The sequence below is a fragment of the Nocardioides halotolerans DSM 19273 genome, from assembly GCF_000422805.1.
GTDB lineage: Bacteria > Actinomycetota > Actinomycetes > Propionibacteriales > Nocardioidaceae > Nocardioides > Nocardioides halotolerans.
Genome location: NZ_AUGT01000021.1, coordinates 1 through 54,913, shown reverse-complemented (window position 1 = coordinate 54,913; position 54,913 = coordinate 1). Strand labels below are relative to the sequence as shown.

Here is a 54,913-nt window from a genome sequence, read left to right as displayed (position 1 = left end):
CACGGCGGCGCCGAGGGCTCGATCGACGAGGCGCAGTTCGCGTGGCTGGCCGAGCAGCTCAAGAAGGGCAGCCGGCACTACCTCGACGAGCGGGGGCACGCCGTGCGCGGGGGCAAGCACGACCGGCTGTTCGTGATCTTCTCCCACCACACGGTCGGCACGATGACCAACGCCGACGGCCCGGGGCGGGTGCTCGGCCCCGCGGTGCGCGACCTGCTGCTGAGGTTCCCCAACGTCGTGCTCTGGGTCAACGGCCACACCCACCGCAACACCGTCACGCCCCACGCGCGCAGGAAGAGCTCGAAGGTGCCCGGCGGGTTCTGGGAGGTCAACACCGCCGCCCACGTCGACTGGCCGCAGCAGGCCCGCACCGTCGAGATCGTCGACAACCGCAACGGCACGCTGTCGATCTTCGGCACTATCGTCGACCACGCCGGGCCGACGTCCTACGGCAAGCACCCGAAGTCGCCTCTCGAGCTCGCCTCGCTCTCCCGCGAGCTCGGCGCGAACGACTGGCAGGAGCGGGACAAGGGCGACCCCGGGCAGGACGGCCGACGCGGTCGCGTCGAGGACCGCAACGTCGAGCTGCTCGTGCCGGCGCCGTTCTCGCTGAGCCGGTAGGCCGGGCCGAGGAGCAGCATGAGGTTCACGTCGGCTCTCGCGCTGCTCCTCGCGGCGGGCACCGTCGGCGCGCCGGCACCGGTCGCCGCCCAGGCGTCCCCCTCCGCGGTGGTGCTGCGCGACGGCCCCGGCGGCGTGTGGGCCTTCTCCGACTCGGGCTCGGGCTACCAACCGGCCGTGCAGCCGGAGGCCGACGTGCTGCGGGCGCGGGTCACGCACGGCCGCTACGCCGTCAGCGTGCGGCTGACCTTCGACGACCTGCGACGGACGCACACGCAGTGGTACTACTGCGACCTCCACACAGCGGGGGCCACCGCACGTTTCATCCTGGAGGCGCTCGACGGCCGCTGGCGCGGCGCGCTCTTCCAGGACGTCGAGGGCGAGTGGGTGCGGGTGCCCGGGACGAGCCATCGCATCGACTACGCCTCCGACGTCGTCACCATGCGGTTCGCGCGGCGCCTCGTCGGCGAGAGCCCGTGGGTCCGCGTGCGGCTGCGCAACGAGCTCGGCCTGGGCGACGGCGTCTTCGTCACCGACAACCCCACGACCGACGAGCCGGTCGCGGCCTACACGCCGCGCATCCCGGTGGCCGCCGTCACCGCGGGCGGATCGTCAGGTCGGTGAGCGTCGCGTCGTCCGGCAGGTCGAGCGCGTGCAGGATCGCGTCGACCACCGTGGCCGGGTCGATCCACGCCGACGCGTCGTAGTCCTTGCCCTCCTGCTGGTGCACCTTCTGCTGCATCGCGGTGGCCGTGCGGCCCGGGTAGACGGTCGTGACCCGCACGCCGTGCTCCTGCTCCTCCGCGCGCAGCGAGTCGGCGAGCGCCCGCAGCCCGAACTTCGAGGCGGCGTACGCCGACCAGCCCGGGTGCGCGACCAGCCCGGCGCCGGAGTTGACGAACACGACCGTGCCCCGCGCGGCGCGGATCGCCGGCAGGCAGAGGCGGGTGAGGACGGCGGGCGCGACCAGGTTGACCGCCAGCTGCGACTGCCACGCATCGGTGGTGAGGTCGGCCACCGGGCCGAGGTCGACGACGCCTGCGGCGTGCACCACCGAGTCGAGAGCGTCGGGCAGCTGGCCGGCGACCGCCTCGACGGCGGCCGGGTCGGCGAGGTCGGCGACGAGCACGGTGGCGTCGGGCAGGTCCGCGCGCAGGTCATGGGCGCGCTCGGTCGAGCGGGCCAGCAGGACGAGCGCCTCGCCGCGCTCGAGCAGGCGCTCGGCGAGCACCGCGCCGATGCCCGAGCCGGCTCCCGTCACGAGGTGGGTGGCCATCAGAGCGTGAACACGATCTTGCCGAAGACGTCGCCCTCGGCCATCAGGGCGAAGCCGTCCCTGGCCTCCGCCATGGGCAGCTCGCGGTCGACGAGCGGGCGCACGCCCGTGGAGTCGAGCATCGTGACGAGCGCGGCCAGCTCGTCGCGGGTGCCCATGGTCGAGCCGATGACGGAGAGCTGGAGGAAGAACACCCGGGTGAGCTCGGCGTCGTCCAGGTCGGGACCGGAGGTGGTGCCCGAGGTGATGATCCGGCCGCCGGGGCGCAGCGAGCGCACCGAGTGCGACCACGTCGCCCTGCCGACCGTCTCGATGACGGCGTCGGCCTTCTCCGGCAGCCGCGCGCCGGACTCGAAAGCCTCGTGCGCGCCGATCTCGAGGGCCCTGGCCCGCTTGGCCTCGTCACGGCTGGTCACCAGCACCCGGAGGCCGGCCGCGCGGGCGAGGACGATCGCGGCGGTCGCGACCCCTCCCCCGGCGCCCTGCACCAGCACCGTCTCACCCGGCCGGAGCGCGCCGCGGGAGAAGAGCATGCGGTACGCCGTGAGCCAGGCGGTCGGCAGGCAGGCGGCCTCGGCGAAGGACAGCGACGCCGGCTTCGGCACGACGTTGCGCCGGGGCACGGCCACGCGCTCGGCCATCGAGCCCTGGTGCCGCTCGGAGAGCAGCGACCGCTTCGGGTCGAACGTCTCGTCGCCCTCCCAGCCCGGGCTGCTGATCACCCCGTGCACCACGACCTCGTTGCCGTCCTCGTCGATGCCGGCGGCGTCGGTGCCGAGGATCATCGGCAGCTGCTCCTGCTTCAGCCCGACCCCGCGCAGCGAGAACAGGTCGTGGTGGTTCAGCGAGGCCGCCTTGACGGTGATCGTCGTCCAGCCGTCGGGCACCTCGGGCTCGGGGCGCTCCCCGAGCACGAGCCCGGAGAGCGGGTCGTCGGAGCTGAAGGACTCGGCGTAGACGGCGAACACGTGGACCACGCTAGCGAGGGTCTGGAGACGCCCATCGCGCGCACCATGGCGTGGAGACCGAGCCGAGCAAGCGGGAGCGACCCAGTACCCGCGGATCGGGGGGCCGACGCTCGTGGGGGTTGTAGGTAACGCGATGGGGGCGGTGGGAGCGAAGCGACCCGGTAGTTCCGAGCGGAGCGAGGCGCCCCGCGATCGGCCTCCGAGCCGCGGCGACCGCCAGCGAAGCGTCGCTGCGGATCGGGGGCCGACGCTCGCGGGGGTGGTAGGTAACGCAATGGGGGCGGTGGGAGCGAAGCGACCCGGTAGTTCCGAGCGCAGCGAGGCGCCCCGCGATCGGCCTCCGGGCCGTGGCGCCTGCGCCGCGGCGAGCGCCAGCGAGTCAGGCGCCGCGAAGCTGGCGCCACGGACTGGGGGCCGAAGCTCGCGGGGGTAGAAAGTCAGGCTCGGGCGACACCGTCGCGCCGCGCCGCCTCGGCGACGGCCGTGGACACGGCGGGCCCGACCCGCGGGTCGAACGGCGAGGGCACGATCAGGTCCTCCGCGAGGTCGTCGCCGACGAGGCCGGCGAGGGCGGTCGCGGCGGCGAGCTTCATCCCCTCGGTGATGGCGGTCGCGTGGGCGTCGAAGGCCCCGCGGAAGATGCCGGGGAACGCGAGCACGTTGTTGATCTGGTTGGGGAAGTCGGAGCGGCCGGTAGCGACGATCCGGGCGTACCTGTGGGCGACCTCGGGGTGCACCTCGGGGTTGGGGTTCGCCAGCCCGAAGATGATCGACTCGGCGGCCATGGTCGCGACCTGCTCCTCGGGGACCGTCCCGCCGGAGACACCGATGTAGACGTCGGCGCCGACCAGCACGTCGGCCAAGGTGCCGCTGCGGCCGGTCTGGTCGGCGGTCACGGCGGCCAACGCGCGCTTCACCGGCGTGAGGTCGCCGCGCGAGCTGTGCAGGACGCCCTTGCGGTCGGTCACGGCGAGGTCCTTGATGCCGGCCTCGAGCAGGATCTTGGCCACCGCGACCCCGGCCGCACCCGCGCCCGAGATCACCACGCGCGTCGAGCCCGCGTCGCGGCCCGTCAGCCGCAGCGCGTTGGTGAGCGCGGCCAGTGCCACGACCGCCGTGCCGTGCTGGTCGTCGTGGAAGACCGGGATGTCGAGCCGCTCCTTGAGGCGGTCCTCGATCTCGAAGCAGCGGGGCGCGGAGATGTCCTCGAGGTTGATGCCGCCGAACGACGGGGCGAGCCGCACGACGGTCTCGATGATCTCCTCCACGTCGGTCGTGTCGAGGCAGATCGGGACGGCGTCGACGTTGCCGAAGGACTTGAACAGGACGGCCTTGCCCTCCATCACCGGCATCGCCGCTGCGGGGCCGATGTCGCCCAGACCGAGCACCGCGGTGCCGTCGGTGACGACGGCGACGGTGTTGGGGACCCAGGTGTAGTGCCGGGCCAGCTCCGCGTCGGCGGCGATCGCCTCGCACACCCGCGCGACACCGGGGGTGTAGGCCAGCGAGAGGTCCTCGCGGCTGCCCAGGCCGACCGTGGAACGTACCTCCATCTTGCCGCCCACGTGGAGGTCGAAGACCGGGTCGCCAGCGAGGGGGTGGCTGGCCTGGGTCGAGGTGGGGTCAGGCACCGGTCGAGTCTGGCACAGCGCGCCGGCGCCACAGCGGCCAGATCCGCATCACGACCACGGCCACCACGTCGTCGTCCGCGACCACGCCGTGGCGACGCGAGTCCGACCCCTCGGCGGCGTTGTCGCTCAGCAGCCACCAGCCCGCGCGGCCGCCGTCGCCGGCGCGCCGTTCGGCCGCCCGCTTCACCGCCACCACGCCGTCGGGCAGGCGCGCCACGACCACGGCCCCCGGGCGTGGCCTGCGGCGGTAGCTCAGCAGCAGCCGGTCGCCGGGTCGCAACGTCGGCAGCATCGAGCGGTTCACCACCCGCGCGAGCCCCCAGCGGGGTGCGCGTTCCCGGCCCGCGGGTACCGGTCCTCGGCTGCCCGACACGCGGAGTAGTGTCGCAAGCCCAGGCTCACGACCCTCTGACAGACCACCGGAAGGACTGGCATGTTCCGATCCCTGTTCGCGCCGACCATCGAGGTCTCGGCCCACTGCGACCTGCCGTGCGGCGTCTACGACCCCGCCCAGGCGCGCATCGAGGCGGAGTCGATCCTCGCGATCATCAAGAAGGTCGCCGACAACGACGACCCCGACTTCCGCACCCGCGCGGTGCTCATCAAGGAGCAGCGCTCCGAGCTGGTCAAGCACCACCTCTGGGTGCTCTGGACCGACTACTTCAAGCCCCCGCACTTCGAGGCGCACCCCGAGCTGCACACCCTGGTCAACGAGGCCACCAAGCTCGCCGGCGCCAGCGGCACCAAGGGCTCGCTCGACGCGGACGTCGCGCAGCAGCTGCTCGACAAGATCGACGAGATCGACCGCATCTTCAAGGAGACCAAGCAGGGCTGACCTCCCAGCACGCACCCGAACGGGCCCGGCCGTACAGGCCGGGCCCGTTCGCGTTTCGGGAACCGGCCCGCCGGGCAGACCGTCGTACGGACGGACTTGACCTCGGGACCACCGTTCGTCACCCCAAAGGGTGAATCTGCAAACTTCAACGAGTTTCGAGGTTTCCGGCGACTCCTGCCCGGGGTAGGCCACAGGGCATGACGATCTCGCAGATTGACGAGGCTCCGTCACGAGCCATGCGACGTGAGGAGACCGCACGACTCCTTTCGGAGGCCTCCAAGCTCAAGGGCAAGAAGCGCGACGACGTGATCGACCAGGTCATCGTCCTCAACATCGGCGTGGCGCACGCCATCGCGCACCGCTACCGCAACCGCTCGATCCCCGTCGAGGACCTCGAGCAGGTCGCCTGCATGGCGCTGGTCCGCGCGGCGCAGAAGTTCGACGTCGACCAGAACCGCGACTTCCTCACCTACGCCGTGCCGACGATCTCCGGTGAGATCAAGCGGCACTTCCGCGACCAGGGCTGGACCATCCGTCCGCCCCGTCGGGTGCAGGAGATCCAGTCGAAGGTGATCCACGCCTACCACCACGGCGAGGAGCACGGTGCTCCCCCGTCGGCAGCGCGCATCGCCGACCAGCTCGACCTCCCGGTCGCCGACGTCTCCGAGGCGCTCCAGGCCGAGGGCTGCTTCCGGCCGGTCTCGCTCGACGTCCCCGTCACCGAGGACGGCCGGCCCGCGATCGACCAGCTCACCGAGGACGAGAACGGCGACGAGCGCGCTCTCGAGGCACGCCTCATGCTCGGCCCCGCCGTGCGCCACCTCAGCGAGCGCGACCGCAAGATCCTCTACATGCGCTTCGTCGAGGACCGCACCCAGCAGGAGATAGGCAACGAGCTCGGGGTGACCCAGATGCAGGCTTCCCGACTGCTCAAGCGGATACTGGACCAGCTCCGCACCGAACTCGGAGCAGATGCCGTCCCGGCTTGACGCATAGGACCGCGCCACGGCGGGCACTGCCACCGGTGAGGAACTTGGGGCAGATGACACGGGAAGAAGTGGATGCTGTGGCGCGTCAGCAGGAGCTTGGAGACGTCATCAACGAGCTGGGGGTCCGACAGCAGATCGATCCCGACGAGAAGATCGTTGGCGCCGTCGTGCTGCTGACGGTCGAGGAGCCCGACGGGCACCTCTCGCTGCGCTGCGCGTGGTCGGAGGGGATGAGCTGGATCGAGCGCATCGGCCTGCTCCGAGCGGCCGAGCGCGCCGAGCTGCCGGCCGACGGCGCCCACGACTGGCGGGTCTGACGCCCGCCACCGACGCCGGCGGGGCCGTTTCGGCCCCGTCGCGGTCGGGTAACGACCCGTGAGCCGAGTGGGACCGTCTACGCTCCCACCACGACCCCATCTGAAGGACCGACAGCATGTCCTCGACCGGACCTGGCGACCAGTCGCGCGCCGACGTTGAGCTGCGGCTGCCTGCCGACAGCGCCTACGTCTCGGTGCTGCGCACCACCTCCGCAGGGCTCGCGGCCCGCCTCGACTTCACCCTCGACGACATCGAGGACCTGCGGATGGCCGTGGGCGAGGCCAGCGCGCTCGTGCTCCCCGAGGCCGAGCCGGGCTCCGACCTCGTGGGCGAGTTCTTCATGCGCCCCGGCGAGCTGACCGTGCAGGTCAGCGTCCCGACCACCGCCCAGACCCCGCCCGACGAGGACAGCTTCGCCTGGCAGGTGCTGACCACGCTCGCGACCAAGGCCTCGGCCTCCACCGACGACCACCGACTGACGATCACCCTGACCATGCGCTCGTCGTTGCAGGAGACCAGCTCCTGACATGACCGGTTGACATGATCAGCGACCCGACGAACGACGACGTCTCGGCGGCGTCTGGCGGGATAGAGGCCACCCGGCGGCGCAGTGCCGAGCTCTTCGCCCGGCTGCGCGACGACGCGGCGCCGGAGGCCGGCCGCGACAGCGCCCGCGACGCCCTCGTCCACCTGCACCTGCCGCTGGTGGAGCACTGCGCGCGGCGCTTCCGCAACCGCGGCGAGCCCTTCGAGGACCTCGTGCAGGTCGGCACGATCGGGCTGATCAAGTCCATCGACCGCTTCGACCTCGAGCGCGGCGTCGAGTTCTCGACGTACGCCACCCCGACGATCATCGGCGAGATCAAGCGCTACTTCCGGGACAAGGGCTGGGCGATCCGGGTGCCGCGCCGGCTCCAGGAGCTGCGCATGCAGATCGGCACCAGCAGCGCCGAGCTGACGCAGAGCCTGGGCCGCTCCCCCACCGCGCGCGAGCTCGCTGAGCGCATCGGCTGCTCGGTCGAGGACGTGCTGGAGGGTCTGGAGTCCAGCAACGCCTACTCGACGCTCTCGCTCGACGCGGGCGAGAGCGACCAGGACGGCACGGGCAGCATGCTCGACGCGCTCGGCGTCGACGACGAGAACCTCGAGCACGTCGAGATCCGCGAGTCGATCAAGCCGCTGCTCGACCGGCTCGACGCGAGGGAGAAGCGGATCCTGCTGCTGCGCTTCTTCAAGAACATGACCCAGTCGCAGATCGCCGAGGAGATCGGCGTCTCGCAGATGCACGTCTCGCGGCTGCTCTCGCGCACCCTCGAGCAGCTGCGGACCTCGCTGGAGGACCCGTCCCCGAACCAGTGACGCTCCCTCGGTCGTCAGCCCTCGTCGGAGGCGAGGGCCTGGGTCGACGACGGGTGCAGGACGCCGACCAGGGCGCCCAGCGAGACGAGCAGGATCACGACGGCGACGGGCGTGGTCTCGCCGCCCCAGAAGCTGAACGACAGCAGCACGCCGACCAGCTCGGCGGCCACGACCGGGCCTCGTGCCCACGACCTCACCCGCGACAGGCCCCAGGCGCACAGGCCAAGGCCGGTGCCGAGGGCCAGGAAGAACAGGCCCGTCGTGATCGCCAGGGTGACCCGGCCGCGATCGACGGCGACGACCTCGAGGGCGGCGAAGACGCACAGCACCAGCCCCTGCAGCCCCACCAGCACCGCGGCCCCCAGGAGCGGGCGTGGCGGGCCGGCCGCTGGTGCCTCCTCGATCACCAGGCGAGCCTAGGACCGAGACGGATTTCGTCGTCCAGGGGCCCTGTGACTCACGAGACCCGCCCTCCCCCTTGTGTAACGGTCCAATTCTCGGCACGCTTGAGGGACACGGCGGGACGAGCGTCCTGCCGTGCCCGCTGTGTGCCCCCACTGCGGCACCCCCACCCCAGCGACACCACGACTCGGGTCGCCCGAATGTGTCCGGAAAGAAGGAATCCCCAGCCATGGATTGGCGCCACCTCTCCGCGTGCCTCGACGAGGACCCGGAGCTGTTCTTCCCGATCGGCAACACCGGTCCGGCCATCCTCCAGATCGAGGAGGCCAAGCAGGTGTGCCGTCGCTGCGAGGTGCGCGAGCAGTGCCTGCAGTGGGCCCTGGAGGCCGGGCAGGACCACGGTGTCTGGGGAGGCCTGAGCGAGGACGAGCGCCGAGCCCTCAAGCGCCGTACCGCCCGAGCGCGCGTCCGGACCGCGTAGCTGACGGTCCGAGGAACGAGGACCGCAGCGACGCGGTCCGGACTCAGCGCGAGGGGGTCGAGCAGCGCGCGCGGCTGAGCTTGCGAAGCCGCGACCGCGCGTGTGGTGGCGAAGCCTCCGAGGTCCGCAGCGAAGGCTCCTACTCGACGTAGCTCGGGAAGCCGGCCCGCTATCACGCAATGGGAGCGGCGGGAGCGCAGCGACCCGGTAGTTCCGAGCGGAGCGAGGCGCCCCGCGATCGGCCTCCGGGCCGCGGCGACCGCGCCGAAGCGAGCCCTCGCCCGGGCCAACGCAATGGGAGCGTGGGAGCGCAGCGACCCGGTAGTTCCGAGCGGAGCGAGGCGCCCCGCGATCGGCCTCCGGGCCGTGGCGCCTGCGCCGCAGCGAGCGCCAGCGAGCCGGGCGCCGCGAAGCTGGCGCCACGGACTGGGGGCCGAAGCTCGCGGGGGTATCAGACCGTTATCTCGACTTCAGCGCGCGTCCCTCGGCCTGACGGCGCCGGCCCCAGCGTGAGCCGACCACCGAGCTCCGACTCCACCAGCGTGCCCACGATCGAGAGCCCCAGCGTGCTCGAGCCGGCCAGGTCGAAGCCGGTCGGCAGCCCCTGGCCGTCGTCGTCGACGGTGAAGGTGAGCCGCCCGTCGGTCCTCACGACGGTCACGACGATCGTCCCTTCCGCGCTGTCGGCGACCGGGTAGGCGTGCTCGACGGCGTTCTGCAGCAGCTCGGTCAGCGCCATCGCCACCGTGGTCGCGGTCTCCGACGGCAGCACGCCGAAGGAGCCCTCCCGACGCACGCGGACCCGACCACCGAGCGAGCCCATGTCGGCGACCATCGCGCCGAGCCGGTCGGCGACGTCGTCGAAGACGACGCTCTCCTCGACCGCCTGGCTGAGGGTCTCGTGCACGATCGCGATCGAGCCGACCCGGCGGACCGCCTCCTCCAGCGCCGCCTTGGCGTCCGGGCTGTCCATCCGCCGCGCCTGGAGCCGGAGCAGGGCGGCGACGGTCTGGAGGTTGTTCTTCACGCGGTGGTGGATCTCGCGGATCGTGGCGTCCTTGGTGACCAGCTCGCGGTCGCGGCTGCGCAGGTCGGTGACGTCGCGCACCAGCACCAGCGCGCCGATCAGGCGACCGTGGGGCCGCAGCGGGATCGCGCGCACGATGAGGGCTACCGAGTCAGTGCCGATCTCCGCGTCGCGGTTGGCCCGGCCCCCGAGCACCGCGCTCAGCGCCTCCTCGTCGGGCCGCATCCGCGGCGGCACCAGCTCGCGGGTCACCTCGCTGAGCCGGAGCCCGTCGAGGTCGCCGGACAGGCCGAGGCGGCGGTAGACCGACAGCGCGTTCGGGCTCGCGTAGACGACCCGGCCCTGCTCGTCCACGCGGAGGAAGCCGTCGCCGACCCGCGGGGTGTCCGCGTGGTCGCTGCGCTGCCCCGGCACCGGGAAGTGGCCGCCGGCGATCATCTGGGTCAGGTCGGCGGCGGTCTGCAGGTAGGACAGCTCGAGGCGACTCGGGGTGCGGACGCCCAGCAGGTTGGTGTTGCGGCCGACCACGGCGATCACGCGGGCGCCTCGCCGCACGGGGATCGTCTCGGCGCGGACCGGCACGTCGTCGCGCCACTCGGGGTCGCCCTCGCGGACCAGCCGCCCCTGGGCGTACGCGACGTCGAGATGCGGGCGCCGGCCGGCCGGGACGAACGTGCCGACGATGTCGTCGACGTACGCCGTCGGGCCGGTCGTGGGGCGCATCTGGCCACCCGCCCAGAAGCCCGTGCCCTCCCGGTCGGGAAGCCACAGCACGAGGTCGGCGAAGCTCAGGTCCGCGATGATCTGCCAGTCGGCCTGGAGGAGCTGGAGCCAGGCCACGTCGTCGGCGTCGAGGTCCGTGTGGGCACGGACCAGCTCGACCAAGGACGCCACGCAGGTCAGCGTAGGGGTCGCCCGGTGGGCCTTACTGCTTGCTGGCGGGCAAGCACGGATCGCGCCGCAAGACAAGACTCCCCTCGCGTCCGCTGAGACGGCACACTTTGGCAGGATGGGAGTCATGCCGGGGCCGTACTGGAAGCAGGTAGCCGCTTCCGGACTGGCCGTCCCTCAGGACCGACCGCTCGACGACCTCACCGCCGAGCTGACCCGCATGCTCGGCGACACCGACCCCGAGACGCGCGACGGCACGGCCTACCCGACGCTCGCGACGTGGGTCGAGCGCGGCGTCTACGACGACCTCCTCGCGGGTCTCGGTGACGGGATGGCGGCCGGCCTCGGCGTCGGCCTGGGCGAGCGCGACACCGACTCGGTGTTCCGGCGCAGCTTCTCCGCGCTCGTCCTCGATTGCTGCATCGCCCGCGACAACGCGCGACCGCTGGTGCCCGGCAGCAAGGTGCTCGAGTGGGGCGACCGGCTGGCGACCTGGCTGCTGCGAGAGCGCGACCTGCGCGGTTTCGTCCCCGGCAAGGGCTGGGCGCACGCGGTGGCGCACGGCGCCGACGCGCTCGGCACGCTCGCGCAGTCGCCGCACGTGGCCACCAACGAGCTGACCGTCGTGCTCGACGTCATCGCCGACCGGGTCCTGCTCCCCGTCGACCGGGTCTTCACCAACGGCGAGCCCGACCGGCTGGCCGCGGCGACGATGTCGGTGCTGCGCCGCAACATCGTCTCCCTGCGCGTCATCGAGCCGTGGATCGCCCGCCTCGTGGCCACCGCGAGCGCCCGCGCGTCCTACGACGACCGCGACCCGCACCTCAAGAGCGGCAACGCCGAGGCCTTCCTGCGCGCCCTCCACCTCCAGCTCGCGCTCGGGCCCAAGCCCCCCGAGGTGCGCCCCGACCTGCTGCTCGTGCTGGTCGACGCGCTGCGGGTGACCAACCCGCAGTACCTCCAGGCCGCGCGCCACTCCTGATCACGCTCCTGCAAGAGTGAGCCCATGACCGAGCCCATGACCGAGGACAGCAGCGGCCAGATCGAGGGGCACAGCGGACAGCTCGCCGTCGAGGTCGCGAGGGCACACGGCGTCGAGACCATGTTCACGCTGTCGGGGGCCCATGTCTTCCCGATGTACGACGGTGCGGTCAAAGCCGACCCGCCCATGCGGCTGCTCGACGTGCGCCACGAGCAGACGGCGGCGTTCGCGGCCGAGGCGACCGGCAAGCTCACCCGGGTCCCGGGGCTCGCGGTGCTGACCGCCGGCCCCGGCGTCACCAACGGCGTGAGCGCCATCGCGCAGGCGCAGTTCGCGGGCTCGCCGATGGTCGTGGTCGGCGGCCGCGCACCGCAGAACCGCTGGGGCAGCGGCAGCCTCCAGGAGCTCGACCAGCCGCCGATCCTCGCGTCGGTCTCCAAGCTGGCCCGCACGATCCCGACCGCGGGCGACGTGCTGTCCGGGATGGACGAGGCGTTCGTCGCCGCCCGGAGCCCGCACCGCGGGCCGGCGTTCGTCGACGTGCCGATGGACGAGTTCTTCAGCTCCGCGTCCGGCGCCGCACCACGGGCGCCCGAGCGCCAGCGGATCGAGCCGGACGGCGACGCGCTGACGCAGATCGCCGGCCTGCTGGCCGAGGCCCGCCAGCCGGTGCTGATCCTCGGCACCGACGTGTGGGCCGACGGCGCCGAGGAGGCCGCGCTGCGGTTCGTGCAGGACCTCGGCATCCCGACGCTGACCAACGGCATGGGTCGCGGCATCGTGCCCGGCGGCCACGAGCTGCTCGTGACCAAGGCCCGCAGCGCCGCGCTCGGCGGCGCCGACCTCGTGGTCGTCGTCGGCACGCCGCTCGACTTCCGGCTCGGCTACGGCGTCTTCGGCGGCAAGGAGGAGGGCACCTCCCCCGCGCGCGTCGTGCACGTCGCCGACTCCCCCGGCCAGGTGGCGAAGCACGCCGAGCTCGCGGCGTCGGTGTCGGGCGACCTGACCTCGGTCTTCGACGGGCTCCAGGCCGCCGTCGAGCGGGGCGCGAGGCCCGACTGGTCGTCGTGGCGCTCGACCCTGGCCGACACGGTCGCCGCGGCCGCGGTACGCGACGCCGAGCTGCTCGGCGCCGAGGCCGACCCGGTCCACCCGGCGCGCATCTACGGCGAGCTCGTGCCCCGGCTCGCGGACGACGCCGTGGTCATCGGCGACGGTGGCGACTTCGTGAGCTTCGCCGGCAAGTACGTCGAGCCGAAGAAGCCCGGCTGCTGGCTCGACCCCGGCCCCTACGGCTGCCTCGGCGCCGGCCCGGGTGCGGCGATCGCCGCCCGGCTCGCCCGGCCGTCGTCACAGGTGGTGATGCTGCTGGGCGACGGCGCGGCCGGCTTCTCCCTCATGGACGTCGACACGATGGTGCGCCACCAGCTGCCCGTGGTCATGGTCATGGGCAACAACTCGGCGTGGGCGCTGGAGAAGGGGCCGATGCAGATGCTCTACGGCTACGACGTGATCGCCGACCTCGCTCCGCGCACGCCCTACGACGTGGTGGTGAAGGCGCTCGGCGGCGACGGCGAGACCGTCACCGACCCGAAGGCGATCGGGCCGGCGCTCGACCGGGCCTTCGACAGTGGCGTCCCCTACCTCGTCAACGTGATCACCGACGTGCAGGCGGGCTACCCGCGCGCCACGTTCGGGATCTGACCCGCCCGTGCACCTGCGCCGCGCCCGGCCCGAGGACTACGCCGCCGTCGCCGAGGCGACGGTGTCGGCGTACGAGCCGCTGCTCGCGAGCGCGGAGTCGACGTACGTCGAGCGGCTGCGCAACTCCGAGGCCCGCGACCTCGAGGCGGAGCTCTGGGTGGCGGTCGCGCCCGACGACCGCGAGGTGCTCGGCAGCGTGACGATCTGCCGCGAGGGGTCGCCGTGGCGCGAGATCGGGCTGGCCGGCGAGGGTGAGTTCCGGATGCTGGCGGTCGCGCCGCACGCGCAGGGCAGGGGCGTCGGCGAGGCACTGGCGCGGCACGTGGTCGACCGGTTCCGCGAGGAGGGCGCCGTGGCCGTGGTCCTCTCCAGCACCCCGCTCATGGCTGCGGCCCACCGCCTCTACGAGCGGCTCGGCTTCGGCCGCTGCCCCGAGCGCGACTGGGAGCCGATGCCCGGCGTCGAGCTCCTCGCCTTCCGGCTGGAACTCCACCCGTGACGGCGCTGACGTTCACGGTCCGCCACGACGACACCGCGATCGCGGTCGGCTCGGGCAGCCTCCCGGTCCTCGGCACGCCGCGGCTGCTCGCCTGGTGCGAGGCCGCCACGTGCGCCGAGATCGAGCCCGCCCTCGGCGACGGCGAGACCTCGGTCGGCACCCGCATCCAGCTCGAGCACCTCGCCGCCAGCCCGGTCGGCGCCGGGGTGGAGGTCACCGCGACCACGGCGTACGTCGACGGGCGCCTGCACCGCTTCACCGTCGCGGCGCGGCACACCGTCGACGGCAAGGTGGTCGCGTCGGGCGAGGTGACCCGGGTCGTGGTGGACGCAGCGCGGTTCATGTCGCGCGTCGCGCGCTAGGCCGTCCCGCCCGACCGCGATTTCTCCCACCGCGGCGGTGCTGCGAGACTGAGCGGGTCGATCGACCCAGGAGGTCACCATGAGCAAGACCGGACGCAAGCGCCGCGGTCGCAAGAAGAAGGCCGCCAACCACGGCAAGCGCCCCAACGCCTGACCTGTGTCAGCTGCTGGCGGGCGCCGGTTCCGGCGCCCGCACCAGCAGCACCAGCACGATCGACCCCGCGATCACGTAGCCGCACCCCTGCCACGCCATCACCGGCACGATGCCGAGGATGCCGCCGAGCACCCCTGCGGTGAGGCTCCCCAGCACCTGGAACGTCGACCGCACCAGCAGGAGCAGGGCGAACGCCCGCCCGCGCTCCCGGTCGTCGGTGTTGAGCTGGAACAGCGTCATCAGCCCGGCGCTGAGGACCGCGCCCGGCAGCCCGACGACCACCATGAGCACGGCGGCCGGCCAGGCGTGCACGTACCCCAGCGGGTAGAGCGCGATCGCGAGGTCGACGACGCCGAACAGCATCGCGCCCACGGCGAGCATCCGCTCCGGGCGCCAGCGGGCGCCGTACGCCGCTGCGAAGAGGCCGCCCACGACCCCGCCCACGGCCTGGATGCCGCTGATCAGGCCGAGCGCCTCGGGGCCGCCGTGCAGCACCGAGCGGACGTAGGGCGCGAAGAGCGTCCCCCAGATGCCTTCGCCGAACGACGTGATCAGCCAGAACGTCGCCAGCACCCGGACCGTGCGCGACCCCAGGGTGATCCTCGCGCCCTCGACCCACTCGTCGCGCAGCTCGGCGAACCGGCCGCGCACGGCGTCCTCGGCGCTCTGCTCGCGCGGCGCGACCGCGCCGGAGGTCCTGATGCGCGAGACCAGCAGCGCCGCCAGGAGGAACGTCGCGATGTCGGCGAACGCGACCAGCGGGATGCCGCCCAGCGCCGCCAGCACGCCGCCGGCGGCTCCGCCCAGCAGCCGGGAGAGGTTGTGGGCCTGGCCGTTGAGCGCGTTCGCGGTCACGAGCTCGGCCGACTCGGTCTCGTCGACGACCCGCGGCAGCATCGACTGCTCCGCGGGCGCGAAGAACGTCTCGACGACGGCCTCGAGCACGAGCACCGGGTAGACGACCCAGATCAGCCCTGCGTCGTCGACCAGCAGCAGCGGGAGCAGGCCGGCCGCGAGCAGGAGGTTGGCCCCGATCATCGTGCGGCGCCGGTCCCAGCGGTCGACGAGCACGCCGGCGACGAGCCCGACCAGCACCTGCGGCAGCAGCGCGGTCAGCAGCACGCCGGCCGAGGCCATCGTCGAGCCGGTGAGGTCGTAGACGGCGTACGACAGCCCGACGCCGAGCAGCCAGTCACCGGTGAGCGACACCAGCCCCGCCGTCACGAGCCGCGCGAGGTCCGGCCGCCGGCGCAGCAGCCGCCAGGGCTGGGCGAGGCTTGACGTCATTACGACACCATAATGACGTCAGATGTGACGCGCAATGGTGTCAGGCCGGTGGAGGGGTAGTCCCTGACGAAACGGCCCCCCGAACCCCGTGGGCAGGGGCCCTTACGTCACGGACTACCCCGCCGAACGGGGCGGGAGGCGCAGCGTCAGGCGTCGGTGATGCGGACCTGCACCTCACGGATGCGGAGGAGCACCCGCTGGCGCAGCTCGTCGGGAGCGGCCTCGGAGCACGAGCGCGCGACGATGGACTTCACGGTGCGCTGGAGGTCGTAGCGCTCCAGGCAGGGGTTGCACGAGTCGAGGTGGGCGCGCACGACCGCGCAGTCGGCCGCGTCGAGCTCGTTGTCGATGAAGTAGACGATCTGCTCGAGGAAGTCCGCGCAGTCGCTCGCGGACGGGTCGGAGCCGTGGTCGTGGGTCGTCATCACGAGTCGCCCCCCTCGCTCCCGGGCAGGCGCCCGGCAGGCAGCAGGTCGTTGGTGCGTACGTAGTCGGACAGCATGTCACGCAGCTGGCGTCGTCCGCGATGGAGACGCGACATCACCGTGCCGATCGGCGTCTCCATGATCTCGGCGATCTCCTTGTAGGCGAAGCCCTCGACGTCGGCGAGGTAGACCGCGAGGCGGAACTCCTCGGGGAGCCGCTGGAGCGCGTCCTTCACCTGCGAGTCGGGAAGGTGCTCCAGCGCCTGCATCTCCGCAGACTTCAGCCCCGACGACGAGTGCGACTCGGCCCGGGCGAGCTGCCAGTCCTCGACGTCCTCGGACATCGACTGCTGCGGCTGGCGCTGCTTCTTGCGGTAGTTGTTGATGAAGGTGTTGGTCAGGATGCGGTAGAGCCACGCCTTGAGGTTGGTGCCGGGGCGGAACTGGTGGAACGACGAGAACGCCTTGGCGAACGTCTCCTGCACGAGGTCCTCGGCGTCGGCGGGGTTGCGGGTCATCCGCATGCCCGCGGAGTAGAGCTGGTCGATGAACGGCAGCGCGTCGCGCTCGAAGCGCGCCGCGCGGTCCTCGGGGCTCTCGGTCGCGACGTCGATCTCCGTGTCGTCGACGGCGGTGCTGTCGGCCGCGTCGGCGTCGAGCGCCGACAGGTCGTCGGGCGCGTGCAGGTCAGGGCTCTCTGTCATCGCCTCCCAGCCTACGCGGCTGGCCGGAGGCTCCAGTAGCGCGATCACGTCTGGTCCAACAGACGGGCTCGTGGGGTCATTCCCGCCGGTCAGCGGGCGGGGCCGCCCACCTCGCGGACCAGCCACTCCAGCGCGGACTCGACCACGATCTCCATGGCCTCGGCCTCGCTGAGCCCGGCCGCCTTCGGCACCTTGAGCCCGTGGTCGGCGCCGGGCACGACGGTCAGGTCGACGTGGTCGAGGTCGTCGGGGAACTCCTCGGGCCGGCCCATCGTGTCGTGCTCGCCCTGCACGACGAGCGTCGGGACGCCGGCGCCGCGCAGCTCGTCGAGGCGCGACTTCTCCGGCCGGCCCGGCGGGTGCAGCGGGAACGACAGCGCCAGGCAGCCCGCCGCCCGGAGACCGAGCGCGGACCGCGCCGCGGAGCGAGCCCCGGCGGACCGGCCGCCGACGACCAGCGGGGTGCGCACCCGCAGCGACCTCGCGGCGGCAACGAGCGCGACGTCGAGGGTGGGCGGCGGGGTCGCGATCTTGCGGCCGGCCACGCGCCACGGCTGCTCGAGGAGCACGACGCTCGCGCCCTGGGCCGGCAGCCGGGTGGCGAGGGCCTGCAGGTCACGGGCGCCGGTGCCGCCGCCGGCCCCGTGGCTGAGCAGCAGCGTGACGAACGGCGACCGTGCCCGGCGTACGTCGAGGCGCGCCTCCCCGTGCGGGGTGTCGATGCTGCGCAGGTCGCCCATCGTCAGGCGAGGTCGAGCGGCTCGAGCAGCTCGGGGCCGTTGTTCTTGACGGCGTTGACCATGGTCGAGACGGGGTAGGCCTGGAGCCGGCCGGGGGCGGCCGGGGTCAGCAGCCCGAGCACGGACTCCTTGTCGGTGCGCGGGTCGAGCCACGAGGCCCAGCGCTCGCGCTCGACCATGAGCGGCATCCGGTCGTGGATCATGCCGACGTCGTCCTCGGCGTCGGTGGTGATCACCGTGCAGGTCCAGAGGAACCGGTCGTCGGCGTCGTCGGCCTTCGCGGGGTCGCGCCAGATCTCGTAGAGGCCGGCCATCGCGAGCGAGCCGTCGTCCTTGGGACGGATGAAGAACGGCTGCTTCTTGGGCTTGCCGGCCTTGGTCTTCTCCTCGGTGGGATACCACTCGAAGTAGCCGTCGGCGGGCAGCAGGCAGCGCCGCACGGCGAGGGCGCGCTTGTAGGCGGGCTTCTCGGCGACCGTCTCCATCCGGGCGTTGATCATGCGGTTGCCGATCGAGCGGTCCTTGGCCCACGACGGCACCAGCCCCCACGTCACCACGCGCAGCTGCCGCTCCGGAGGCTCCCCCGCGCTGTGCCCCTTCTCCCTGGCGGCCTCCTTCGAGGGCGGCCGCTCGACGACGGCGTAGACCTCCTTGGTGGGCGCCACGTTGTAGTCGGGCGCCAGCGGCGCCGGCACCCGGTTGTCGACGACCTCGAACTCCTCGATGAGGTCCTCGGGTCGCCGGCTGGAGGCGTAGCGGCCGCACATGGCTCCCACCCTATGACCGCCCGCCGACCCCGCGAGTCGGCGTTACTGATCATCAGTAGCGCCGACTCGGCCGGCTACTCGTCAGCAGCAACGCCGACTCGGCGTCAGGCGGTGAGGTGGCGCAGGTGCCAGTCGGCGACCTCGGGGCTGCCGGCGACGGGTTCAAGGTGGACGGTGGCCGGGAGGTCGAGGACCATCTGGGCCAGCAGGTCGGCGCGGGCGTGCAGGTCGGGGTCGCGGCCGCAGAGGACGCCGACCCGGCGTACGCCGAGCCGACCGACCGCGAGCGCCGACCCGAACGCCGTCTGCGCCATCGCCCCCGCGAGCGTGATCCGCCTGGCCAGCTCGAAGGGGTGTTCGTGGACCTGCTCCCGCCCCCACACCTCGGCGACCACGACCGCCAGCGGCAGCTGCTCGCCGGTCACGAGGGCCTCCCGCAACGCCTCCCTCAGGACGCCGACCGGGGCCAGCCCCGTCAGCGGATCGACCTGGCCGGCGGCAGTCCAGACCCTGGGCACCCTCATACCCATCAGATTTCCCCCTGGTCCGCCGCCGACTCGTGGGCCGGTGCACCTGGGAAACGGGCGGACGGCGGTGGTCTTACGCGGTTTCGGACATCCCGATCCAGCTGGTCCAGACCGCCACGTGCTCCTTTGCGGGTTGCGCCGTTGTCATTCCGTGACGGCCACCACGGGGGTGCTCGACGAGCGGGACGACGCGACGCTGATCGCGGCCGTCCGCGGCGGCAACACCGACGCCTACGGCGTGCTGTTCGAGCGCCACGTGGACGCCGCCCGGCGCCTGGCCCGCTCGCTCGCGCGCGACGGCGACGCCGACGACCTCGTCGCGGAGGCCTTCGCCAAGGTGCTGCCGGTGCTGGCGCGCGGGGACGGACCGGACGTGGCGTTCCGTCCCTACCTGCTCACCGCCGTACGCCGCCTCGACGTCGACCGGCACCGCTCGCTCGCCCGCACCCGGCCCACCGACGACGAGCAGGTGCTCGACGAGGGGATGCCGGACGCCCCGACCGAGTCGGCGGTGGCGGGCTTCGAGTCCGAGGCCGCCTCGCGCGCGTTCGCCTCGCTGCCCGAGCGCTGGCAGCTCGTGCTCTGGCACACCGAGGTCGAGGGCCAGCGGCCCGCCGAGGTGGCGCCCCTCCTCGGCCTGACCCCCAACGCCGTCTCCCAGCTCGCGCACCGCGCGCGCGAGGGGCTCCGCCAGGCGTTCGTGTCGATGCACGTGCACGACGCGGGCGAGCCGCGCTCGGCCTGCCAGGCCACCCGCGCCAACCTCGGCGCCTACATCCGCGCCGGACTGTCGACCCGCGAGGCCGCCCGTGTCTCGGCCCACCTCGAGTGCTGCCGCCCCTGCACCGCGATCTACCTCGAGCTCGTCGAGGTGGACACCGACCTGCGCGGCCTGCTCGCGCCGCTGTTCCTCGGCGGCGCCGCGGCGGCGTACCTCAGCGACGTGCCGGTCGCGGCCACCCCGTCGGCGCTGGCCTCGTTCGGGGGCTTCCTCCGCACCGGCCCCGGCAAGGTCCTGGCCGGTACGGCCGTCGCCGGGTTCACGGTCACCGCCCTGGTGCTCGGCGGCACCGCGCTGATCGGCTCGGCGCCCGACGGCGGCGACCGCGACACGGTGGCCGAGGCACCCGCGCAGTTCCCGCCCGCCGCGAGCGTGCCGTCCGGGCGCCCCGGGAAGCCCGGGAAGCCCGGCAAGCCCGGCAAGCCCTCCCAGGCCGCCTCGCCCTCCGCGCCGACGGCGGGCGGCACCGCGGCGCCGCCCACGTCGCCGACCCAGCCGACCCAGCCGGCCCAGCCGACCCAGTCGAGCCAGCCGACCCAGCCGACCACGCACGGCCCGACCCACGGCCCGACGCAGGGCCCCACCGACGAGCCGACCGACGACCCGACACCGGAACCCCCCTCGGACCCGACCGCGGTCGACGTGCGCGTGAGCGCCTCGACGGCGGCGATCGGCCCTGCAGCAGTGGTGATGGTCGACGTCGCCGGACTTGGCGCCGGGCAGCGCGGCACGGTCACGCTCACCGGCGACCAGCTCAACGCGAGCCTCAGCCTCGACCCTCGCTGCACCCTCCTCGGGGTCAACACCGCCACCTGCGCGATGACCGGTGCCGGCCGGCTCCAGCTGCTCACCGCCGGCCTCGGCCTGCTCTCGCCGACGACGCTGACGATCACCGCGACGCCCGGCGCCGGGCTGCACGACCCCTCCATGGGCGACAACACCGCGAGAGTCACCCTGGGACCGCTCGGCTGACCGTGTTTGACTGAGGCATGGCCATCAGCAGACTGTTCGCCCGCCCGATGCTCGCCTCGATGTTCGTGGTGGGGGGTCTCGACTCGGTCCGCAACGCGTCGCAGAAGGCCGGCGCGGCCGAGCCGGTGACCGAGCGGCTGGTGCCGCTGCTGCAGCGGGTGGTCCCGCAGCTGCCGTCCGACCCGGCGACCCTCGTGCGCGTCAACGGCGCGGTGCAGGTCGCCGCCGGCCTGGCCCTCGCCACCGGCAGGCTGCCGCGGCTCTCCTCGGCGGTGCTCGCGGCGACGCTGGTGCCGACCACCGCGGCCGGCCACCGCTTCTGGGAGAAGCAGGACCCCGCCGAGCGGGCCGCCCAGCGCGTGCACTTCTTCAAGAACGTCTCGATGCTCGGCGGCCTGGTCATCGCCTCCGGCGACACCGAGGGGCAGCCGGGCGTGCTCTGGCGCACCCGCCGCGCCGCCAAGGACGCGCGCCGCGAGGCCCGCCACCTCGCGCGCAGCGCCCGCCGCGAGGCGGCCCTGGTCCGGGCGAAGGCCACCTGAGTTGGGCGACTGGCCCGCGCCGCGGGCGACCGGCCCGGTCGACGCCGTCGTCTCGCTGCCCGGCAGCAAGTCGCTGACCAACCGCGCTCTCCTGCTCGCCGCGCTGGCCGAGGGACCCTCCGTCCTGCGCCGCGCACTCCGGTCGCGCGACACCCTGCTCATGGCCGAGGCCCTGACCGGTCTCGGCTCGGCCGTCGACACGACGGGCGAGGACTGGGCGGTGACGCCCGGCCCGTTCGACCGCGACGCCGCCGTCGACTGCGGGCTGGCCGGGACCGTGATGCGGTTCGTGCCGCCGGCCGCGGGTCTGTCGCGCGGCACGGTCGCCTTCGACGGCGACCCCCACATGCGCACCCGCCCGATCGGCGAGGTGCTGACCGCGCTGCGCGCCCTGGGTGTCGACGTCGCCGACGACGGCCGCGGCGCGCTGCCCTTCGAGGTCCGCGGCACCGGGTCGGTGCGCGGCGGCACGGTCGTGATCGATGCGTCGGCGTCCTCGCAGTTCGTCTCGGCGCTGCTGCTCGCCGGCGCCCGCTTCGACCAGGGCGTCGACGTCCGCCACGACGGCAAGCCGGTGCCCTCGCTCCCCCACATCGACATGACGGTCGCGATGCTGCGCGCGCACGGCGTCGACGTCGACGACTCCGAGCCGAACCGCTGGGCGGTCGCACCCGGCGTGGTGAAGGCGGTCGACCACCTCATCGAGCCCGACCTGTCCAACGCGGCGCCGTTCCTGGCGCTCGCCGCGGTCACCGGCGGGACGGTGACCATCCGTGACTGGCCCGGCCGCACGACGCAGCCGGGAGACCTGTTGGGCGACCTGCTCAGCCAGATGGGGTGCAGGGTGTCGTGGTCGGTCGACGAGGGCCTCGCTGTCCGCGGCCCCGACCCCGCCACCGGGCTCTTGGGCCTCCACGTCGACCTGCACGATGCCGGCGAGCTCACGCCCGCCGTCGCCGCCCTGTGCGCCCTGGCCACCGGTCCCAGCCACCTGCGCGGCATCGCCCACATCCGCGGCCACGAGACCGACCGGCTCGCCGCGCTGGCGGCCGAGCTCGGCGGGCTGGGCGCCGACGTGGTCGAGCACCCCGACGGACTGTCGTTCCGGCCCGCGGCCCTGCACGGGGGCGTCTTCCACACCTACGCCGACCACCGGATGGCGCACGCCGGGGTGATCGTCGGCACTGCGGTCGACGGCGTGCTCGTGGAGGACGTCGAGACGACCAGCAAGACCTTCCCCGACTTCGCCGGCTTCTGGTCGCGGCTGTTCGACGCGGGCCGCTGATGCCGACAGGGCGCTACTCCGATCAGGACGTCGAGCACTACGAGCGTCCCCGGCGTCGGACCCGGCCCCGGACCAAGGAGCGCCCGAGCTACGACGACGCCGCCGAGGGCGTGGTCGTGACCGTCGACCGCGGCCGCTACACGCTGCTCGTCGACGGTCAGGTCGTCACCGCGATGAAGGCACGGCCGCTGGGCCGCCGCGGCGTCGTGGTCGGTGACCGGGTGCGCGTCGAGGGTGACGTCTCGGGCGCCGAGGGCACGCTGGCCCGGATCGTCGAGGTCACCGAGCGTCTCACCACCCTGCGGCGCACCGCCGAGGACGACGACCCCGTCGAGCGGGTCATCGTGGCGAACGCCGACCAGCTGGTCGTGGTCACCGCGGTCGCCGACCCCGAGCCGCAGCCGCGGCTGATCGACCGCGCGCTGGTAGCGGCGTACGACGCGGGCATGGCGCCGCTGCTCTGCCTCACCAAGGCCGACCTCGCCTCGCCCGAGGAGCTGCTGGCGACCTACCGCTCCCTCGGCGTGCCGTGGGTGGTCACCCGGCGCGGCGGCGACCTGTCCGAGCTCGAGGAGCGGCTGTCGGGACGGGTGAGCGTGCTGCTCGGGTCGAGCGGGGTCGGGAAGTCGACCCTGGTCAACGCGCTGGTGCCCGACGCCGAGCGCGAGGTCGGCATCGTCAACGCCGTCACGGGTCGCGGACGCCACACCTCGACGTCGGCCTACCTGCTCCCGCTGCCCGACGACGACGGCTGGATCATCGACACCCCGGGCATCCGGTCCTTCGGGCTGGCGCACGTGCGACCCGAGGACCTCATCGAGGCCTTCCCCGACCTCGACGAGCTCACCGAGGACTGCCCGCGCGGCTGCACCCACGGCGACGGGGAGCCCGAGTGCGGCCTCGACGAGGCGGTCGCCGCCGGGCAGGCCGACCCCGACCGGGTCGCGTCGTTCCGGCGCCTGCTCGCGGCGCGGAGCGAGCCGGCGTACTGACGATCAGCCGTAGACCGCCTGGGAGCCGGCGTCGCCCGTCATCGCGACCCAGACCAGCGTCAGCACCGCCGCGACGACCACCAGACCGTTCAGGGCGTAGCGCGCCGCGCCCGCGCGGGCGTGTTGCCAACCTGCGATCACCGTGACAGCGAAGAACCCTGTGGTGATCCACCGCAGCTGATCGGCCAGCTCCTCGTGGTGCTCGATCTTGTCGCGGAGCTCCTGGCTCACCCTGGTGAAGTGATCGCTCCCGAAGTAGTTGTCACCGGTGAGGTATGCCGCCCAGATCGACAGGAATGCGAGCATCACCAGACCGAGGGTGGCCCACCGCAACTGGTCGCGCCGGCGGCCCCAGAGCGCGTAGAGGATCGCAACGAGGGCCGCGAGCGGTCCGAACACCACCGCGGCGTGCACCACCAGAGGGTGGAGAGGCAATCCGTTGAACTCCCACATGTCCTTGCTCACGTACCTCCGCCGGGAATGGTTCAACGCAGCCTAGGGTGGGGTTGTGGCGGAACGCGGCATTGACTACACCGACGACCTCCGCCTGGCGCACGTGCTGGCCGACGACGCCGACTCGCTGACGACCGCGCGGTTCAAGGCGCTCGACCTCCACGTGATGTCGAAGCCGGACCTCACGCCGGTGACCGACGCCGACGAGGCCGTCGAGGAGGCGATCCGCCGCACGCTGTCGCGGGTCCGCTCGCGCGACGCGGTCACCGGCGAGGAGCAGGGTTCGACCGGCCACAGCCAGCGGCGCTGGATCATCGACCCGATCGACGGCACCAAGAACTTCGTCCGCGGTGTGCCGGTCTGGGCGACGCTGATCGCGCTGGCCGTCGACGACGAGGTGGTGCTCGGCGTGGTGTCCGCGCCCGCGTTGCAGCGACGGTGGTGGGCCTCGTCGGGCGCCGGCGCGTGGACCGGCCGCTCGCTGCTCAAGGCGACCCAGTGCCACGTCTCCGACGTACGCCGCCTCGAGGACGCCTCGCTGTCCTACTCCTCGCTGCGCGGCTGGGACGACCGCGGCCAGGGCGACGACTTCGTCGGCCTCATGCGACGGGTGTGGCGGACGCGGGCCTACGGCGACTTCTGGTCCTACATGCTGCTCGCCGAGGGGGCCGTCGACATCGCGACCGAGCCCGAGCTGGCGGTGCACGACATGGCGGCGCTCGACGTGATCGTCCGCGAGGCCGGCGGCACGTTCACCTCGCTGGCCGGCGAGGACGGGCCCTGGGGCGGCAACGCACTGGCCACCAACGGCCACCTGCACGACGTGGCGCTGTCGTTCCTGGGCTCGATGGACGACGACGACGACCCCGACTGGCAGCCCTCGGGACCGGGCTCGGTCTCGGAGCTGCGGCCCCGCGGTCCGCGGCCGGTCGACGTCACGGACCAGGCCGACGAGGCCGATGAGGAGCCCGGACCCGACGGGCATCCCGAGTCATGAAAGGTCCCCTGTTCAGCACCGGCTCGGCTCGCTACGGTCGTGTCTCCCCACCACCGAGCACCGAGCGTCCCGGGAGGTCGCGATGAAGATCGTCGAAGTGCTCAACGCCAAGCCCCAGCCCGAGGCCGAGCGCGGGGTCGTCACCATCACCCCCGACGCCGGCGTGCGCGAGCTGCTCGCGCTGCTCGCCGAGCACAACGTCGGGGCGCTGATCGTCAGCACGGACGGCGAGACCGTCGAAGGCATCGTGAGCGAGCGCGACGTGGTGCGTCACCTCCACCACGACGGCACGGTCGTCAACAACACCGTCCGCGCGATCATGACCGAGGTCGTGGAGACCACCGCGCCCGACAGCACGCTCGACGAGCTGATGGAGGTCATGACCCGGCGCCGGATCCGCCACGTGCCGGTGGTCCAGGACGGCGTCCTCGTCGGCATCGTGTCGATCGGCGACGTGGTCAAGCACAAGATGAGCCAGCTGGAGTTCGAGCGCGACCAGCTCGACTCCTACGTGCACCAGACTTGACCGGCACCAGGCCCCGCACCCTCGTCACCGGCGGCACCCGCGGCATCGGCGCCGCCATCGCCCACCGCCTGGCGCGGGCGGGGCACGACCTCGTGCTCGGCTACGCCCACGACGACGCTGCCGCCGAGCTGGCCGGGGCGGACGTCGAGGCGGCCGGCGGGCAGTGCACGCTCGTGCGCACCGACCTGCTCGCCCCCGACGGCGTCGACGAGCTGTTCGAGGCGGCCGGGCCGCTGACGGGTGTGGTCAACAACGCCGGCGCGACGTTCCACATCGGGCCGCTGGCCGAGACGCCCGTCGAGGTGATCCGCCGGACCGTCGACCTCAACCTGACCTCGGCGATCCTCGTCGCCCGGGCCGCGGTGCGGGCGCTGAGCACGGCCTACGGCGGGTCCGGCGGGGTGCTGGTCAACATCAGCTCGGGCGCGGCGACCAAGGGCTCGCCGGGCGAGTACGTCCAGTACGCTGCCGCGAAGGCAGGCGTCGACGCGCTCACGCTCGGGCTGGCCGAGGAGGTCGCCGACCAGGGCATCCGCGTCGTCGGCGTCGCCCCGGGGATGATCCGGACCAGCATCCACGCCGACGCCGGCGAGCCGGGCCGGCTCGAGCGGGTGGCGCCGCTCATCCCGCTGCAGCGCGCCGGCGAGCCGGAGGAGGTCGCCGACGCGGTCGCCTGGCTGATGAGCGACGAGGCGTCGTACGTCACCGGCACGACGCTGCGGGTGGCCGGCGGTCGCTGACCGAGGGCCCGCTAGCGTGGGTCCAATGGAGAAGCCAGAGATCGACTTCGTCGACCCCACTCCCCCGACCGACCTCGTCATCGCCGACCTCACCGAGGGCGACGGCGCCGAGGCCGCGGCCGGCAACACCGTCGAGGTGCACTACGTCGGCGTCGCGCACTCGACCGGCGAGGAGTTCGACGCGTCCTACAACCGCGGCGAGCCGCTGAGGTTCCGCCTCGGCGTTGGCCAGGTCATCCAGGGCTGGGACACCGGCGTCCAGGGCATGAAGGTCGGCGGCCGCCGTCAGCTCGTGATCCCGCCGCACCTGGGGTACGGCGACCGCGGCGCCGGCGGCGTGATCAAGCCGGGCGAGACGCTGGTGTTCGTGGTCGACCTGCTGGGCGTGAGCTAGGGCTGGCTGCCTTCGCTGCGGAGGTCTCGACGCCGGTCACGACCACTCGCGCTCGCCGCCCACGCGGGCGGTCTTGGCGGCCACGCTCACGACGTCGCCGCGCTCGAGCTGACGGCCGCGCCGGGTCTCGACCTCGCCGTTGACGCGCACGATCCCGCCGGCCAGGACCTGCTTGGCCTCGCCACCGGACTCGATGAGGTTCGCCAGCTTGAGGAACTGCCCGAGCTTGATCGAGTCGTCCTCCACCGGCACGTCGTTGTAGTCGCTCACGTCCCCAATTGTCCCACCCGGGCGTGTCGGAACCCCAAACCGGGCGCACCCCACGCGCGACGGGGCTCAGCCGAGGGCCACGCTCACGGCGTGGATGAGCACGCCGACCAGGCCGCCGACCACGGTGCCGTTGATGCGGATGAACTGCAGGTCGCGACCGACGTGCAGCTCGATCCGCCGGGCCGCCTCGCGGCCGTCCCAGCGCTCGATCGTGTGCGTGATCACAGCGGTGACCTCGGCGCCGTACCGGTCGACGACGAAGACCGCGGCGTCCGCCGCGAGGCCGTCGAGACGCGCCCGGAGGCTCGCGTCGGACCCGAGGCGGTCCGCGAACGCCGTCACCTCGGTCAGCATCCGCTGACGGACGGCCCCGGCCGGGTCCTGGAGCGAGGAGGTCAGCGCGAGGCGCAGCGCGTCCCAGAGCGAGATCGCCGACCGGATCACCGCCGGGTTGTCGAGGATGCGCTCCTTGAGCGCCTCGGCGCGCGCCTGCGTGGCGGCGTCGTGGAGGAGGTCGTCGGCGAGCTGGGTCAGCACGGAGTCGAGCGCCGCCCGGGCGCGGTGCTGCGGGTCGTCGCGGATGTCGCCCACCCACTTGACGAGCTCGAGGTGGATCCGGCCGGTGACCGCGTCGTTGAGCCGGGGCGGCGCCCACCACGGCGCCCGCTCGCCGAGGACGTCGGCGACGGTGTCGGGGTTCTCGACCAGCCAGCCGTGCAGCTCCTCGAGGGCGAGGTCGACCAGCCCGTGGTGCAGGTCGTCGCGGAGCGCCTCCGACAGGAGCCCGCCGAGCAGCGGCGCGATCGGCTCCTCGCGGAACCGCGGCGTGAGCGCGTCGCGGACCAGTGACTCGATGTGCTCGTCGCGCACCTTGGTGAGCGCGATCGCCGCGACCTCGGCGACCTCGTCGACCACCCGCCGGGCGTTGTCCGGCTGCGCGAGCCAGACCCCGACCCGCTGGGAGATCCCGGCCGCGCCGATCCGGTCGCGGATGATCGCCTCCTGGAGGAAGTTCTCGCCCACGAACTCCTCGAGGCCACGGCCGAGGTCGTCCTTGCGCTTCGGGATCAGCGCCGTGTGCGGGATCGGCAGCCCGAGCGGGTGCTTGAAGAGCGCGGTCACGGCGAACCAGTCGGCGATCGCGCCGACCATCGACGCCTCCGCGCCGGCGTTCACGAACCCCAGGAAACCGTCGCGGTCGCGCGTGACGACGTACACCACCGCGGCGAGCACCAGCAGCCCGACGGCCACCGTGCGCATCCGACGCAGCCCGGCGCGGCGGACCGCGTCGGCGGCGGGGTCGCCGGCGACGAGGGGAGCGCTGGGCGCGACAGTGTCGGTCATCGCCCTCGATTCTCGTGCACGGCGGTCGGCTGGGAGAATCGCGGCCATGGCGCGCACCGTCCTGACCTTCGGCACGTTCGACGTCTTCCACGTCGGGCACCTGCGGGTCATCGAGCGCGCCGCCCTCCAGGGCGACCGGCTGGTGGTGGGGGTCTCGTCCGACGCGCTGAACCTCAGCAAGAAGGGCCGCGAGCCCGTCTTCAGCCAGGCCGAGCGCCTCGCGATCGTGGCCGCGCTCAAGCCGGTCGACGAGGTGTTCGTGGAGGAGAGCCTGGAGCTCAAGCGTCACTACATCGAGCAGTACGCCGCCGACGTGCTGGTCATGGGCGACGACTGGGCGGGCCGCTTCGACGAGTTCGAGGACATCTGCGAGGTCGTCTACCTGCCTCGCACCCCGGCCATCTCGACGACCGCGCTGATCGAGAAGATCTCGGACCTGGCCTGACGTCCCACCTGTCCCACTGGCCACGAGTTTCACCGCCTACCCGGTGAAACTGCCGCTTCCCGGCTGGAACTCCATGCGGGCAGCGCCAGTTTCACCGGGTACCCGGTGAAACTGCCCCCACCGGCGATTGGCCCACCCAAGCAGCCACGCATTGGCCGTTCTCTGAGGCCATTGCGACCACGAGACTGGGGTCATGACCTCGCTCGCGACCCCGGCCGCTCCCGCTGACCCGACCTCGGTGGCGGGCGGGCGGCTCGACGTCTCGCAGGGGGCGGCGCTGACGATCGGCGCGGTGCTCGGCACCGGTGTGATCTCGCTGCCGGCGCTCGCGGTGCACGAGGCCGGGCCGGCCTCGCTGCTGGCCTGGGCGCTGCTCCTGCTGCTGTCGGTGCCGCTGGCGACGACGTTCGCGGCCCTCGGCGCGCGCTACCCCGACGGCGGCGGCGTGTCGACGTACGCACGCCAGGCGTTCGGCGCGCGCGCGGCGACGGTGGTCGGCTGGTGCTTCTACTTCGCCATTCCGATCGGCGCGCCCACGGCGGCGGGGTTCGCCGGGGCGTACGTCGCGGACAGCGCGGGCGGCGGGCGGCAGACCCAGCTCGTCGCCACGGGCGGGATCATCGCGCTCGTCACCGCCATGAACTGGTTCGGCCTGAGGGTCAGCGGCCGGGTGCAGCTCGTGATCGCGTTCGTGCTCGGCGGGCTGCTGCTCGTCGCGACAGTGGTCTCGCTCCCCCACGCCGAGCTCGGCAACCTGACGCCGTTCGCACCGCACGGCTGGCTGGCCATCGGGCCGGCCGCGGCCCTGCTGGTGTGGGCGTTCGCCGGGTGGGAGGCGGTGACCTCGCTCAGCGGCGAGTACCGCAATCCCGGCCGCGACATCGGCCGCGCCACCGGCATCGCGATCGCGGTCATCAGCGTGCTCTACCTCGGCATCGCGTTCGCGACCGTCGCCGTGCTCGGCGACCACCCCGGCAAGGCGCCGCTCTCGGACCTGCTGGTGCTCGGCTTCGGCGAGTGGGCCCGACCGGTGACCGCGGTGGTGGCGGTGCTGCTCTCGGTGGGTGCGATCAACGCCTACTTCGCCGGCGGGGCGCGGCTCGGGGCGGCGCTGGCCCGCGACGGCTCCCTGCCGGTCTGGCTGGCCCGCGGCTCGACCGCCGGCGAGGTGCCGCGCCGCTCGCTCGGCGTCGTCGCCCTCGGCGGCTTCGCGTCGCTGGGCGTCATCACGGCCGGAGACCTCTCGCTCAACGCGCCGCTGCTGATGACCACCGGCGCCTTCGCGCTGGTCTACGCCGTGGGCACCGCCGCCGCCCTGCGGCTGCTGCCGCCCCGCACGTGGGTGCGCCGCGGCGCGGGCGTGGGGTTCGTCGCGACCCTCGGCCTGCTCGCCCTGACCGGCACCGACCTGCTCGGCCCCGCCCTCATCGGGGCCGGCGCGGTGGCGTGGACGGCGCTGCACCCAGCACCGCGGCAAGTCGCGCCAACCCCGGCGTGATCGACTCGGTGACGGCGGCGCCGTAGCCCATCACGATGCCGCGCGGCCGGCCCGTCACGGCGTACGACGAGAGCGCCTCGACGACCACGCCGTGCTCGGCGGCGCGGCGCACGACGTCGGTGTCGTCGGCCTCCTGGTCGCGCAGCGTCGTGGTGACGTGGAGGCCGGCCTGGCACGGCACCAGCTCGAGGTGCGCGCTCAGCGGACCGTGGACCGCCTCGAGCACCAGCGCGCGGCGCTCGCCGTAGGCCGCGCGGGCCCGGCGCAGGTGCCGGGCGTGGAGACCGTCCTCGAGGAACCGCGCCAGCGCCGCCTGCACCGGCACGTCGACGTAGCCCACGCTCAGCTGGAGCGCGGCCCGCAGCGCCGCCTGGAGAGGCTCGGGCGCGACGAGGTAGCCGAACCGCAGCCCCGGCACCAGCGACTTGGAGAACGTGCCGAGGTAGAGCACCCGACCGGCGTCGTCCATCGAGTGCAACGTCTCGAGCGGCCGCTCGGTGAACCGGAACTCGCTGTCGTAGTCGTCCTCGATCACCGCGCACCGGTGCCGCCCGGCGAAGTCGAGCAGCGCGCGCCGGCGCTCGAGCGAGAGCGGCGGACCGGTCGGGAACTGGTGGGACGGCGTCGTGAACACCAGCCGGGTCGAGGGCGGCAGGTCGTCGACCACCAGGCCCTCGTCGTCGACGCGCACCGGCACCACCCTGGCGCCGTAGGAGGTGAACACGTCGCGCGCCAGCGGGTAGCCCGGCTCCTCCATGGCGACGATGTCGCCGGGCGCGACGAGGACCCGGGTCACGAGGTCGAGCGCCTGCTGGGTGCCGTGAGTGACCAGCACCTCGTCGGGCGTCGCGGTCACGCCGCGGGAGAGGGCGAGCTGACGCGCGAGCGCCTCGCGAAGGGGCGGATAGCCGGCCGGGTCGGCGTAGACGCCGAGGTCGTGGGCGCCCACGCGCAGCTCGGCGGTCACCAGCCGCCGCCAGGTGTCGAACGGGAACAGCCGCGCGTCGGGGATGCCCACCCGGAAGTCGTGGGCCGGCTTGGGCGTCGACCCGCTCGTGGGGTGCGGCTGCTGGTCCCAGCCAGGGCGCGGCGCCAGGTCGGTGCCCCGGCGCGGCGGTCGCACCGGTCGGGCCGCGTCGGCCACGAACGTGCCGGCGCCCACGCGCGCGGTCAGGAACCCCTCGGCCACCAGCCGGTCGTACGCCGTGGCCACGGTCGTGCGCGACACGCCCAGGTCGGCGGCCAGGGCCCGGGTGGGGGGCAGCCGCTCCCCCGGCTCGAGCCGCCCGCTGCGCACGGCGTCGAGCAGCGCCCGGTAGACGGCCGTGGCGCGGTCGCCGCGCGTGCTCAGGTCGACGACCAGGTCACCGAGCTCACGCATGGGCAGAGCCTCGCATGCGGGGCCGACGGCACCGTCCCGATACCGTGACCGGGTGCTCATCTCCGACTCGCACCGGTTCCTCTTCGTGCACGTGCAGAAGACCGGCGGGTCGACGATCGACAACGGCCTCACCGCCGCGCTCGGCGACGTACGCCGCATCCCGGCCGCCAACCGGCACGCACCGCTCGACCGGCTGCTCCAGCTCGAGCCCGGGCTGGCGGACTACTGGACCGCGGGGTTCGTGCGCAACCCGTGGGCCCGGATGGTGTCGTGGTGGCGGATGATGGAGCGGTTCCGTGACGGCGCCGCGCAGGGCATCGATCGCTACGTCGACCACCTCCAGCGCAACCGCTTCGTCGCCGCGATCATCGAGCAGCACCCCGACTTCGAGTCGTTCGTGATGCACGCTCCCGACGAGCACCCGCGGCTGCGCAAGCCCCAGGTGGCGTTCCTCAACACGCCCGGCAAGCGAGCCGACTTCACCGGCCGGCAGGAGAGCCTCGAGGCCGACCTGCAGCAGATCTACGACCACCTCGGCCTGGAGTGGACCGGCGTCAAGAGCGTCAACATCGACCCCGGCCGGCCCGACTACCGCGAGGTCTACGACGACCGGACCCGCCAGCGGGTGGCCGACCTGTTCGAGGCCGACCTCCGGGAGTACGGCTACGAGTTCTAGCGAGCACGCCGACCGCTCGTCCCTCGCGGTCGACTGCCGTGGATCTCGACTGCTCGCTCAGTGGACGGCGACGCTCGCGGTCAGCTGCTCGAGGGAGTACTCCGTGATGCGGATCAACGCTCGCTTGCAGGACTCGCGGTCGCGCGCGTCGATGTCGATCATCGGCACGTGCTCGGGGATGGCGAGCGCGGCGCGCACCTCCTCGAGCGGGTAGCGCGCGGCGTTGTCGAACTGGTTGACCGCGACGATGAAGGGCAGGCCCTTCGACTCGAAGTAGTCGAGCGGCGAGAACGCCTCGTCGAGGCGGTCGGTGTCGACGAGGACGATCGCGCCGATCGCGCCGAGGCAGAGGTCGTCCCACATGAACCAGAACCGGCGCTGCCCGGGCGTGCCGAACAGGTAGAGGACCAGGTCCTCCGCGAGCGTGATGCGACCGAAGTCCATCGCCACGGTGGTGGTCGCCTTGGTCGGGACGGCGGCGAGGTCGTCAACGCCCTCCGACTCGTTGGTGACGAGCGCCTCGGTGCGGAGCGGCATGATCTCCGAGACGGATCCGACCAGCGTCGTCTTGCCGACGCCGAAGCCGCCGGCGACGACGATCTTGGTCGACGCAGCGGAGCGCTGGGCGCTAGAGCGTGCGTAGTCCACGGAGGGTCCTTTCGATGAGCTCTCGTCGCTCGTCCTGTGACGAGTCTGCGGTCAGGGTCGCTTGCACCCGGACGTGTCCTTGTTCGATGAGGTCGCCCAGGAGGACCCGGACGACGCCGATCGGCATGTGCACGTGCGCGGACACCTCGGCGACCGAGCGCTTGTCACACACCTCGAGGATGCGGCTGAGGTTGGCGTCGGTCGGGTCGGGCGACCCGCCGTGCTCGCGGCGGAGCGTGGCCTCGACGGGCAGCTCGACCTTGGGGGCGGTCCGGCCACCGGTCAGCGTGTAGGGCCGGACGACGCGCGCGGAGGGCGCGTCGTCGTCCGGGGTCCACGGCTGAGTCGGTAGTGCCATGACAGGTCCTGGTGGTGCTTCAGAGTCCGGCGAGCGGGACGCGGGCGGTGGCCTGGACCATGCGGCCGACGCGGTCGACGAGGAGGGCCATCTCGTAGCCCACCTGACCGATGTCGGCGGAGTCCTCGGTGAGCACGGCGAGGTGCGAGCCGTCGCCCACGCTCATCAGCAGCAGGTAGCCGTTCTGCATCTCGATCACGGTCTGCAGCACGGCGCCGCCCTCGAACAGCCGAGCCGCCCCGACCGCCAGGCTCGCCAGGCCCGAGGAGACCGCCGCGACCTGCTCGGCGCGCTCGTCGGGGAGGCTGAAGCTCTTGGCCATCAGCAGACCGTCGGCCGAGACCAGGATGGCGTGCGCCGCCGACGGCACACCGTCGACGAACTTGCTCACCACCCAGTCGAGCCCACGCTCGTCGGTTTCGGTCAGGTTCTCGGTCATGCGGGACCTTCCTCAGTGCTGGTGACGGGTACTGACTCGTCCACGGCCGCCGTCCGGCCGCGCGAGACGCCGGCGGCGTGCGCGGCGAGCCGGGCCCGGATCGCCTCGGGGTCGCGTTCGACGCTGGTGGCCACGGGCGCGACGCCGCCGGGCACCAGTCGCTTGCCGGGACGCCGCATCGGCAGCCCCGACTCGCTGAGCTGGAGTGCCGGAGCCTCTGCGACCTGCTCCGCGGCCTCCCAGCCCGCCTCGATCTCCGAGGTGGTCCACGTGCCTGCGCCTGCCCCGGCGGTCAGCCAGTTGGACCGCAGGGCGCGGAAGATGGGCGTCTCGTCCTCGGTCGGCTCGGGCATCGGGCTGCGCGAGTCGAGCAGGTCGTAGGCGGTCGCCGCCGCGACCGGCGGCGCCGGGGTGGCCGACGACGCGCCCACCCAGTTGTCGGCGGACGCAGCGGCCGTGGCGAGCGGTGCCGCCACGGCGGGCGCCGCGGGCTCGAGCGGGACCGTCTGCTCGGCGGTGTGCCGCAGCACCTCCGCAGAGGCCGGGGTCGGCGTGATCAGGGACTGCTCGGCGGCGGGCGCGCGGTCGGCCTCGTCGGTCGCGTCGTCCTCGGCCTGCTCCGCCTCCGCGACGGCCGGCGCCTCGGTGTCGCCCTCGTCGTGCTCCGGGGTCTCCGCCTCGGGGGCGTCGACCGGGGTCTCGACCTCGGCGTCCTCGACCTCGGCGTCCTCGACCTGGGAGCTGACCGTCACCTCGGCGGACGCGGGGGCGACGGCGTCGTCGATGGCGTCGTCGATGGCGTCGAAGGCCACGGTCGGCGTCGCCGGCTCGCGCTGCGGGAGCCCGGGCTTGGCCGCGGTGCTGCCGGCGTTGTTGGCCTGCAGCCGCTGGAAGAGCGAGCCGCCGCTCGAGCCCACGGGCGCACCGGGCATCGCACCGCCGGAGCGGGTCGCACCCGGCGAGCGCTGCGGCAGCCGGGTCACGGCGTTGATGGCGGCGGAGATCGAGTCGACGCTGACCTGGTTGCTCTCGCTCTTGGCCGGCGCGCCGGTCGAGCCAGCAGCCGGGGCGGCCGGGGCCGCCGGAGTCACAGGCGTGGCCGGCCTGCCGAACGCCGCGGGGGCGCTGGGAGCAACGGGACCGGAAGGAGCCGACGGTGCCGACGGGCGTGCCGGCAGGCCCTGCGTGGTCTCGCGCTCGTTGCTGAGCCGCTCGGCCACCTGCGCCGGGAGCACAGTCTTGGCCGAGGCCAGCCCGGCCAGGCCCGGACGCTGCTTCGGCTGCACCGGCGCCTGGCGACCGCGCAGCAGCGCCGGCGGGAGCAGCACGGTGGCCGTGGTGCCGCCGCGGGCGTTGCGGGCCAGCGAGACGGTGATGCCGTGCCGCGTCGCGATCCGGCTCACCACGAGCAGGCCCATCCGGCGGGCGGTCTCGACGGTGACCTCGCCACCGGATCGGAGGTCCTCGTTGAGCGAGTTGAGCACGTCCTGGGCGATGCCGAGCCCGCCGTCGCTGATCTCGACGATCGTGCTGTCGCCGGCCTGCTTGGTGGAGATCTTCACCGGCGCGGTCGGCGGCGAGAACGCGAGGGCGTTGTCGACCAGCTCGGTCATCAGGTGGACCACGTCGGCCGAGGCCGCGCCGTTCACCTTCTCCGGCGGTGACGACTCGATCTGGACGCGCTGGTACTCCTGCACACCGGCCATCGCGGCCTGGAACACGTCGCCGAGGGCGAGCGCGTCGGAGTCGCTGGTCTGCGTCGGCGCGTCCGCGAGCACCATCAGCGAGTCGGCCGTGCGGCGCATGCGCGAGGCGAGGTGGTCGAGGCGGAACAGCGACTCGAGACGGTTGGGGTCCTCCTCGTCCTTCTCCAGCCGCTCGATGAGACCGAGCTGCTGGTTGATGAGGGAGGTGTTGCGGCGCGACAGGGTCGAGAACATCTCGCCGACCTGCGAGCGCAGCCGCGCCTCGCCGGAGGCCAGGTGGACGGCCTGACGGTGGAGGTCGTCGACTGCGCGCGCCAGCTGTCCCGTCTCCTCGCGCGTGTGCACCGGGATCGGGGTGATCTCGCCCGGGTCGCCGCCGGACCGGATCCTGGCGACCATCTCGGGGAGCCGCGTGTTGGCGACCTCGAGGGCCCCCTCGCGCACCCGGCGGATCGGGTTCAGCAGCATGCGGGAGACGAGGAGGGCCAGGAAGAACGCGGCCACCAGCAGGGCGAGCGTGACGACGGCGTTGGCGATCGCGAGCCCGCGGGCGTCGCTCGCGGCCTTCGTGAGGTTCGCGTCGATGTCGTCGAGGAGCACGCCGCTGAGGTCGTCGTAGGCCTCGAACGCTTCGGCGTCACCGAGGTTGGGCGCCGCGTTGCCGGCACCGCGGACCTCGCCGAAGTGCGCGGCGTTCTGCTGGTTGAGCCTCTGCACCTCGGGGTCGGTGGTGCCGAGGATGGCGCCGAGGCGGTCGATGATGACCTGCTCGACGCCGAGCTCGGCGGAGAGGTCGACGAGGTTGATGTCCTTGGGGTTCGCGATGTTGACCATGTACTGCTGCATGGCCAGGGACACGCGTCCGTCCAGCGCCTGCTGCAGGGCGGTCAGCTTGGCCTCGGGGTCGAGCTGCTCGGCCACGATGGAGTCGATCAGGGCGGTGACGCCGCGCTGGAGCTGGCGGACCTGCGAGATGGTCTGCCCCGCCGAGACGTAGGCCCGGCCCGAGCGCAGCTGCTCGCTCAGCGAGAGCACCCTGTCGAGCCGCTCGCGCTGGGCGCCGGTCAGGTCGGCGGTCTTGCCGACGTTCTGGAGGCGCTTGCCGGCGACCGCGACGGCCTCGATGGCCGAGATCCGCCCGGGGTCGTCGAGCGCGGGGCGCTGGCGGGAGATGATCGCGGCCCGCTCGGCAGCGGCCAGGTAGCCGGCCGCGGGACGGAGGACGGTGATCTGCTTGGACGTGGCCGTGTAGTTGTCGGACTGGGCGAGCGCGGTGTGCACGCGCAGCCCGCCGAACGTCGCGGCCAGGAGCATGGGGATGGTGAGCGCGAGCGCCAGCTTGCGGCGCAGGGACCACTCGGGAAGGGCGATGGCGGAGGCCAACCGGCCTGCGCTCTCGCGACGCTTCTCCTCAGCCATTCTGTCCACCCGGGTCGATCGAGTTCGAGACGTCGCACGGACCGGCGACGACACCTGTCAAGGTCGAAATCACGATAGGTTTCCCCCCTCGGGCTGCGCGGCGGAATCGGGGAACTCCGCGCGGTATCAGCCGAGTCAGTCAACCCGGTCTAGTCCTTTGTGGCAATCCTCTCCAGAACGCCGTGAGCGCGGCCCGATCGTGCCGTAACGGCGCGCGGACACCCGGTCGTGCGGGGTGGTCTGGTCCCCCGGGTGGCCTCAGCGCCAGCCGAGGGCGGGTGCCACGTGGCGCAGGACGCTCTCGAGCACATGTGCGTTGTAGTCCACGCCGAGCTGGTTGGGGACGGTGAGCAGCAGCGTGTCCGCCGCCGCGATCGCCTCGTCCTCGGCGAGCTCCTCGACCAGCTGGTCCGGCTCCCCGGCGTAGGACTTGCCGAACCGCGCCAACCCACCGTCGATGTGGCCGACCTGGTCCTGGCTGTCTGTGTCGTGCCCGAAGTAGGCGCGGTCGAGGTCGCTGACGAGCGGGAAGATGCTGCGGCTGACCGAGACGCGCGGCTCCCGCTCGTGGCCGGCCGCTGCCCACGCGTCGCGGAACATCTGGATCTGCTCCGCCTGCAGCTGGTGGAACGGCACCCCGGTGTCCTCGGTGAGGAGCGTGGAGCTCATCAGGTTCATGCCTTGCTCGGCGGTCCACACGGCGGTCTGCCGGGTGCCGGCTCCCCACCAGATGCGGTCGCGCAGCCCCGGGGAGTGCGGCTCGATGCGCAGCAGCCCCGGCGGGTTGGGGAACATCGGCCGCGGGTGGGGCTCCGCGAAGCCCTTCCCCTCCAGGACCTCCAGGAAGATGCGGGCGTGCTCGCGCGCCATGTCGGCGTGGTCGGTGCCCTCGGCGGGCACGTGGCCGAAGTAGCGGAAGCCGTCGACGACCTGCTCCGGTGAGCCCCGGCTGATGCCGAGCTGGAGCCGGCCGCCCGCGATCAGGTCGGCGGCGCCGGCGTCCTCGGCCATGTAGAGCGGGTTCTCGTAGCGCATGTCGATGACGCCCGTGCCCAGCTCGATCCGGCTGGTGCGGGCGCCGGCTGCGGCGAGCAGCGGGAACGGCGAGGCGAGCTGGCGCGCGAAGTGGTGCACCCGGAAGTAGGCGCCGTCCGCCCCCAGCTCCTCGGCCGCGACGGCCAGCTCGATCGACTGCTGGAGCGCGTCGGAGGCCGAGCGGGTCTGCGACTGGGGCGAGGGGTTCCAGTGCCCGAAGGACAGGAAGCCGACGTTCTTCATGTTTCAACGAACGCCGCCCGGTCCCGCCGGATTCCCCCGCGCACCGGCCGCTCGTGCGAACCCCCTAGCGTGTGCCGGTGCGCGCGCAGCTCTGGGCCGGGGTGCGGCTCGGCCTCCCCTACGCGGTCGTGGGGTTCGTGCTCTCGATGTCATTCGGCGTGCTCGCCCGGCAGGCGGGGTTCTCCGCCCTCCAGGCGATCGTGACCGCGGTGATCGTGTTCGCCGGCTCCGCGCAGTTCGCTGCGCTCGCGGTGCTGGCCGGCGGCGGCACGCCACTGGCCGCGGTCGCGGCCGGCACGCTGATGAACGGCAGATTCCTCGCCATGGGTACGGCGCTCGCCCCCTCGCTCCCGGGCGGGCCGCTGAAGCGGGCGCTCCAGGGCCAGACCGTCGTCGACTCGTCCTGGGCCCTGGCCAACCGGGGCGACGGCACCTTCGACCGGTGGCTGCTGTTCGGGACGACGCTCCCTCAGTACGTCATGTGGTTCCTCGGCACCCTGGTGGGCGCCTTCGCCGGCGACGTGCTCGGCGACACCAGCCGGCTCGGGCTCGACGCGGTCTACCCGGTGTTCTTCCTCGGCATCCTGCTGGCCGAGCTGCGCAGCCCGCGCTCGCGCGTGGTCGCGCTGTGCGGGGCCGCGATCGCCCTGGCCCTCGTGCCGTTCACCCCGGCCGGCGTGCCGATCCTCGCCGCGGCCGTTGCGGCGCTGCTGGGGCTGCGTCGATGACCGGCCCGGCGACGATCTGGTGGGCGATCCTCGGCCTCGCGGTCACCACCGCCCTCGTCAAGGCGGCCGGCCCGGTCGTCTTCGGAGGCCGGCAGGCCCATCCGGCGTTCCTGCGGGTGGTGGCCATGATGGCGCCGGCCCTGCTCGCCGCTCTCGTGGTGACCTCGCTCCTCTCCGACGGCCACCGCCTCACCGTCGGCGCCGACACCGTCGGTGTCGCCGTCGCCGGGGTGCTCCTGTGGCGTGGGCGCTCACTCGTGCTGGCGGTCGTCGTCGCCGTGGCGATCACCGCGCTGCTGCGCGCACTGACCTGAGCACCCGGCCAGGACGCGTCCTAGCGCCGACCGGTCAGCTCGATCGCGACGGGTCCAGCGTCCGACGCGGGCACGCAGCAGCCGAGGTCGCTGCGGCACGCCTGCGCCGGCGACTCCGCGTCGAGCGCGGTCCGCACCGCGTCGAGCTGGGCCGAGAACTGCTCCAGCTCGGCGATGCGGACGGCGATCTCGGCCTGCTTCACGTCGATCAGCTGGCCGACCCGCTCCTGCGCGGCGCCGCAGTTGGTGCCGGCCCAGATCGGGATCAGCGTGGAGATCTGGTCACAGCTCAGACCCAGGTGGCGAGCGCGGGTGATGAACAGCAGCCGGGCGGCCGCCTCGTCGCCGTAGTCGCGGTAGCCGGACGTGGTCCGCTCCGGGAGGGCCATCAGGCCGACCCGTTCGTAGTAGCGGACCGTCGACGTCGGGACTCCCGCCGCTCCGGCCAGCTCGGAGATCCGCACCCTCGCCACGGTAGACCTTGAACGCGGGTGCAAGGTCAAGCGCCGGATCCGCCTCTTGACCTTGCACCCGGGTTCAGCTCCTAGGTTCGGCTCGACGGACCGAAGGTCGGTCCCCGACCCAGGAGGACACCATGGGCAGCTTCACCCGCGACAACACCGAGCTCGCCGTCGACGTCGACGGTGCCGGGCAGCAGCACCGCGCCGAGGCGGGCGGAATGACGATCGCGCTCGAGCGCTGGAACGCCGGCCTCGACACCGCCGACTGGTTCGCCGAGCTCCCGGACGGCGCCTGCCAGGAGCCGCACTGGGGCTACTGCCTCAAGGGCCAGGTGACGATGCGGTTCACCGACGGCGGGACCGAGGTCATCTCGGCCGGCGACGCCTACTACGTGCGGCCCGGCCACAACGCGCACATCGACGAGGACACCGAGTTCGTCGAGTTCACCCACGCCGACGAGGCACCGGGCATCAACACCGTCGCTCTCTAGCGCGGTCCGGCCCGCAGCCGGACCCGACCCGGGCCCCGATCACCGCAGCTCGGCCCCGACATCGTGCAGGTGCCGGAACGCCTGTGCGTAGGAGTCGACGAGCCCGGCGACCTCGTAGGGCACCCCGATCTCCGCGCAATAGGCCTGCACGATCGGCTGCGCCCTGCGCAGGTTCGGCGTGGGCATGGCCGGAAAGAGGTGGTGCTCGATCTGGTGGTTGAGGCCGCCGAGGGCCGCGTCGACGAGCAGGCCGCCGCGCACGTTGCGCGAGGTGAGCACCTGCTTGCGCAGGAAGTCCTCGGTGCCGTCGGGGTGCGGCATGCCCTTGTGGTTGGGCGCGAACGTCAGCCCGAGGTAGATCCCGAAGAGCGCCTGGTGCACCACGACGAACGCGAGCGCCTGCATCGGCGAGAGGACGGTGAAGATCGCGGAGAGGTAGAGCACGAAGTGCGCGGCGAGCAGCCCGCCCTCGAGGCGGCGCCGCTTGACCGCGCCCGCGCGGACGGCGCGGATGCTGTCGCGCTTCAGGGAGACCCCGAGCAGGGTGAGCAGCGGGAGGAAGAACCACGCCTGGTAGGCCGTGAGGAACCCGCGACCGCGAGCCGCCTCCCGGCTCCACACGAGCACCCCCGGCCCGACGTCCGGATCGAGGTCGTCGTGGTTGGGGTTCGCGTGGTGGCGGGTGTGCTTGGCCATCCAGTAGCCGTAGGACATCCCGATGCCGAGGTTCCCGGCGAGCAGGCCGGCCCGCGCGCTCGGCGCGTTGGTGCGGAACACCTGGCGGTGCGCGAGGTCGTGGGCGACCAGCGCGACCTGCGCAAAGACGACCGCCAGGAACGCCGCGACCGCGAGCGTCCACCACGACGCACCGACGAGGACGAAGAGCGTCCAGCCTGCGACGTACGCCGTCGCCACCGCGCCCAGCCGCAGGGCGTAGTAGCCGCGTCGCCGGCGCAGGAGCCCGGCGGCGTTGATGCGCCGGTGCAGCTCCGCGAAGTCGCTGCCGGTCGAGGACGCCTGGGTCCGGGGTTCGTGGGTCGCGGTGGTCATGCGTCCAGCGAACCGCCGCAGCGCCCGGCGTTCAGGAGTGCCAGGTCCCCGACCGTGGTGGGGTTAGCACCCCTTGCGCCAGATCCGGTGTGTCAGATCCGGTGCGTCGGATCCGGTGGGCCGGCTCCGGCCAGTGACACGACAACTGACTGACTGTACAGTTAGCGAATGGCCGAGATCCGGAAGACCCTTCCCGGAGCGGCCTACCACTCCACCGAGACCTACGCCGTCGACAAGGAGCGGGTGTTCTACCGCAACTGGATCTACGTCGGCCGCGAGGAGCGGGTCGCCCGCCCCGGCGCGTGGCTCCGCGCGGAGATCGCCGACGAGAGCGTGCTGGTCGTGCGCGGCAAGGACGAGCGGCTCCGGGCGTTCTACAACGTGTGCCGGCACCGCGGGTCGCGGATCTGCGACGACGAGCAGGGCGAGGTGCGCACGCACCTCAGGTGTCCCTACCACGCCTGGGGCTACGCGCTGGACGGCACGCTCGTGACCACGCCGATGATCGAGAAGGACGAGATCGACAGGGAGTCGACGTCCCTGTGGCCGGTGCACGTCGAGGTCTGGGAGGGCTTCGTCTTCGTCAACCTCAGCCGCGAGACGCCCGTGCCGCTGCTGGAGTCGCTGGCCGAGCACCCCGACGACCCGCTGGCCCTCGCCCGGGTCGGGCTGGCGCAGCTGCGCACCGGCCACGTCTCGACGATCGACGTCCGGGCCAACTGGAAGATCGTCATCGAGAACTACAACGAGTGCCTGCACTGCCCGACCGTGCACCCCGAGCTCGTCTCGGTGCTGCCGGCGTACAAGAAGGGCAGCATCTTCGAGGACGGTCGCGACGACGGCGGCGTGACGCTCGCCGACGGACGCACCACGGTCGCCCTCGACCCGCGGCTGCGGCTGCCGCTGCTGCCGGGGCTCAAGGGCGACGAGGGGCCGCAGTCCTACTACGGCGCCCTCGTCTACCCGACGATGTTCCTCGACGTCGACGGCTCCTCGGCGCTCGCGACGGCCGTCTTCCCGACCGGCCCGCAGAGCTGCCGGCTGGTCACGGAGTACCTCTTCAGCCCCGAGGCCTTCGACGACCCCGCCTTCGACCCGAAACCCGTCGTCGAGTTCAACGAGCTCGTCACACGCCAGGACAACGAGGCCTGCGAGCGCGTCCAGCGGGGCGTGACCTCACGCGCCTTCGAGCACGGCGTGTTCCCGGCCAAGGACTCCTGGGTGCACCTCTTCGACCAGCGCTACCTACGAGACGTCGAGGACCACCCGGGCATCGAGCGCCAGGACTCCTGAGGAGCTCGTCAACACCGGGTTGAGCTCCATCTCGGCGACCTCGGGGTGGGCGGCCGCGAGCAGCGAGAAGCGCGCGACGACCTCCGCCAGGGCGCCGAGGTCGACCGGCGCCCGACCGCGCGCGCCGAGCAGCAGCGGTGCCCCCTGCAGCGAGAGCAGGAGCCTGCGGGCGGCGTCGGCCGAGACCGGCGCGAGGGCGCACACCGTGTCGCCGAGCACCTCGGTGAGGACCCCGCCGAGCCCGACCATGACCACCGCCCCGAACCTGGGGTCGCGGACGCCCCCGACGATGAGCTCGACGCCGTCGGCGACCTCGGCCATCTCCTCCACGGACACGGCGGGCGGGGCCAGCCGCGCGACCAGGTCGGCGTACGCCGCGCGCACGGCGCCGCGGTCGGGCAGCCCGACGACCACTCCTCCGCCCTCGGACTTGTGCGTCCGGCCGGTCGCCTTGAGGACCACCGGGAAGGACAGCCGGTCGAGCGCGGCCTCGAGCCCGGCCGCGTCGACGACCTGCTCGGCGGCCGGGAAGGCGATCCCGGCCCCGGCGAACAGCGCTCGCGCCCCGGCGTACGACGCGTCCGTGACCGGCGGCGCCGCGGCCGGCAGCTCCTCCGCGAGTCCGGTCGACCCGGGCTCCACGAGGCCGGCGAGCACCGCGCACGCGCGGTCGACGTCGCGGTGCACGGGGATGCCCGCGGCCCGCAGCACCCGGCTGGCCGGGCTGTCCGGGTGGATGGTCTGCACGACGAGAGGCTTGCCCTGCGTCGCGACCGCGTCCGCCATCTGACGCGCGGCGGCCAGCTCGGGCGCGGTGAGGTTCGACTCCTCGGTCGAGTAGCCCCCGAAGAATCCCGTCAGCAGCACGCCGTCGACCTGGCCGGAGCCGAGCAGGGTCTGCACACCCCGGGCATAGCTCGCGACGTCCTGCTCGCCGGCGCCGGCGAGGTCGACGGGGTTGGTGACGGCCGCCTGCGCCCACAGCTCCGCCGTGAGCGCGTCGGTGACCGCGCCGGAGAGCACGGGCGTGAGCAGGCCGGCAGCGGCGAGCGCGTCGGCGGCGACGGCGCCGTGCCCTCCGCCGTCGGTGAGCACCGCGACCCGGCGCCCCGGCATCCGGCGCGGCGCCCGCAGCGCGGCCAGCAGGTCGGCCATCGCGGTCGGATGGTCCACGCGGTGCACGCCGGCCGCCGCGCACGCGGCGTCGACGACCATCGACGAGCTGGTCATGGACCCGGTGTGCGAGACCGCGCTGCGGACCGCCGCCTCGGTGCGGCCGGGAGCCAGCAGGACCACCGGCTTGCCGGCGGCGCGCAGGTCCCGCGCCGCGTCGAGGAAGGCACGGCCGTCGACGACGTCCTCGGCGTAGACCGCGACGGCGCGGGTGCCGTCGTGGCCGACGCAGGCCCGGAGCAGGTCGACCACGCCGAGGTCGGCCTGGTTGCCCAGGGACACGAAGCGCGAGACGCCGAGCCCGCGGTCGGCGAGCAGGCCGGCCAGGTCGAGGACCAGGTTGCCGCTCTGGCTGAGGATCGCGACGTCCCCGGCCGGGAGGACAGCGTGCGCGAGCTGGAGCCCGGTGGTCGTGTCGACGACCCCGAGGCAGTTGGGACCGACCAGCACGGCGCCCGCGCCGCGCACGACGGCCAGCGCCTCGGCCTCCAGCGCCGCCCCCTCCGCACCGGCCTCGGAGAGCCCCGCCGTGATGCCCACGACCGCGCGCGCCCCGGCCGCGACGGCGTCGGTCACCGACGCGACGAAGCCCCCGGCCGGGACGCACACGACGGCCAGGTCGACGGGCGCGCCGTGCGCGGCCGCCGCCGCCCGCGCGGTGGCGTACGTCGCTCGGCCCAGCACCTCGCCGCCGTGCCGGTTCACGAGCAGCACGGTGCGCTCTCCGGGATCGCCCTGCGCGCCCAGCGCCTCCAGGGCGCGCTTCGCGAGGATGTGCCCCCACTTCGCGGAGTCCGCGCTGGCGCCGACGACGGCCACGGTCCGGGGCGCGAAGAGCGCCTCGAGCGGGTCCGCGCCCGACCTCTCGGGGGACCCTTGACCGGTCACGAGGGGGACCCTAGCATCGCTGACTGACTGAACAGTCAAACAACTCAGGGGTCCCATGAGCGAGCGCACCAGCCAGCGTGCCCAGGCCGCGGCCGAGGCCCGCACGCGGATCCTCGCCGCCGCCGCCGACTGCATCGTGCGCGACGGCCTCGCCCAGGTCCGGATGGCCTCGATCGCCCGCACGGCGGGCGTCTCGGCCGGGCTCCTGCACTACCACTTCGACACCAAGGAGCTCCTGTTCGGCGAGGTGCTGAAGTACTCCCACGCCGTCTCCGCCGAGCTCAACCAGCGGGCCATGGCCAACGCCGGCGAGGGCCCGGCCGAGCGGCTCTCGTCGTTCCTCGACCGGTGCCTGCCCAGCGACGAGCAGCGCGCGCACGAGTGGTTGCTGTGGCAGGAGCTGGCGCTGCTGTGCATCCGCGACCCGCACCTCGCCAAAGTCGGAGCCGAGCTCTACGAGGACCTCTACGTCACCGTCGCCGACATCGTGCGTGACGGCCTCGCCGCCGGCGTCTTCCACACCGCTCTCGACCCCCGGCTGCTGGCCGAGACCGCGGTCGCCATCACCGACGGCCTCGGCAGCCGGGTGCTCGCGGAGGACCCGAACCTCGGGATCGCCGAGGCGCGCAGCACCATCGCCAGCACCGTGGGCGTCCTGGTCGGGCACGACGGTCCCCTCCCGCCACCGGCACCGTTCGAAGCCGGGGCGCAGGCGTGACCCCACACCCCCGCCTCGGTGCCGCGCGGCCGTCGCGGCGGGGTTTCCTCACCGGCGGGCTGGCGGCGTCGTTCGCGCTCAGCAGCTGCGCCTACATCCGCGACGACGTCGCGGTCGACGCCCCGCTGCCACCCTCCGCGAAGGCCGAGATCGACGGCGACCTCGTCTACTTCAACTGGGCCGACTACCTCGCCCCGCGGGTCATCAAGGGCTTCCAGGAGGAGTACGGCGTCAAGGTCATCGAGTCCAACTTCGACTCGATGGAGGGCATGTACGCGAAGATCGCCGCCGGCAACCAGTACGACATCGTCTTCCCCATCGCGAAGTGGGTCGTCAAGCTGCGTCGCGAGGGCAAGCTGCGCGCCATCGACCCCGCCCAGCTCACCAACGCCGACCAGGTCTTCTACTCCGGCTCCTACTTCAACGAGCCGTGGTACGACGCCGGGTCGCGGGTGTCGGTGCCGTTCACCGTCTACAAGACCGGCATCGGCTGGCGCACCGACAAGGTCTCGTCGATGACCGGGAGCTGGCACGACCTCTGGAACGAGGAGGCCGCCGGCCACATCTTCACCCTCGACGACCAGGACGAGGCGCTGGCGATGGCCGCGCTGACCCTGGGCTACGACGTCAACACCGCGAAGCCCTCGGAGCTGGAGGAGATGAAGAAGCTCCTGATCAGCCAGAAGGACCTGCTGCGCGCCTACTCCTCCGACGACATCAACGACATGACCAGCGGCGACGCGTGGGTGCACCACATGTGGAGCGGCGACTTCCTCTACCTGCGCAACGGGCTGGCCAACAACCCGACGAAGTTCGACTTCGAGGCGCCCGTCGAGGGCGTGCCGATCAACTCCGACACCTACGCGATCCCCACCAACGCGCAGCACCCCGGCACGGCGATGGTCTTCATCGACTACCTGCTCCGCCCCGAGAACGCCATCAAGAACATGAAGTACCTCTACTACCCCTTCCCCGTGCGCGACGCGCTGCCGGCGTTCGCCGACCTCGCCAAGGACGTGCCGGCCTGCAACGTCGAGGTCTCCGACCTGGAGAACGAGAACGTCTTCCGGCTCCTCCCCACCGACGAGGTCCAGCGCCGCGCCGCGGTGTGGACCGAGGTGAAGGCGAGCTGATGGCCGCCGAGGCGAGGGCGGAGGCGAGGGCGGAGGCGAGGACGCCGCGGTCGGCACAGAGGACCTGGTTGTGGGGTGCGCTGCTGGCGCTGCCGACCGCGTGGATGGTGACGTTCTTCGTCTTCGCCATGGCGATCGTCGTGCTGCTGTCGTTCGGCCGCACCACCAACGACGGCTTCCCAGCGTTCGCGACGAGCACGGCCAACTACCGCGCCCTCTGGAACGACGTCTACCTCGAGCTGTTCGTGCGCTCGCTGCTCTACGCGCTCGCGACCGTGGTCATCGCGGTGCTCATCGCCTACCCGGTGGCCTACGCGATCGCGCTGCACGGGGGCCGCTACAAGAACGCCCTGATCGCCGCGATCGTGGTGCCGTTCTTCGCCAGCTACCTGATCCGGATGTACGCCTGGAAGGCGCTGCTCTCCGACGACGGGCTGGTGAACAGCGGTCTGCGCAAGACCGGGCTGAGCGACGGAGTCACCTTCCTCAACACCCCGTGGGCGGTGATCGGCGGGCTCGTCTACGGCTTCGTGGTGTTCATGATCCTGCCGATCTACGCCTCCCTCGAGCGGCTCGACGTCTCGCTCATCGAGGCCGGCAAGGACCTCTACCACGGCCCGGTCCGCACGTTCTTCGCCGTGACGCTGCCCGCCACCCGCGCCGGGCTGTACGGCGGCGTGCTCCTGGTCTTCCTGCCCGCCCTCGGCGACTTCGTCAGCGCCCAGCTGCTGGGCGGGGCCAACACGTTCATGCTCGGCAACCTGGTCCAGCAGCAGTTCAACGAGGGCCAGAACTGGCCGCTCGGGTCGGCGCTCACCGTGGCGCTGATGGCGGCGCTGACCGTCCTGATGGTGGTCTACCTGCGCGCCACCTCGACCGAGGCGAGGGAAGCGTGATGGCGCGCCCGCGCAGGGTGGAGCGGAAGCCGGCGCTCGCCGTCGCGGTGACGGTGGTGTTCTTCGCCTGGCTCTACCTGCCGATCCTCGCCGTCGCGCTGTTCAGCCTCAACGACAAGAAGTCGCTCTCGCGGTTCTCCGGCTTCAGCCTGCGCTGGTACGACGAACTGGTCCACAACAGCGCGCTGATCGACTCGCTGGTGGCCAGCCTCGAGATCGCGTCGGTCGCGACCGCGGGCTCGCTCGTGCTCGGCACGATGCTGGCGCTCGGGCTCGAGCGGGTCACCTCGCGGCGCGGCCGGGTGATCGGGGCGGTCACCCTGCTGCCGCTGGTGACCCCCGAGATCGTCACCGGCGTGGCCGCGCTGCTGCTCTTCACCGGGGTCGGCCTCAAGCTGTCGATGGGCACGGTGATCCTCGCGGAGATCACGTTCTCGATCGCCTACGTGACCGTCATCGTGCGCGGACGCCTCGCCGGCGTCTCCCGGGAGGTCGAGGAGGCGGCGCGCGACCTCGGCTGCACGCCGTTCCAGGCGGTGCGGCTGGTCACCCTGCCGACGCTCGTGCCCGCACTGGTCGGTGCCGGGCTCCTGGTCTTCGCGCTCGTGTTCGACGACTTCGTGCTCGCGTTCTTCACGACCGGCGTCGACCCGCAGCCCCTCCCGGTGCGGGTCTACTCCTCGATCCGCTTCGGGGTCTCCCCCGCCATCAACGCGATCGGCACCCTGATGCTGCTCGCCTCGGCGCTGCTCATCGTGGCCGCCCTCGTCCTGCCCCGCCTGCTCGGGCGCGGCACGTCCAGCCTGGACCTGATCACCGGAGGCCGACGATGACTGCAGCGACCCCAGACCCGGCGCCCACCGACGCGACCCCCTCGGTCACGCTGCGCGGGCTCACCAAGGTCTACGACGGCACGACCGTGGTCGACGCCCTCGACCTCGACATCGCGAGCGGCGAGTTCTTCTCCCTGCTCGGCCCCTCGGGGTGCGGCAAGACCACGACCCTGCGCATGATCGCCGGCTTCAGCGACCCCACGTCGGGCAGCATCCTGGTCGGCGGCGAGGACGTCACCAGCACGCCGCCGCACCGCCGCGACGTCAACACCGTCTTCCAGAGCTACGCGCTCTTCGAGCACCTCGACGTGCGCGGCAACGTGGGGTTCGGCCTGCGCCGCCGCGGGGTCGACCGGGCCACCCTCAAGCGCCGCGTCTCGGAGATGCTCGAGCTGGTCGAGCTGGGCGACCGCGGCAAGGAGCGCCCGAGCCGGCTGTCGGGCGGTCAGCGGCAGCGCGTCGCCCTCGCCCGCGCCCTCATCAACGAACCCAAGGTCCTGCTGCTCGACGAGCCGCTGGCCGCCCTCGACCTCAAGCTCCGGCACGCGATGCAGGCCGAGCTCAAGTCGATCCAGCGCCGGGTCGGCATCACGTTCCTCTTCGTCACCCACGACCAGGACGAGGCGCTGAGCATGAGCGACCGGGTCGCGATCATGAACGAGGGCGTCATCGAGCAGTGCGGCACGCCGGAGGACGTCTACGAGCGCCCGACGTCGGTGTTCGCCGCGGGGTTCATCGGCGTCAGCAACCTGATGAGCGGCACGTGGGCCGACGGCAGCGTGACGATCTCGCCGAGCGTGTCGATCCCCGCGCCCGGCCACCAGGGGTCGGCCGACGGAGAGGCGGTGAGCGTCGCCGTCCGGCCCGAGAAGATCTGGCTCAGCGAGCTCACGCCCGCGATGTTCCGGATGCCGGGCACCATCGTCGCCACCACCTACCACGGCGCGACCACGCAGCACGTCGTCTCGATCTCGCCCGACCTCACGCTCACCGTCCTCGAGCAGAACCTCCCGCGGATGCGCGCGGAGGACCGCTGGATCCCCGGCGACCGGGTCGAGCTGGGCTGGCTGCCCGAGCACACGGTGGTGCTCACGTGACCCCTCCCGACGTCGTGGTGGTGGGCGCCGGGCTCGCGGGGCTGTGCGCCGCGCGCGACCTCGAGGCCGGCGGCGCGCAGGTGACGGTGCTGGAGGCGCGCGACCGGGTCGGCGGACGGGTCGAGCAGGTCGAGCTGCCCGACGGGCGGCTCGTCCAGCTCGGCGGCGAGGTGGTCGGCAACTCCCACACGAGCTACCTCGACCTGGTCGCTGAGCTCGGGCTCACGCTGACCGCGTCCTACGTCGCGGAGCCGGGCGAGATCACCCGCCAGGTGGTGGGTCTGCCCGGCGAGTCGGTCTCCGTCGGCGAGTGGCCGTCGTGGTGCACGCCCGCCGACCGGTCGTCGTACGACGAGGTGGAGGCGGCGCTCGACAAGGTGCTGTCCTCGATCGACCCCGAGGACCCGTGGTCGTGCCCCGACCTCGGCGCGCTCGACCGCACGAGCGTCGCCGACTGGCTGCGGGGCGCGGGCGCGACGCCGCACGTGCTGCGGCTCCACGAGCTCATGCACCTCGGGCTGGCCGACGGGTCCACCGAGCGGCAGAGCATGTTCGCCTACGCCCGCAAGCAGCGCGTGGGCGGCGGCACCGGCGCCTACGACGTCGAGCAGTGGGAGAACCTCCGGGTCGCCGAGGGCTCGGCCACCGTCGCGCAGCGCCTGGCGGCAGACCTCCGCGACGTCCGGCTGTCGGCACCGGTGCGGCGCATCGCCGTCGACCGCGGCGGCAGCGTGGTCACCACCGCGGCGGGCGAGGACGTGCGCGCCGACGCCGTCGTGCTCGCGGTGCCGTCCGGGCCGGCCCGCGACCTCGAGATCACCGGCGTGAGCGACGCCCGGCTCGCGTCGTTGCGTCGGCAGCGGCACGCGTGGGCCGCCAAGGTCGTGGCGGCGTACGCCGAGCCGTTCTGGCGCCGCCGTGGCCAGAACGCGCTGGCCGAGAGCGAGGGGGTGCTCGGCTCGACCTGGCCGCAGGAGCCCGGCGTGCTCTCGGCGCTGGTGCCGCCGGAGCGCTACGCCGCCTTCGCCGCCACCGAGCCCGCCTCCCGCACCCGGGAGGCGCTCGCCCAGGTCGCCGAGTTCTACGGGCCCGAGGCGCTCGACCCGCAGCAGACGTGGACCCGGCTGTGGGGCACCGACCCGTGGACCCAGGGCTACGTCACGCAGTGGCACCCCGGCGACGTCGAGGCGGTCGGCCCGCTGCACGGCACCCACGAGCCGCCGTTCTACGTCTGCGGCTCCGACCAGTGGGTCGCCGGCTACATGGAGGGCGCCGTCCGCACCGGTCGCGGCGCCGCCGCGGCCGCGCTGTCCAGAGGCTGACCCACCCACCCCACCCGCAGGAGATCGACCGCATGGACTTCGGCCTGACCGACGAGCAGCGCAGCATCGTGGAGGTCACGCGCGCCTTCGTCGAGCGAGAGCTGTACCCCCACGAGGAGGAGGTCGAGCGCACCGGCGTGCTGCGGCCCGAGCTCGCCGCCGAGATCCGCACCAAGGCGTTGACCGCGGGCCTCTACGCCGCCAACATGCCCGAGGAGGTCGGCGGGGCGGGTCTCGACACCGTGACGTGGGTGCTCTACGAGAAGGAGCTCGGACGGGCCGGCTACGCGCTGCAGTACTGCGGCGTCCCCCGGCCCTCCAACATCCTCCTCGCCGGCACGGAGGAGCAGCGCGAGCGCTACCTCTACCCGTGCGTGCGCGGTGAGCGGATCGACTGCCTGGCGATGACCGAGCCCGGCGCCGGCTCCGACATGCGGGCGATGCGCACCCGCGCGACCCGCGACGGTGCCGGTGACGACGCCGGCTGGGTGATCCGCGGCACGAAGCACTTCATCAGCCACGCCGACGAGGCCGACTTCGTGATCCTGGTCGCGGTCACCGGCGCCGACGATGCCGGCCGGGCCGAGCTGACGACGTTCCTCGTCGACCTCGACACGCCGGGTCTCTCGGTGCACGACGGCTACCGCAACGTGTCGCACCGCGGCTACACCAACTCGATCCTCGACCTCGACGACGTCCGGGTCGGCGCCGACGCCGTGCTCGGCGAGGTCGGCAAGGGGTTCGAGCTCTCCGGCCAGTGGCTGGGCTCGACCCGCCTCCAGGTCGCGGCGTCGTGCCTCGGCCGCGCCGAGCGGGCGCTGGGCCTGTCGGTGCAGCACGCGGCGACGCGCGAGCAGTTCGGGCAGCCGATCGGGCGCTTCCAGGGCGTCGGCTTCAAGCTCGCCGACATGGCCACCGAGCTGCGGGCCGCCGAGCTGATGACGCTGCACGCCGCCTGGAAGCACGACCAGGGCACCGCCACCGACGCCGACATCGCCATGGCGAAGCTGAAGGCCACCGAGATGCTGGCCCTGGTCTCCGACGAGGCGATCCAGATCCACGGCGGCATGGGCCTGATGGACGAGCTGCCGCTCGAACGGATCTGGCGCGACGCCCGGATCGAGCGGATCTGGGACGGCACGTCGGAGATCCAGCGACACATCATCAGCCGGTCGCTGCTGCGGCCGTTGGGAGCCTGACATGACCGATCCCCACGGAGCCGTCACGACCCGGGTCGAGGACGGCGTCCTCGAGGTGACCCTCGACCGGCCCAAGGCCAACGCGATCGACCTGGCGACCAGCCGCGAGATGGGGCAGGTCTTCGCGGCGTTCCGCGACGACCCCGACCTCCGCGTCGCGATCGTGCGCACGGCGGGCGACAAGTTCTTCTGCGCGGGCTGGGACCTCAAGGCCGCGGCCGGAGGCGACGCGGTCGACGGCGACTACGGCGTGGGCGGGTTCGGCGGGCTGCAGGAGCTGCCCGACCTCAACAAGCCGGTGATCGCCGCCGTGCACGGCCTCGCGATGGGCGGCGGCTTCGAGCTGGCGCTGTCGTGCGACCTGATCTACGCCTCGGAGGCCACGCAGTTCGGGCTCCCGGAGATCAACGCCGGCACACTCGCGGACGCGGCGACGATCAAGCTGCCCAAGCGGATGCCGTACCACGTGGCGATGGACCTCCTCCTGACCGGACGCTGGATGCCGGCCGAGGAGGCCGCGCGCTGGGGCGTGGTCAACGAGGTGCTGCCCGACGACGGCGCGGTGCGGGCCCGGGCGTGGGAGACGGCGCGACTGCTCGCGTCCGGGCCGCCGCTGGTGTTCGCCGCGATCAAGGAGACGGCGCGGGTGGCGGAGTCGCTGCGGTTCCAGGAGGCCATGGACCTCGTCACGAGCAGCACCCTCCCGACGGTCGCGACCCTCTACTCCTCCGAGGACGTGCTCGAGGGGTTCCGCGCCTTCGCCGAGAAGCGCCCGCCGGTCTGGAAGGGCCGCTGATGTCCCGCGACAAGAAGGAGACCTCGTCATGAACCGCAACGTCATGATCACCTGCGCGCTGACCGGTGCCGGCGACACGGTCGGCCGGTCCGAGCACGTGCCGGTGACGCCCGAGCAGATCGCGGAGTCGGGCATCGCGGCGGCCCGGGCCGGCGCGACGATCGTGCACGTCCACGTGCGCGACCCCGAGACCGGGAAGGGCTCGCGCGACGTCGCGCTCTACCGCGAGGTCGTCGAGCGGATCCGCGCCTCCGACGTCAACGTCATCATCAACACCACCGCGGGGATGGGCGGCGACCTCGTGCTCGACCCGCACGACCCGACGACGTTCATCGAGGGCACCGACCTGGTCAGCGGCGTCGAGCGGCTCCCCCACGTCGAGGAGCTGCTGCCCGACATCTGCACGCTCGACTGCGGGTCGCTGAACTTCGGCGAGGGCAGCACGGTCTACGTCAGCACGCCCGACATGCTGCGCGAGGGCGCCAAGAAGATCCAGGAGCTCGGCGTCCGCTGCGAGATGGAGATCTTCGACACCGGGCACCTGTGGTTCGCCAGGACGCTGGTCGAGGAGGGCCTGATCGACGCGCCGGCGATGTACCAGCTCTGCATGGGCATCCCGTACGGCGCGCCGGCCGACCCGGCGACCCTGATGGCGATGGTCCAGCAGCTCCCCGACGACGCGGTCTGGGCGTCGTTCGCGCTCGGGCCGATGCAGATGCCGTGGGTCGCCCAGTCGGTGCTGCTCGGCGGGCACGTGCGGGTCGGCCTCGAGGACAACCTCTACCTGGCCAAGGGCGTGAAGGCCACCAACGCGCAGCTCGTCGAGCGGGCGCGCAGCATCGTGGAGGGCATGGGCGCGCACGTCGCGACGCCCGACGAGGGCCGCGAGATCCTCGCGCTGGAGCGTCGGTGACCTCGCCGGCGGACGTCCGGACCGTCGCCTGCGTCGGCGCCGGGGTGATCGGCGGCGGCTGGGCGGCGTTCTTCCTCGCGCGCGGCTACCGCGTGGTGGCGTGGGACCCGGCCGAGGACGCCGAGCCGCGGCTGCGGCACCTCGTCGACGCCGCGTGGCCCGCGCTGACCGAGCTCGGGCTCGCCGACGGGGCCGACGTCGACAACCTCACCGTCGAGCGCGAGCTCGCTGTCGCGTGCGGCCAGGCCGACTTCGTGCAGGAGAGCGCGCCCGAGGACCTCGAGCTCAAGCGCAGGCTGCTGGCCGACATCGACGCCGTCACGCCGGTCGAGGTGGTCATCTCGTCGTCCACGTCCGGCTACGCGATGAGCGAGATGCAGACCGCCTGCGCGCACCCGGAGCGGACGGTCGTCGGGCACCCGTTCAACCCGCCGTACCTCATCCCGCTCGTCGAGGTCGTGGGCGGCGCGGCGACCTCGCCCGAGGCGGTCGCGTGGGCATCCGAGTTCTTCCGCCACGCCGGCAAGTCGGTCATCACGATGGACCGCGAGGTGCCCGGCTTCATCGCCAACCGGCTCCAGGAGGCGCTCTGGCGCGAGGCGCTGCACATGGTCGCCGCCGGCGAGGCGACCGTCGAGCAGATCGACCAGTCGATCACCGACGGCCCGGGCCTGCGCTGGCCGATCCAGGGCCCGATGCTGACCTTCCACCTCGCCGGCGGCCAGGGCGGCATGGCGCACATGCTCGACCACTTCGGCCCGTCGCTGCAGTCGCCGTGGACGCGCCTGGTCGCCGCCGAGCTCACCCCCGAGCTGCGCGACGCCGTGGTCGACGGCTGCGACCGCGAGGCCGCCGGCCGCACGATCGACGACCTCGTCGCCGAGCGCGACCGCGGCGTCATCGCCGTGCTCCGCGCCCTGGGCCGCGCGTGACCCCGACCATCTGGCGCGAGCCGGTCCAGGACGCCTGGATCGACTACAACGGCCACCTCTCCGAGCCCTACTACGTGCTGGTGTTCGGCCACGCCACCGACGCCGTGATGGACCTCGTCGGCATCGACGCCACCTACCGCGGCGCCCACGACGCCTCGCTCTACACCGTCGAGGCGCACGTCCGCTACCTCGCCGAGGTCCCCGCCGCCGCCGACCTCGAGGTGCGCTCGTCGGTCATCGGCGCCACGTCCAAGCTCCTGTGGATCTGGCACGAGCTCTGGGTCGACGACCGCCTTCGAGCGACCGAGGAGGTCCTCGGCGTCCACGTGCGCTCCGGCCGGTCCGTGCCGTTCCCCGACGACATCGCCGCCCGCGCGCGTGCGGCCTGCGTGGACCCTCCTGCGGAGGCATCCGGTCAGATCCGGCCGGTGTCGGAGCGGTGATCGATCCGTGGTCGGGTGTCGGCAACCCGATAGCCGAGTGTCTGACCCTCGCCGGGGCTGTCAATCCTGGGTGCCTTCGCTGCGGTTCGGTGGGCGGGTTGACAGCCCCGGCGAGGGTCAAAGGCTTGGCTGGCTATCGG

62 protein-coding genes and 1 pseudogene (1 of these 63 cut by a window edge) are annotated in these 54,913 nt (G+C 72.9%); 39 read left to right on the top strand and 24 right to left on the bottom strand.

The window, feature by feature from the left end; translation table 11 throughout:
- Positions 1–621: the final stretch of a TIGR03767 family metallophosphoesterase gene (locus G514_RS0105625; protein ID WP_051246894.1), read on the top strand. It extends 1,185 nt beyond the left edge of the window; only the last 621 of its 1,806 coding nucleotides appear in the window; its start codon lies beyond the left edge, outside the window; the stop codon is at positions 619–621.
- 18 nt (positions 622–639) lie between these two features.
- The gene (locus G514_RS0105620; protein ID WP_028650956.1) at positions 640–1,245 is read left to right on the top strand and encodes a hypothetical protein; all 606 of its coding nucleotides are present in this window, start codon (positions 640–642) and stop codon (positions 1,243–1,245) included.
- On the opposite strand, the gene G514_RS0105615 is transcribed toward G514_RS0105620, so the two are convergent.
- From G514_RS0105615 to G514_RS25100, 4 genes are all read right to left on the bottom strand, one after another.
- A complete protein-coding gene (locus G514_RS0105615; protein ID WP_028650955.1) occupies positions 1,217–1,897 on the bottom strand; it encodes an SDR family oxidoreductase in 681 nt (226 codons plus the stop codon). The two genes, G514_RS0105620 and G514_RS0105615, sit on opposite strands and share 29 nt — an antisense overlap.
- Complete coding sequence (locus G514_RS0105610) at positions 1,897–2,865, bottom strand: zinc-binding dehydrogenase (RefSeq protein WP_028650954.1); 969 nt, start codon at positions 2,863–2,865, stop codon at positions 1,897–1,899. The genes G514_RS0105615 and G514_RS0105610 overlap by 1 nt, the downstream gene beginning before the upstream one ends.
- Before the next feature lie 437 nt (positions 2,866–3,302).
- A complete protein-coding gene (locus G514_RS0105605; RefSeq protein WP_084151823.1) occupies positions 3,303–4,418 on the bottom strand; it encodes an NAD(P)-dependent malic enzyme in 1,116 nt (371 codons plus the stop codon).
- A 70-nt stretch (positions 4,419–4,488) separates the two neighbouring features.
- Positions 4,489–4,803 (bottom strand): S24 family peptidase, encoded by a 315-nt coding sequence (locus tag G514_RS25100; RefSeq protein ID WP_084151812.1) that lies wholly within the window; start codon positions 4,801–4,803, stop codon positions 4,489–4,491.
- 126 nt (positions 4,804–4,929) lie between these two features.
- Between G514_RS25100 and sodN the strand changes: the two genes are divergently transcribed.
- The 5 genes from sodN to G514_RS0105575 all read left to right on the top strand — a co-directional run bounded on the left by sodN (position 4,930) and on the right by G514_RS0105575 (position 7,997).
- Positions 4,930–5,331 carry a superoxide dismutase, Ni gene (sodN, locus tag G514_RS0105595; RefSeq protein WP_028650951.1) on the top strand — a complete coding sequence of 134 codons (402 nt, stop codon included), beginning with the start codon at positions 4,930–4,932 and terminating at the stop codon, positions 5,329–5,331.
- 236 nt (positions 5,332–5,567) lie between these two features.
- Entirely contained in the window at positions 5,568–6,320 is a 753-nt protein-coding gene (locus G514_RS0105590) for a sigma-70 family RNA polymerase sigma factor (RefSeq protein WP_245582110.1), read from the top strand.
- Positions 6,321–6,397: 77 nt separating this feature from the next.
- Positions 6,398–6,637 carry a hypothetical protein gene (locus G514_RS0105585; protein WP_028650949.1) on the top strand — a complete coding sequence of 80 codons (240 nt, stop codon included), beginning with the start codon at positions 6,398–6,400 and terminating at the stop codon, positions 6,635–6,637.
- 116 nt (positions 6,638–6,753) lie between these two features.
- The gene (locus tag G514_RS0105580; RefSeq protein ID WP_028650948.1) at positions 6,754–7,164 is read left to right on the top strand and encodes an ATP-binding protein; all 411 of its coding nucleotides are present in this window, start codon (positions 6,754–6,756) and stop codon (positions 7,162–7,164) included.
- Positions 7,165–7,178: 14 nt separating this feature from the next.
- Complete coding sequence (locus G514_RS0105575) at positions 7,179–7,997, top strand: RNA polymerase sigma factor SigF (protein ID WP_028650947.1); 819 nt, start codon at positions 7,179–7,181, stop codon at positions 7,995–7,997.
- A 14-nt stretch (positions 7,998–8,011) separates the two neighbouring features.
- On the opposite strand, the gene G514_RS25095 is transcribed toward G514_RS0105575, so the two are convergent.
- Entirely contained in the window at positions 8,012–8,404 is a 393-nt protein-coding gene (locus G514_RS25095) for a hypothetical protein (protein ID WP_036563749.1), read from the bottom strand.
- Between the two features lie 224 nt (positions 8,405–8,628).
- Here G514_RS25095 and G514_RS0105565 point away from each other — a divergent pair, with 224 nt between their 5' ends.
- Complete coding sequence (locus G514_RS0105565; RefSeq protein ID WP_028650946.1) at positions 8,629–8,880, top strand: WhiB family transcriptional regulator; 252 nt, start codon at positions 8,629–8,631, stop codon at positions 8,878–8,880.
- A 451-nt stretch (positions 8,881–9,331) separates the two neighbouring features.
- Here the strand turns inward: G514_RS0105565 and G514_RS0105560 are convergent, their stop codons facing one another.
- Positions 9,332–10,801: a sensor histidine kinase gene (locus G514_RS0105560; protein WP_028650945.1), complete on the bottom strand. Its 1,470-nt coding sequence runs from the start codon at positions 10,799–10,801 to the stop codon at positions 9,332–9,334.
- 115 nt (positions 10,802–10,916) lie between these two features.
- On the opposite strand from G514_RS0105560, the gene G514_RS0105555 reads away from it, so the two are divergent.
- The 5 genes from G514_RS0105555 (at position 10,917) to G514_RS31360 (ending at position 14,499) form a co-directional block, all read left to right on the top strand.
- Entirely contained in the window at positions 10,917–11,780 is an 864-nt protein-coding gene (locus tag G514_RS0105555; RefSeq protein WP_342662561.1) for a DUF2785 domain-containing protein, read from the top strand.
- Positions 11,781–11,804: 24 nt separating this feature from the next.
- Positions 11,805–13,484, top strand: a complete 1,680-nt coding sequence (locus G514_RS0105550) for an acetolactate synthase (protein WP_211222049.1) — start codon at positions 11,805–11,807, stop codon at positions 13,482–13,484.
- A 7-nt stretch (positions 13,485–13,491) separates the two neighbouring features.
- A complete protein-coding gene (locus tag G514_RS0105545) occupies positions 13,492–13,983 on the top strand; it encodes a GNAT family N-acetyltransferase (RefSeq protein WP_028650942.1) in 492 nt (163 codons plus the stop codon).
- Positions 13,980–14,345: a thioesterase family protein gene (locus tag G514_RS0105540; protein ID WP_028650941.1), complete on the top strand. Its 366-nt coding sequence runs from the start codon at positions 13,980–13,982 to the stop codon at positions 14,343–14,345. Before G514_RS0105545 ends, G514_RS0105540 begins: the two co-directional genes overlap by 4 nt.
- Before the next feature lie 79 nt (positions 14,346–14,424).
- On the top strand, positions 14,425–14,499 hold the full coding sequence (locus G514_RS31360) for a 50S ribosomal protein bL37 (RefSeq protein ID WP_414690392.1): 75 nt from the start codon (positions 14,425–14,427) through the stop codon (positions 14,497–14,499).
- A gap of 6 nt (positions 14,500–14,505) precedes the next feature.
- Here G514_RS31360 and G514_RS0105535 read toward each other — a convergent pair whose 3' ends face one another.
- The 6 genes from G514_RS0105535 to G514_RS30600 form a co-directional block, all read right to left on the bottom strand.
- Positions 14,506–15,786 carry an MFS transporter gene (locus G514_RS0105535; protein WP_028650940.1) on the bottom strand — a complete coding sequence of 427 codons (1,281 nt, stop codon included), beginning with the start codon at positions 15,784–15,786 and terminating at the stop codon, positions 14,506–14,508.
- 146 nt (positions 15,787–15,932) lie between these two features.
- Complete coding sequence (rsrA, locus tag G514_RS0105530) at positions 15,933–16,211, bottom strand: mycothiol system anti-sigma-R factor (RefSeq protein ID WP_028650939.1); 279 nt, start codon at positions 16,209–16,211, stop codon at positions 15,933–15,935.
- Positions 16,211–16,915: a sigma-70 family RNA polymerase sigma factor gene (locus G514_RS0105525; RefSeq protein WP_084151810.1), complete on the bottom strand. Its 705-nt coding sequence runs from the start codon at positions 16,913–16,915 to the stop codon at positions 16,211–16,213. Before G514_RS0105525 ends, rsrA begins: the two co-directional genes overlap by 1 nt.
- Before the next feature lie 89 nt (positions 16,916–17,004).
- Complete coding sequence (locus tag G514_RS0105520) at positions 17,005–17,655, bottom strand: alpha/beta hydrolase family protein (RefSeq protein WP_028650937.1); 651 nt, start codon at positions 17,653–17,655, stop codon at positions 17,005–17,007.
- 2 nt (positions 17,656–17,657) lie between these two features.
- Entirely contained in the window at positions 17,658–18,422 is a 765-nt protein-coding gene (locus G514_RS0105515; RefSeq protein WP_028650936.1) for an SOS response-associated peptidase, read from the bottom strand.
- Between the two features lie 104 nt (positions 18,423–18,526).
- Complete coding sequence (locus G514_RS30600) at positions 18,527–18,946, bottom strand: hypothetical protein (protein WP_028650935.1); 420 nt, start codon at positions 18,944–18,946, stop codon at positions 18,527–18,529.
- Positions 18,947–19,100: 154 nt separating this feature from the next.
- Between G514_RS30600 and G514_RS29000 the strand changes: the two genes are divergently transcribed.
- From G514_RS29000 to rsgA, 4 genes are read left to right on the top strand one after another with little or no spacing between them, the layout of a single operon-like run.
- A complete protein-coding gene (locus G514_RS29000) occupies positions 19,101–20,702 on the top strand; it encodes a sigma-70 family RNA polymerase sigma factor (RefSeq protein WP_051246891.1) in 1,602 nt (533 codons plus the stop codon).
- A 17-nt stretch (positions 20,703–20,719) separates the two neighbouring features.
- Entirely contained in the window at positions 20,720–21,244 is a 525-nt protein-coding gene (locus tag G514_RS0105500; RefSeq protein WP_028650934.1) for a DoxX family protein, read from the top strand.
- A 1-nt stretch (position 21,245) separates the two neighbouring features.
- On the top strand, positions 21,246–22,529 hold the full coding sequence (aroA, locus tag G514_RS0105495) for a 3-phosphoshikimate 1-carboxyvinyltransferase (protein ID WP_028650933.1): 1,284 nt from the start codon (positions 21,246–21,248) through the stop codon (positions 22,527–22,529).
- Positions 22,529–23,521, top strand: a complete 993-nt coding sequence (gene rsgA, locus G514_RS0105490) for a ribosome small subunit-dependent GTPase A (RefSeq protein WP_028650932.1) — start codon at positions 22,529–22,531, stop codon at positions 23,519–23,521. Before aroA ends, rsgA begins: the two co-directional genes overlap by 1 nt.
- A 3-nt stretch (positions 23,522–23,524) precedes the next feature.
- On the opposite strand, the gene G514_RS0105485 is transcribed toward rsgA, so the two are convergent.
- The gene (locus G514_RS0105485; RefSeq protein WP_036563748.1) at positions 23,525–23,974 is read right to left on the bottom strand and encodes a DUF2231 domain-containing protein; all 450 of its coding nucleotides are present in this window, start codon (positions 23,972–23,974) and stop codon (positions 23,525–23,527) included.
- Positions 23,975–24,044: 70 nt separating this feature from the next.
- Here G514_RS0105485 and G514_RS25085 point away from each other — a divergent pair.
- The 4 genes and pseudogenes from G514_RS25085 to G514_RS0105465 form a co-directional block, all read left to right on the top strand.
- Positions 24,045–24,815: pseudogene (locus tag G514_RS25085) on the top strand (inositol monophosphatase family protein); the annotation flags it as partial.
- Positions 24,816–25,053: 238 nt separating this feature from the next.
- Positions 25,054–25,497: a CBS domain-containing protein gene (locus tag G514_RS0105475; protein ID WP_028650930.1), complete on the top strand. Its 444-nt coding sequence runs from the start codon at positions 25,054–25,056 to the stop codon at positions 25,495–25,497.
- Positions 25,494–26,237, top strand: coding sequence for an SDR family oxidoreductase (locus tag G514_RS0105470; protein ID WP_028650929.1), 744 nt, complete (start codon positions 25,494–25,496; stop codon positions 26,235–26,237). The genes G514_RS0105475 and G514_RS0105470 overlap by 4 nt, the downstream gene beginning before the upstream one ends.
- A 25-nt stretch (positions 26,238–26,262) precedes the next feature.
- Positions 26,263–26,631: an FKBP-type peptidyl-prolyl cis-trans isomerase gene (locus G514_RS0105465; protein WP_028650928.1), complete on the top strand. Its 369-nt coding sequence runs from the start codon at positions 26,263–26,265 to the stop codon at positions 26,629–26,631.
- A gap of 36 nt (positions 26,632–26,667) precedes the next feature.
- On the opposite strand, the gene G514_RS0105460 is transcribed toward G514_RS0105465, so the two are convergent.
- Both G514_RS0105460 and G514_RS0105455 read right to left on the bottom strand, forming a co-directional pair.
- Positions 26,668–26,901 carry an RNA-binding S4 domain-containing protein gene (locus G514_RS0105460; RefSeq protein WP_028650927.1) on the bottom strand — a complete coding sequence of 78 codons (234 nt, stop codon included), beginning with the start codon at positions 26,899–26,901 and terminating at the stop codon, positions 26,668–26,670.
- A gap of 66 nt (positions 26,902–26,967) precedes the next feature.
- Positions 26,968–28,245, bottom strand: coding sequence for a DUF445 domain-containing protein (locus G514_RS0105455; protein WP_028650926.1), 1,278 nt, complete (start codon positions 28,243–28,245; stop codon positions 26,968–26,970).
- A 46-nt stretch (positions 28,246–28,291) separates the two neighbouring features.
- On the opposite strand from G514_RS0105455, the gene G514_RS0105450 reads away from it, so the two are divergent.
- Together G514_RS0105450 and G514_RS0105445 are read left to right on the top strand one after the other, a co-directional pair.
- Positions 28,292–28,690 carry an FAD synthase family protein gene (locus tag G514_RS0105450; protein ID WP_028650925.1) on the top strand — a complete coding sequence of 133 codons (399 nt, stop codon included), beginning with the start codon at positions 28,292–28,294 and terminating at the stop codon, positions 28,688–28,690.
- Between the two features lie 193 nt (positions 28,691–28,883).
- Complete coding sequence (locus G514_RS0105445; RefSeq protein WP_051246885.1) at positions 28,884–30,188, top strand: APC family permease; 1,305 nt, start codon at positions 28,884–28,886, stop codon at positions 30,186–30,188.
- Here G514_RS0105445 and pdxR read toward each other — a convergent pair.
- A complete protein-coding gene (pdxR, locus tag G514_RS0105440; protein WP_036563747.1) occupies positions 30,115–31,569 on the bottom strand; it encodes a MocR-like pyridoxine biosynthesis transcription factor PdxR in 1,455 nt (484 codons plus the stop codon). The two genes, G514_RS0105445 and pdxR, sit on opposite strands and share 74 nt — an antisense overlap.
- Before the next feature lie 52 nt (positions 31,570–31,621).
- Between pdxR and G514_RS0105435 the strand changes: the two genes are divergently transcribed.
- The gene (locus G514_RS0105435) at positions 31,622–32,245 is read left to right on the top strand and encodes a sulfotransferase family 2 domain-containing protein (protein WP_036563746.1); all 624 of its coding nucleotides are present in this window, start codon (positions 31,622–31,624) and stop codon (positions 32,243–32,245) included.
- 57 nt (positions 32,246–32,302) lie between these two features.
- Here the strand turns inward: G514_RS0105435 and G514_RS0105430 are convergent, their stop codons facing one another.
- From G514_RS0105430 to G514_RS0105410, 5 genes are all read right to left on the bottom strand, one after another.
- Positions 32,303–32,893: a GTP-binding protein gene (locus G514_RS0105430; RefSeq protein WP_028650921.1), complete on the bottom strand. Its 591-nt coding sequence runs from the start codon at positions 32,891–32,893 to the stop codon at positions 32,303–32,305.
- The gene (locus G514_RS0105425) at positions 32,874–33,251 is read right to left on the bottom strand and encodes a DUF742 domain-containing protein (protein ID WP_028650920.1); all 378 of its coding nucleotides are present in this window, start codon (positions 33,249–33,251) and stop codon (positions 32,874–32,876) included. The genes G514_RS0105430 and G514_RS0105425 overlap by 20 nt, the downstream gene beginning before the upstream one ends.
- Before the next feature lie 19 nt (positions 33,252–33,270).
- Positions 33,271–33,690, bottom strand: coding sequence for a roadblock/LC7 domain-containing protein (locus G514_RS0105420; RefSeq protein ID WP_028650919.1), 420 nt, complete (start codon positions 33,688–33,690; stop codon positions 33,271–33,273).
- A complete protein-coding gene (locus G514_RS0105415) occupies positions 33,687–36,815 on the bottom strand; it encodes an ATP-binding protein (protein ID WP_084151805.1) in 3,129 nt (1,042 codons plus the stop codon). Before G514_RS0105415 ends, G514_RS0105420 begins: the two co-directional genes overlap by 4 nt.
- A 258-nt stretch (positions 36,816–37,073) precedes the next feature.
- Entirely contained in the window at positions 37,074–38,093 is a 1,020-nt protein-coding gene (locus tag G514_RS0105410; protein WP_028650917.1) for an LLM class flavin-dependent oxidoreductase, read from the bottom strand.
- 77 nt (positions 38,094–38,170) lie between these two features.
- Between G514_RS0105410 and G514_RS0105405 the strand changes: the two genes are divergently transcribed.
- Positions 38,171–38,821 carry an AzlC family ABC transporter permease gene (locus tag G514_RS0105405; RefSeq protein ID WP_051246945.1) on the top strand — a complete coding sequence of 217 codons (651 nt, stop codon included), beginning with the start codon at positions 38,171–38,173 and terminating at the stop codon, positions 38,819–38,821.
- A complete protein-coding gene (locus G514_RS0105400) occupies positions 38,818–39,135 on the top strand; it encodes an AzlD domain-containing protein (protein ID WP_028650915.1) in 318 nt (105 codons plus the stop codon). The genes G514_RS0105405 and G514_RS0105400 overlap by 4 nt, the downstream gene beginning before the upstream one ends.
- 20 nt (positions 39,136–39,155) lie before the next feature.
- On the opposite strand, the gene G514_RS25080 is transcribed toward G514_RS0105400, so the two are convergent.
- Positions 39,156–39,599 (bottom strand): MerR family transcriptional regulator, encoded by a 444-nt coding sequence (locus G514_RS25080; protein ID WP_051246882.1) that lies wholly within the window; start codon positions 39,597–39,599, stop codon positions 39,156–39,158.
- Between the two features lie 131 nt (positions 39,600–39,730).
- Between G514_RS25080 and G514_RS25075 the strand changes: the two genes are divergently transcribed.
- The gene (locus G514_RS25075; RefSeq protein ID WP_051246879.1) at positions 39,731–40,087 is read left to right on the top strand and encodes a cupin domain-containing protein; all 357 of its coding nucleotides are present in this window, start codon (positions 39,731–39,733) and stop codon (positions 40,085–40,087) included.
- A 39-nt stretch (positions 40,088–40,126) separates the two neighbouring features.
- Here the strand turns inward: G514_RS25075 and G514_RS0105385 are convergent, their stop codons facing one another.
- Positions 40,127–41,137 carry a fatty acid desaturase family protein gene (locus G514_RS0105385; protein ID WP_036563744.1) on the bottom strand — a complete coding sequence of 337 codons (1,011 nt, stop codon included), beginning with the start codon at positions 41,135–41,137 and terminating at the stop codon, positions 40,127–40,129.
- Between the two features lie 168 nt (positions 41,138–41,305).
- On the opposite strand from G514_RS0105385, the gene G514_RS0105380 reads away from it, so the two are divergent.
- Positions 41,306–42,430, top strand: a complete 1,125-nt coding sequence (locus G514_RS0105380; protein WP_028650913.1) for an aromatic ring-hydroxylating oxygenase subunit alpha — start codon at positions 41,306–41,308, stop codon at positions 42,428–42,430.
- On the opposite strand, the gene G514_RS25070 is transcribed toward G514_RS0105380, so the two are convergent.
- Positions 42,383–44,491, bottom strand: coding sequence for an acetate--CoA ligase family protein (locus tag G514_RS25070; RefSeq protein WP_051246875.1), 2,109 nt, complete (start codon positions 44,489–44,491; stop codon positions 42,383–42,385). The two genes, G514_RS0105380 and G514_RS25070, sit on opposite strands and share 48 nt — an antisense overlap.
- 55 nt (positions 44,492–44,546) lie before the next feature.
- Between G514_RS25070 and G514_RS25065 the strand changes: the two genes are divergently transcribed.
- From G514_RS25065 to G514_RS0105320, 11 genes are read left to right on the top strand one after another with little or no spacing between them, the layout of a single operon-like run.
- Positions 44,547–45,209 (top strand): TetR/AcrR family transcriptional regulator, encoded by a 663-nt coding sequence (locus G514_RS25065; RefSeq protein WP_051246872.1) that lies wholly within the window; start codon positions 44,547–44,549, stop codon positions 45,207–45,209.
- Positions 45,206–46,342, top strand: coding sequence for a polyamine ABC transporter substrate-binding protein (locus G514_RS0105365; RefSeq protein ID WP_051246869.1), 1,137 nt, complete (start codon positions 45,206–45,208; stop codon positions 46,340–46,342). The genes G514_RS25065 and G514_RS0105365 overlap by 4 nt, the downstream gene beginning before the upstream one ends.
- Positions 46,342–47,238, top strand: coding sequence for an ABC transporter permease (locus G514_RS25060; protein WP_036563773.1), 897 nt, complete (start codon positions 46,342–46,344; stop codon positions 47,236–47,238). Before G514_RS0105365 ends, G514_RS25060 begins: the two co-directional genes overlap by 1 nt.
- Entirely contained in the window at positions 47,238–48,071 is an 834-nt protein-coding gene (locus G514_RS25055; RefSeq protein ID WP_036563743.1) for an ABC transporter permease, read from the top strand. The genes G514_RS25060 and G514_RS25055 overlap by 1 nt, the downstream gene beginning before the upstream one ends.
- Positions 48,068–49,168 carry an ABC transporter ATP-binding protein gene (locus G514_RS0105350; protein WP_028650911.1) on the top strand — a complete coding sequence of 367 codons (1,101 nt, stop codon included), beginning with the start codon at positions 48,068–48,070 and terminating at the stop codon, positions 49,166–49,168. Before G514_RS25055 ends, G514_RS0105350 begins: the two co-directional genes overlap by 4 nt.
- A complete protein-coding gene (locus tag G514_RS0105345; protein WP_036563741.1) occupies positions 49,165–50,490 on the top strand; it encodes a flavin monoamine oxidase family protein in 1,326 nt (441 codons plus the stop codon). The genes G514_RS0105350 and G514_RS0105345 overlap by 4 nt, the downstream gene beginning before the upstream one ends.
- Before the next feature lie 32 nt (positions 50,491–50,522).
- Entirely contained in the window at positions 50,523–51,689 is a 1,167-nt protein-coding gene (locus tag G514_RS0105340; RefSeq protein WP_028650909.1) for an acyl-CoA dehydrogenase family protein, read from the top strand.
- 1 nt (position 51,690) lies between these two features.
- Entirely contained in the window at positions 51,691–52,485 is a 795-nt protein-coding gene (locus G514_RS0105335) for an enoyl-CoA hydratase-related protein (protein ID WP_028650908.1), read from the top strand.
- 28 nt (positions 52,486–52,513) lie between these two features.
- Positions 52,514–53,398, top strand: a complete 885-nt coding sequence (locus tag G514_RS0105330; RefSeq protein WP_028650907.1) for a beta-keto acid cleavage family enzyme — start codon at positions 52,514–52,516, stop codon at positions 53,396–53,398.
- Positions 53,395–54,330 (top strand): 3-hydroxyacyl-CoA dehydrogenase NAD-binding domain-containing protein, encoded by a 936-nt coding sequence (locus G514_RS0105325; protein WP_028650906.1) that lies wholly within the window; start codon positions 53,395–53,397, stop codon positions 54,328–54,330. The genes G514_RS0105330 and G514_RS0105325 overlap by 4 nt, the downstream gene beginning before the upstream one ends.
- On the top strand, positions 54,327–54,773 hold the full coding sequence (locus G514_RS0105320) for a thioesterase family protein (protein ID WP_028650905.1): 447 nt from the start codon (positions 54,327–54,329) through the stop codon (positions 54,771–54,773). Before G514_RS0105325 ends, G514_RS0105320 begins: the two co-directional genes overlap by 4 nt.
- Positions 54,774–54,913 lie beyond the last annotated feature (140 nt).

Coding starts and splice junctions, on each gene's coding strand:
- G514_RS0105620 (WP_028650956.1), top strand. CDS start 640: ATGAGGTTCACGTCGGCTCTCGCGCTGCTCCTCGCGGCGGGCACCGTC.
- G514_RS0105615 (WP_028650955.1), bottom strand. CDS start 1,897: ATGGCCACCCACCTCGTGACGGGAGCCGGCTCGGGCATCGGCGCGGTG.
- G514_RS0105605 (WP_084151823.1), bottom strand. CDS start 4,418: ATGGAGGTACGTTCCACGGTCGGCCTGGGCAGCCGCGAGGACCTCTCG.
- sodN (WP_028650951.1), top strand. CDS start 4,930: ATGTTCCGATCCCTGTTCGCGCCGACCATCGAGGTCTCGGCCCACTGC.
- G514_RS0105590 (WP_245582110.1), top strand. CDS start 5,568: ATGCGACGTGAGGAGACCGCACGACTCCTTTCGGAGGCCTCCAAGCTC.
- G514_RS0105580 (WP_028650948.1), top strand. CDS start 6,754: ATGTCCTCGACCGGACCTGGCGACCAGTCGCGCGCCGACGTTGAGCTG.
- G514_RS0105575 (WP_028650947.1), top strand. CDS start 7,179: ATGATCAGCGACCCGACGAACGACGACGTCTCGGCGGCGTCTGGCGGG.
- G514_RS0105565 (WP_028650946.1), top strand. CDS start 8,629: ATGGATTGGCGCCACCTCTCCGCGTGCCTCGACGAGGACCCGGAGCTG.
- G514_RS0105555 (WP_342662561.1), top strand. CDS start 10,917: ATGGGAGTCATGCCGGGGCCGTACTGGAAGCAGGTAGCCGCTTCCGGA.
- G514_RS0105550 (WP_211222049.1), top strand. CDS start 11,805: ATGACCGAGCCCATGACCGAGGACAGCAGCGGCCAGATCGAGGGGCAC.
- G514_RS0105535 (WP_028650940.1), bottom strand. CDS start 15,786: ATGACGTCAAGCCTCGCCCAGCCCTGGCGGCTGCTGCGCCGGCGGCCG.
- rsrA (WP_028650939.1), bottom strand. CDS start 16,211: ATGACGACCCACGACCACGGCTCCGACCCGTCCGCGAGCGACTGCGCG.
- G514_RS0105525 (WP_084151810.1), bottom strand. CDS start 16,915: ATGACAGAGAGCCCTGACCTGCACGCGCCCGACGACCTGTCGGCGCTC.
- G514_RS0105520 (WP_028650937.1), bottom strand. CDS start 17,655: ATGGGCGACCTGCGCAGCATCGACACCCCGCACGGGGAGGCGCGCCTC.
- G514_RS0105515 (WP_028650936.1), bottom strand. CDS start 18,422: ATGTGCGGCCGCTACGCCTCCAGCCGGCGACCCGAGGACCTCATCGAG.
- G514_RS30600 (WP_028650935.1), bottom strand. CDS start 18,946: ATGAGGGTGCCCAGGGTCTGGACTGCCGCCGGCCAGGTCGATCCGCTG.
- G514_RS0105500 (WP_028650934.1), top strand. CDS start 20,720: ATGGCCATCAGCAGACTGTTCGCCCGCCCGATGCTCGCCTCGATGTTC.
- rsgA (WP_028650932.1), top strand. CDS start 22,529: ATGCCGACAGGGCGCTACTCCGATCAGGACGTCGAGCACTACGAGCGT.
- G514_RS0105485 (WP_036563748.1), bottom strand. CDS start 23,974: ATGTGGGAGTTCAACGGATTGCCTCTCCACCCTCTGGTGGTGCACGCC.
- G514_RS0105475 (WP_028650930.1), top strand. CDS start 25,054: ATGAAGATCGTCGAAGTGCTCAACGCCAAGCCCCAGCCCGAGGCCGAG.
- G514_RS0105465 (WP_028650928.1), top strand. CDS start 26,263: ATGGAGAAGCCAGAGATCGACTTCGTCGACCCCACTCCCCCGACCGAC.
- G514_RS0105455 (WP_028650926.1), bottom strand. CDS start 28,245: ATGACCGACACTGTCGCGCCCAGCGCTCCCCTCGTCGCCGGCGACCCC.
- G514_RS0105450 (WP_028650925.1), top strand. CDS start 28,292: ATGGCGCGCACCGTCCTGACCTTCGGCACGTTCGACGTCTTCCACGTC.
- G514_RS0105445 (WP_051246885.1), top strand. CDS start 28,884: ATGACCTCGCTCGCGACCCCGGCCGCTCCCGCTGACCCGACCTCGGTG.
- pdxR (WP_036563747.1), bottom strand. CDS start 31,569: ATGCGTGAGCTCGGTGACCTGGTCGTCGACCTGAGCACGCGCGGCGAC.
- G514_RS0105425 (WP_028650920.1), bottom strand. CDS start 33,251: ATGGCACTACCGACTCAGCCGTGGACCCCGGACGACGACGCGCCCTCC.
- G514_RS0105420 (WP_028650919.1), bottom strand. CDS start 33,690: ATGACCGAGAACCTGACCGAAACCGACGAGCGTGGGCTCGACTGGGTG.
- G514_RS0105415 (WP_084151805.1), bottom strand. CDS start 36,815: ATGGCTGAGGAGAAGCGTCGCGAGAGCGCAGGCCGGTTGGCCTCCGCC.
- G514_RS0105410 (WP_028650917.1), bottom strand. CDS start 38,093: ATGAAGAACGTCGGCTTCCTGTCCTTCGGGCACTGGAACCCCTCGCCC.
- G514_RS0105400 (WP_028650915.1), top strand. CDS start 38,818: ATGACCGGCCCGGCGACGATCTGGTGGGCGATCCTCGGCCTCGCGGTC.
- G514_RS25075 (WP_051246879.1), top strand. CDS start 39,731: ATGGGCAGCTTCACCCGCGACAACACCGAGCTCGCCGTCGACGTCGAC.
- G514_RS0105385 (WP_036563744.1), bottom strand. CDS start 41,137: ATGACCACCGCGACCCACGAACCCCGGACCCAGGCGTCCTCGACCGGC.
- G514_RS0105380 (WP_028650913.1), top strand. CDS start 41,306: ATGGCCGAGATCCGGAAGACCCTTCCCGGAGCGGCCTACCACTCCACC.
- G514_RS25065 (WP_051246872.1), top strand. CDS start 44,547: ATGAGCGAGCGCACCAGCCAGCGTGCCCAGGCCGCGGCCGAGGCCCGC.
- G514_RS25060 (WP_036563773.1), top strand. CDS start 46,342: ATGGCCGCCGAGGCGAGGGCGGAGGCGAGGGCGGAGGCGAGGACGCCG.
- G514_RS25055 (WP_036563743.1), top strand. CDS start 47,238: ATGGCGCGCCCGCGCAGGGTGGAGCGGAAGCCGGCGCTCGCCGTCGCG.
- G514_RS0105350 (WP_028650911.1), top strand. CDS start 48,068: ATGACTGCAGCGACCCCAGACCCGGCGCCCACCGACGCGACCCCCTCG.
- G514_RS0105340 (WP_028650909.1), top strand. CDS start 50,523: ATGGACTTCGGCCTGACCGACGAGCAGCGCAGCATCGTGGAGGTCACG.
- G514_RS0105335 (WP_028650908.1), top strand. CDS start 51,691: ATGACCGATCCCCACGGAGCCGTCACGACCCGGGTCGAGGACGGCGTC.
- G514_RS0105330 (WP_028650907.1), top strand. CDS start 52,514: ATGAACCGCAACGTCATGATCACCTGCGCGCTGACCGGTGCCGGCGAC.